This is a genomic window from Azoarcus sp. CIB, assembly GCF_001190925.1.
Classification (GTDB): Bacteria; Pseudomonadota; Gammaproteobacteria; order Burkholderiales; family Rhodocyclaceae; genus Aromatoleum.
In genome coordinates, this window is sequence record NZ_CP011072.1 from 3,076,795 (window position 1) to 3,133,244 (window position 56,450).

Sequence of the window (56,450 nt, forward strand, 5' to 3'; positions counted from 1 at the left end):
CGCACGGATCGGCTGCAAAATTTCATGCCGCAGCAAGGCAGGCGTGGGCACGACGCTCTCGCTCCTGCTGCCGTGTGTCCAGGTTTCATGATGCTTGCGAGCCAACGCGATGCGTGACACTCGCTCCGGAGAACTTCCATGGAGATTGGCAAGAGCCTGTTCTTGGCAGGCAAGGCCGGACCCGCCGCGCAGACCGTAGCGCGGGTGCTGATCGTCGACGACGAACCGCGCATACGTGAGGCCTACGGCGCCCTGCTCGCTGCGGAAGGGCGCGAGATCCTTACCTGCGCCAACGGCGCCGACGCGATCGCACGCCTCGGCAACACCGAGATCGACGTCATGGTGCTGGACCTGCACCTGCCCGACATGCATGGCACCGAGATCATGGCGTGGATGGGCGAGGCCGGCATCGACACCGCCGTGGTGGTCTTCAGCGGCGACGACGCGATCGACTCCGCGATCCTGGCGCTGCGGCGCGGCGCGTGCGAGTTCATCCGCAAGCACGCCGACCCGGAAGAGCTGATCCGGACCGTCGACAAGGCCATCAGCCGACGCCGCCTCGAACGCGAGAACGCGCGCATGACCGCGCGCCTCGAAGAGTCCGAGCGCCTGCACCGCTTCCTCGTCGAATACTCGCCCGACATCATCTACACGCTCGACCCGGAAGGCCGCTTTGTCTTCCTCAACCGCCGCATCGAATCCCTGCTCGGCTACAACCGCGGCGAACTCATCGGCAAGCATTACTCGCTGATCGTGCACCCGATGGACCTGGAGCAGGCGCGCAGCGCCTTCGCCGAACGCCGGGTCGGCCTGCGCGCAACGACCAACCAGGAAATCCGGCTGCGCTGCCGCAACCTCGACGTGCGCAGTTTCGAAAACCGCACCATCGTCGCGATGCTGAGCTCGCAGGGCATCTACCAGCAGGAAATCGACGAGGGCGATGCGAAGCGCTTCGTCGGCACCGCCGGTGTCCTGCGCGACATCACCGAGCGCAAGCACGCCGAAGAGACGATCAGCTACCAGACCTACCACGACCTCCTCACCGGCCTGCCCAACCGCGTGCTGTTCCGCGACCGCCTCAACCTCGCGATCAGCCAGGCACGCCGCCGCGGCGAAGTGGTCGGGCTGATGTACATCGACCTCGACCGCTTCAAGCTCGTGAACGACACCCACGGCCAGCTCGAGGGCGACGAACTGCTCAAGGGCTTCGCCCGTCGCGTGCGCGAATGCCTGCGCGCCGGGGACACGATGTCGCGCCAGAGCGGCGACGAGTTCACGATCCTGCTGCCGGACATCGCCGACGCGGAGGCCGTTCGCACGATCGCGGAAAAGATCACTACGGCGCTGAAGACGCCATTCATCGTGGGCGGTCGCGACTTCCGCTGCACGGCGAGCATCGGCATCGCGGTGTTCCCCGACGACGCCGAAACGCCGGACCACCTGCTGCGTGACGCGGACATCGCGATGTGCCAGGTCAAGGTCCAGGGCAAGAACGGATTCCTGCGCTACACGGAGGAGATGAGCCGCAACCACAGCGAACGCGTGGATCTCGACAACGAGCTGCGCATCGCGATCGAAACCGGCCAGCTCACACTGCACTACCAGCCGCAGGTCGACATCCGCCGCGGCCGCGTCACCGGCGTCGAGGCCTTGGTGCGCTGGGAACATCCCGAGCGCGGCATGCTCGGGCCCAACACTTTCATCCCGCTCGCCGAGGAAGGCGGCCTGATCTTCGCGATCAGCGACTGGGTCCTCAACGAGGCCTGCCGCCAGCAGGCGATCTGGATCAAGCGCGGCGTCACCGACCTGAAGGTCGCCGTGAACATCTCGCCGCTCGAATTTACCCGCGCCGACATCGTCGAGCGCATCCTGCAGCCGATCCGCACTCACCAGCTGCCGCCCGAAAGCATCGAGATCGAGATCACCGAAAACATGCTGATGGATGACGCCGAAACCGTCATTGCGAAGGTGCAGGAGTTGCGCACGCATGGCCTGCGCATCTCGATAGACGACTTCGGCACGCGCTTCTCGTCGCTGAATTACCTGCGCCGCTTCCCCGTCAATACCATCAAGATCGACCAATCCTTCGTCCGCGACCTCGAGACCACCGGCAGCCAGTCGCCGGTGATCAGCGCGATCGTCGGCATCGCCCGCGGCTTCGGGCTCAGCGTGCTGGCCGAAGGCGTGGAGACGGAAAACCAGATCGACGCACTGCGGCTGCACGGCTGCGATGTGATGCAGGGCTTCCGCTTCAGCCGGCCGGTGCCGGCCGACGACGTGATGCGCTACATCGCGGCGCACCATGCGCTGGAAACCAGCTGAAGGGCAGCGCCCAAGGCCGTGCCGTCCACCTCAGCGCGCGGACGCCGCGGCAACCTGCACGACGCCGGCCTCCACACGCACCGCAAACGTCACAACGGGCTCGCAGGCGGGCGGCGTCAGTGCGGCGCCGGTGACCAGGGAGAAGCGCGCGCCGTGGCGCGGACAGATCACCTCGTCGCCCTCGACGACGCCCCACGACAAGGCCTCTTCCTCGTGGCTGCAGCGGTCCTCGATCGCGTAATAGCGTCCGCCCACATTGAACACCGCCACCTCGCGGCCGTCCTCCAGCACCACGACGCGCACCGTCCCGTCGGTGAAATCGTCGACCTTCGCGACATCGACCCAGTCCGCCATCACAGCAGCCCCAGTTCGAGTCGCGCCGCTTCGCTCATCTGCGCGGCCGACCACGGCGGATCCCACACCAACTCGACGCTCGCCTCGCTGACGCCAGAGACCTCCTCGACCGCACACTGCACGGTACCCGGAAACGTCTCCGCGACCGGGCAGCCGGGTGCCGTGAGGGTCATGCGCACGGCGACCTTGCCGGACTCCTCATCGACATCGAGTCCGTAGATCAGCCCCAGGTCGTAGATGTTCACCGGAATTTCCGGGTCGTACACGGTGCGCAGCGCCGCGATGACGTCTGCCCGCAGTCCGCTCGCCGGCGGCGCCGGCCCTTCCTCGGCCTTCAGCTTCTCGGCGCGGTGCAGCCAATCGAAGATGCTCATGTCACCTCTCTTCCCCTTCCTTTCCCGCTTATCCATCTGCCGCCCGTCCCGTGCTGTCGGGCACCGCTCCCCCCTGTTCGTCCTGCTCGGTGCTCACCGGTGCGGACTGGTCGCGCAGCGCCGCGAGCAGCGTGTGCCACGCGAGCGTCGCGCACTTCACGCGCGCGGGGAATTCCGCGACGCCGGCCAGCACCTCAAGCTTGCCGAGCGGCGGGTCCTCCACCGTACCGTGGCCAGTGACCAGCGCATGGAAACCGTCGAACAAGGCCTGCGCCTCGGCCTCGGTCCTGCCCTTCAAGGCCTCGCTCATCAGCGACGCCGACGCGGTCGAGATCGCGCAGCCGGTGCCCTCGAAGCGCACGTCCTCGATCACCCCGTCGCGCGTCTTCACGAACAGCGTGATGCGGTCGCCGCACAGCGGGTTGAAACCCTCGGCGGTGTGATTCGCATCCGCGAGCGCGCCAAAATTGCGCGGCCGCCGGCCGTGGTCGAGGATGAGTTCCTGGTACAGGTCGCGCAGCTCAGGCATCGCCGAACACCTCCCGCACCTTCTCCAGCGCGGCGAACAGCGCCGCGACGTCGGCGTGCGTGTTGTACAGCGCGAACGACGCGCGCACGGTCGCGGCAACGCCGAAACGCTCCATCAGCGGCATCGCGCAGTGGTGCCCGGTGCGCACGGCCACCCCCTCGTGGTCGAGGATGGAGCCGACGTCGTGCGCATGCACGTCCGCGAGCACGAAGGACAGGATCGCGGCCTTCTCACGCGCCGTGCCGATGAGGCGCAGGCCGGGGAAGGCCCGCGCGCGCTCGGTCGCATCGCGCAGCAGCGCGCCTTCGTGCGCCGCGATCGCGTCGAAGCCGACATCGCGCACATAGCGCATCGCCTCGCCGAGCGCGATCGCACCGGCGATGTTCGGGGTGCCGGCCTCGAACTTGTACGGCAGGTCGTTATAGGTCGTGCGCGCAAAACTCACCTGCCGGATCATGTCGCCGCCGCCCTGCCACGGCGGCATCGCCTCCAGCAGCGCGCGCCGCCCGTACAGCACGCCGGTGCCGGTGGGCCCGTACAGCTTGTGCCCCGAAAAAGCGTAGAAGTCGCAATCGAGCGCCTGCACGTCGATCGCCAGATGCGGCACCGCCTGCGCGCCGTCGAGCAACACCGGCACGCCGCGCGCATGCGCCAGCGCGGTCAGCTCGCGCACCGGGTTGATCGTGCCCAGCGCGTTCGACACGTGCGTCAGCCCGATGATGCGCGTGCGCGGCGACAGCAGCGCCGCGAAGGCCGCCACGTCGAGCTCGCCGTCGTCGGCGACCGGCACCACCTTCAGCACGGCCCCGCTGCGCTCGCACGCGAGCTGCCACGGCACGATGTTGGAGTGGTGCTCCATGCCGGTGATCAGGATCTCGTCGCCGGCGCGGAAACGGGCGCCGAAGCTGTTGGCGACAAGATTGATCGCCTCGGTGGTGCCGCGCACGAACACGATCTCCTCGCGCTGCGCGGCGTTGATGAACGCCTGCGCCGTGTCGCGCGCGGCTTCGTAGGCATCGGTCGCCTCCTGGCTCAGGCGATGCACGCCGCGGTGCACGTTCGCATTGAGGTGCTCGTAGTAATGCGCCTCGGCATCGATCACGCACTGTGGCTTCTGGCTCGTCGCGCCATTGTCCAGATACACCAGCGGCCGGTCATTCACCGTGCGCGCGAGGATCGGGAAGTCCGCCCGCCGACGCAGGATGTCGCTCGCAGCGCCCGTACCCGCCGCCCTGCCCAGCGCCGCACGTTCCTTGGGGTCGTCGCGCATCATCGACCTCCTCCCATCGCCTCAAGCCGCCTCGGGCAGCGCGCCCGGCAGCAGCGATTCGAGCCGCGCCCGCAACGGGCCGTGTTCGATGCCCGCGAGCGCATCCACCGCGAAGGCGCGGATCAGCAGCGCCCGCGCATCGCCTTCCGCGATTCCGCGCGCACGCAGGTAGTGCAGCTGGTCCGCGTCGAGCTGCCCGACGGTGGCGCCGTGCGCGCACTTCACGTCGTCGGCCCAGATCTCGAGCTGCGGCTTGGTGTCGACTTCGGCGTCCTCGGAGAGCAGCAGGTTGCGGTTCGACTGCAGCGCGTCGGTGCGCTGCGCATCCGGCCGCACGATCACGCGGCCGTTGAACACCGCCCGCGCCGCCTCGTCGAGCACGCCCTTGTACAGCTCGCGGCTGGTGCCGCGCGGCGCGGCGTGGTCGATGCAGGTGTGGTGGTCGATGTGCTGGCGCCCGCTCCCGACGTACAGGCCCGCGAGTTTCGCGTCGCAGCCTTCGGCGCCGAACCGGGTCGCGATCGCGGCGCGCGAAAGCTGCCCGCCGAAAGCAAGCGCGTGCGACACGAAGGCGCTGTCCCGCCCCTGCTCGGCGGCGACGTTCGCGACATGAAATGCCTTTCTGCCCTCCTGCTGCAGTTTCGTATGCGCAATGCGCGCGCCGCGGCCGAGGACGATACGCGTCACCGTGTCGCTCAGATAACCCGCACCGTCCGGCCCGACATGATGCTCGATCACCGTCGCACTCGCGCCCGCGCCGGCGCGGATCAGGTTGCGCGGAAAGCTCGCGCTGTCGCTGCGCGTCGTGACGAAAAGCAGATGCACCGGCGCTTCGATCGCAACGCCCGCGGCAAGGTCGATCCACGCACCGTCGCTCCACAGCGCGGCATTCAAGGCCGCAAACCCGTCCGCCGCGTCACCGGCAGCAGCAAACAGGGGCTCCACGTCATCCGCCCACGCCTCGACCGCCTGCGCCAGACTGCCGACCCTCGCACCCTCAGGCAACGTTGCCGGCAACGACAGCCCCGGCACGAAATGTCCATCGACGAACACCATCCGGTGCGTGCCCTCGATCGCGTGACGAAGCACCACCGCGCGCACCTCGTCCGACACTTCGATCGCTGCATCCACGCGGAATACCCGCCGCGCGATGGCCGCGACGCTGGTGTATTTCCAGTCCTCGTCGCGCGTCGTCGGCAGGCCCAGCGCGGCAAACCGTTCGAACGCCTCGTCGCGGCTACGCTTCAGCCACGGCAACGCCGCCCCCGGAAGCTGCGCCGCCAGCGACGGATACGCCGATAGGAATCCCGGCACGCAGGGTTCTTCCGGACCGATTCTCATCCCGGCCCCTCCGCCGACGCGGCGTGCCGCTTCTGCGCTTCCGCCTCCACCCAGCCATAACCGCGCCGCTCCAGTTCCTGCGCCAGATCCGGCCCGCCGGACAGCGCGATCCGTCCCAGCGCGAGCACATGCACGCGATCGGGCCGGACGTAATCGAGCAGGCGCTGGTAGTGCGTCACGAGGATCATCGCGCGCTCCGGGCTGCGCATCGCATTGACCCCGTTCGCCACGACCTTCAGCGCATCGATGTCGAGGCCGGAATCGGTCTCGTCGAGGATCGCCAGCCGCGGCTCCAGCACGGCCATCTGCAGGATCTCGTTGCGCTTCTTCTCGCCGCCCGAGAAGCCCTCGTTCACCGCCCGGTAGAGCAGCGCCTCATCCATATCCATGAACTTGAGCTTCCCCTTCACCAGCGCGAGGAAGTCCACCGCGTCGAGTTCCGTCTCGCCACGATGCCGGCGCATCGCGTTCAGTGCTGCCTTCAGCAGGTAGATGTTCGCAACCCCCGGAATTTCGACCGGATACTGGAACGCGAGGAAGATGCCTTCGCGCGCCCGATCCTCCGGCGCCAGCGCCAGCAGATCGCGCCCCATGTAGCGGATCTCGCCCTGCGTCACGACGTAGCCTTCGCGCCCCGCCAGCACGTGCGCGAGCGTGCTCTTGCCCGAGCCGTTCGGCCCCATGATGGCGTGCACCTCGCCCGCCCGCACCTCGAGATCCAGTCCGCGCAGGATCGGCTTGTCGTCGACCGTAACGTGCAGATTGCGGATTTGCAGCATGGCGCCCCCTTATCCGACGCTCCCCTCCAGGCTCACGCCCAGCAGCTTCTGCGCCTCCACCGCGAACTCCATCGGCAGCTGCCTGAACACTTCCTTGCAGAAGCCGGACACGATCAGCGACACCGCATCCTCGGCGGAAATCCCGCGGCTCTGGCAGTAGAACAACTGGTCCTCGCCGATGCGCGAGGTGGACGCCTCGTGTTCGACCCGCGCCGTCGGATTCTTCACCTCGATGTAGGGGAAGGTATGCGCCGCGCAGCGGTCGCCCAGCAGCAGCGAGTCGCACTGCGTGTAGTTGCGCGCGCCGACGGCACCCTTGGCGACCTTGACCAGCCCACGGTAAGCATTGCTGCCGTGCCCCGCCGAGATGCCCTTCGACAGGATCGTGCTCTTCGTGTTGCGCCCCAAGTGGATCATCTTCGTGCCGGTGTCGGCCTGCTGCCAGTGGTTCGTCAGCGCCACCGAATGGAACTCGCCCACCGAGTTGTCGCCGCGCAGGATCACGCTCGGATACTTCCACGTGATCGCCGAGCCGGTCTCCACCTGGGTCCACGAGATCTTCGAATTCGCCTCGCGGCAATCGCCGCGCTTGGTCACGAAGTTGTAGATACCGCCCTTGCCGTCCTTGTCGCCCGGATACCAGTTCTGCACCGTCGAATACTTGATCTGCGCCCCTTCGAGCGCGATCAGCTCGACGACCGCGGCATGCAGCTGGTTCTCGTCGCGCATCGGCGCGGTGCAGCCTTCGAGGTAGCTCACGTAGGCGCCACGGTCGGCGATGATCAGCGTGCGTTCGAACTGCCCGGTGTTGCGCGCGTTGATGCGGAAATAGGTCGACAACTCCATCGGGCAGCGCACGCCCGGCGGGATGTAGCAGAACGATCCGTCCGAGAACACCGCCGAATTCAGCGTCGCAAAGAAGTTGTCGGTATAGGGCACGACCGAGCCGAGATATTCCTGCACCAGCGCCGGATGGTTGTGCACGGCCTCGGAAAAGGAGCAGAACACGATGCCCAGTTCGCCCAGCTTCTCCTTGAAGGTCGTCGCCACCGACACGCTGTCGAACACCGCATCCACCGCAACCCCGGCGAGGAGCTCGCGCTCCTGTAGCGGCACGCCGAGCTTCTCGTAGGTGCGCAGCAGTTCGGGATCGACGTCGGCGAGGCTTTGTGGCCCGTCCGCTTTGCCGCGCGGCGCCGAGTAATAGACGATGTCCTGATAGTCGATCGGCGGATGATGCACCGTCGCCCAGTGCGGCTCGGTCATCGTCAGCCAGTGGCGGAACGCCTTCAGCCGCCACTCGAGCATGAAGGCCGGCTCCTGCTTCTTCGCCGAGATCACGCGGATCACGTCCTCGGACAGGCCGCGCGGCACGTCATCGACGTCCAGCGGCGTGTAGAAGCCGTGACGGTATTCCTGGCTGATCAGGTCGTCGAGTTGCACGGAGCGCTTGCCCATCCTGCGATCCTCCACGTTCGGAGCGCATTCCCGTTCCGCTCTTTTACGACCCGGCCACCGCCGTTTCGTTCCTCGCCGCGGCGACGCAGCCGGCATGACACGCGCACCGATGAGAACAAATGTCTCGCAAAGAGCCGCTGCATCCAGTCTAATCTCACGAGAAGCACCGGGAATCCGGAACGAATATCTGGATGCAGGAGAACAACAGCGATGCCCGTCATCCCTCCGCTCGAGCCGCAGCAGTTGTGCACCCGCTGCGACCCCGAGCTGCTCGACTTCAAGACCACCGAAACCCTGCCCGCACCCGACGAGATCTTCGGCCAGGGACGCGCCGTCGAGGCCGTACGTGTGGCACTGGAGATCGACGCCCCCGGCTACAACCTCTTCGTCCTCGGCGAACCGGGCGGCGGTCGCCACGCCGCCGTGCGGCGCCTGCTGGAAACCCACGCGGCCACCCGGCCTTCGCCCGGCGACTGGATCTACATCAACAACTTCGCCGAACCGAACTATCCGCACGCGCTGCAGCTGCCGCCCGGCCGCGGCGCCCAGTTCCGCGACGACATGCAGCAATTCGTCTCCGAGCTCGGCCAGGCCATCGCCGCCGGCTTCGACAGCGACGAATACCGCGCACGCGTCGAATCGATCCAGGACGAATTCAAGCAACGCGAGGAAAGCGCCCTGCGCGCGCTGGGCGACGAGGCGAGCGACAAGAGCATCGCCTTCCTGCGCACCCCCCAGGGTTTCGCCTTCGTGCCCATGAAGGGCGAAGAGAGCCTCGACCCCGAGGCCTTCAGCGCGCTGCCCGAGGACGAGCGCGAGCGCATCGGCAAGCTCATCGAAGGCCTGCGCGAGAAGCTGCACAAGCTGCTGCAACAGTTCCCGCGCCAGCGCCGCGAGATGCAGGGGCGCATGCGCGAAGCCAGCCGCGAGACGCTGGAGCTCGCGGTCGGCCACCTCATCGAGGATCTGAAGGAGCGCCACGCCGACATGCCCGCGATCCAGACCTTCCTCGACAAGGTCCTGCGCGACGTCGTCGAAGTGGGCCAGGAGCTGCGCGAACAGGCGAGCAAGAGCGATTCGTCCGGTCCGAGCGAGGGTGGCATCTCGGCGCAGCGCTACCAGGTCAACCTGCTGGTCGACCAGGATGGGCGCAAGAGTGCGCCTATCGTGTTCGAGGACCACCCGACCTTCCCCAACCTCGTCGGCCGCGTCGACCAGATCGCCCACATGGGCACCCTGGTCACCAATTTCACGCTGATCCGCGCCGGCGCCCTGCATCGCGCCAACGGCGGCTACCTGATCCTCGACGCCGAAAAAGTGCTGACCCAGGCATATGCGTGGGAAGGCCTCAAGCGCTCGCTGAAGTCCGGACAAGTGCGCATCGAGTCGCTCGCCCAGGTCTTCGGCTGGGTCGGCTCCCTGCCGCTGGAGCCCGATCCGATTCCGCTCTCCGTGAAGGTGGTCCTCGTCGGCCTGCGCCGCCACTACTACCTGCTGAAGGCCCTCGATACCGAATTCGATGAACTCTTCAAGATCGGCGCCGACTTCGAGGACGTCGTCGAGCGCAATCCCGACAACACGCGCCACTACCTGCGCAAGGCCGCGGCACTCGCCCGCCAGCAGGGCCTGCTGCCGCTCGACCGCGACGCTGCCGGCCGCCTCGTCGAATACGCCTCGCGCCTCGCCGAAGACGCCGGCAAGCTCTCGACGCACACGCGCGAGCTCGCCGACCTGCTGCGCGAAGCCGATCACGTCGCACGCGCCGCTGGGCACCCCGCCATGCAACGCCGCGACATCGAGTCCGCCCTGGCCGCCCGCATTGAGCGCGCCGACCGTCTGCGCGACGCCGTGCACGATGCCGTCCTGCGCGACACCCTGCTGATCTCGACCACCGGCGCCGAAGTGGGCCAGATCAACGGTCTTGCGGTCATCGACCTCGGCGACTTCATGTTCGGCCGACCCACGCGCATCACCGCCACCGCCCGCCTCGGCGACGGCGACGTCGTCGACATCGAACGCAAGGCCGAACTCGGCCGCTCCATCCACACCAAGGGCGTGATGATCCTGTCGGCCTGTCTCGCGTCGCGCTACGCGCAGAACCGGCCCCTGCCGCTGTCGGCGAGCCTCGTATTCGAACAGTCCTACGGTCCTGTCGAAGGCGACAGCGCCTCGCTCGCCGAACTGTGCGCGCTGCTGTCCGCATTGTCGGGCGTGCCGATTCGCCAGTCGCTCGCGATCACCGGCTCGATCAACCAGCACGGCAAGGTCCAAGCGATCGGCGGCGTGAACGAAAAGATCGAGGGCTTCTTCGACATCTGCAAGGCGCGCGGCCTCACCGGCGACCAAGGCGTCCTGATCCCCTCCTCCAACGTCAAGCACCTGATGCTGCGCGACGACGTCGTGCAGGCGGCCGCTGAAGGACGCTTCCACATCCATCCCGTGACCACCGTCGACGAGGCGGTCACGCTCCTCACCGGCGTCGCGGCGGGCGAACCCGATGCAAAGGGCGCCTACCCCAAAGGCAGCGTGAACCACCGCATCGAAGCCCGCATCAACGAACTCATCGCCCTGCGCAAGGAATTCGCCGTCGGCAAGCGCAACGCGAAGGACAACGGCAAGAGCACGCGGACGCAGGAGCCGAACGGGGGTCTAAAGTGAAGACGTAGAACACCGGAGGTGCCCGATGCAAAGCTCCGCCGCCGCACCGATCACCCTGCAGCCCGGCGATGCACTGGTCATCGTCGACGTGCAGAACGACTTCCTCCCGGGGGGCAGCCTCGCCGTGCCGCAGGGCGATCAAGTCGTCGCGCCCCTGAACGCCCTGATCGCACGCTGCACGACGTTCCGCCTGCCCGTCGTCGCCACGCGCGACTGGCACCCGCCAGAGCACTGCTCCTTTAGTGACCGCGGCGGTCCGTGGCCCCCGCACTGCATCGCGGGCACGCCCGGCGCGGCCTTCGCGCCGACCCTCGCCCTGCCCGCATCCACCACCATCGTCTCCAAGGCCGTCACTGCCGACCTCGACGCCTACTCGGGTTTCGGCGGAACCGATCTGCACGACCGGCTGAGGGCTGCGGGCGTGCGCCGCCTGCTGGTCGGCGGCCTCGCGACCGACTATTGCGTCCTGAACACCGTGCGCGACGGCCTCGCCCACGGCTACGACGTGGTCCTGCTCACCGACGCGATCCGCGCCGTGGACGTCACGCCCGGCGACGGCCAGCGCGCCATCGACGACATGACACGCCTCGGCGCACGTGCGATCGCGTCCGCCGACATCGGGGATCCCGCATGACCCCGTCCGCCCCCGCACTGCTCACCGACCTCTACCAGCTCACGATGCTGCAGGCCTATTTCGACGGCGGCATGACGAAGACGGCATCGTTCGAGTTTTTCGTGCGGCGGCTACCCGAGAGCCGCAACTTCCTGCTCGCCGCCGGCCTCGAACAGGTCCTCGACTACCTCGAGACCCTGCGCTTCAGCGACGAGGAGCTCGCATGGCTCGCGGATTGCGGGCGTTTCCACCGCCGCTTCGTCGACTGGCTCGCGACGCTGCGCTTCACCGGCGACGTCGACGCGATGCCCGAAGGCACGGTGTTCTTCGCCGACGAACCCATCCTGCGCGTCACCGCCCCGCTGCCGCAGGCCCAGTTCGTCGAGACCCGCATCATCAACCTGCTGCAGTTCCAGACCATGGTCGCCTCCAAGGCCGCGCGCTGCACCCTCGCCGCGCCAGGCCGCCTGCTGGTCGATTTCGGCCTGCGCCGCGCACACGGCGCCGAGGCGGGGCTGCTCTCGGCGCGCGCAAGCCATCTCGCCGGCTTCGACGGCACCGCGACGGTCGCGGCCGGCATGCAATGGGGCATCCCGCTCTACGGCACGATGGCCCACTCCTTCATCCAGGCCCACGACGACGAAGTCGCCGCCTTCGAGCACTTCGCCCGCTCGCAACCCGCGGCCAACACGATGCTCATCGACACCTACGACACCGAATCCGCCGCGCGCAAGCTCGCGGACCTCGCCGCCCGCCTCGCGCCCGACGGCATCACGATCCAGGCCGTGCGCATCGACAGCGGCGACCTCGCCGAACACGCCCGCCGCGTGCGCACGATCCTCGACGGCGAAGGCCTGCCCCGGGTGCGCATCTTCGTCAGCGGAAATCTCGACGAATACGCCATGCGCGATCTGGTCGCCTCGGGTGCGCCGATCGACGGCTTCGGCGTCGGCACGCGCATGAACACCTCCGCGGACCAGCCCTGGCTGGATTGCGCCTACAAGCTACAGGAATACGACGGTCAGCCGCGCCGCAAACGCTCGGAAGGCAAGGGGACGTGGCCCGGCCGCAAGCAGGTATACCGGCACCGCGACGCCGACGGCCACCTCGCAGGCGACCTGCTCACGACCACGGACGATCCCGCGGACGGAGAATCCCTGCTCGTCCCGGTGATGCGCGCCGGCAAACGCCTCGCCGCATCACCACCGCTCGCCGCGGTGCGCGCCCATGCCGCCGCGAACCTTGCGACGCTGCCGCCCCGCCTGCGACAGGTCGCCCCCGCCGAAGCACCGCCGGTCACCGTTTCCAATGCGCTGCGCGAGCTCGCGGAAACCGTCGACCGGCGGCAAACGGCGTTCCGCCGGTAACGACGGCCGGCCGCCCCTGACGCTCAGGAAGTGCGACAGACCTCCTCGAGGACGCGGCGCACCCGCATCATCGCCTCCTGCAGCACCACCTCGATGCTGCTGAACTGGATCCCGGTCTCGCTCGCGCCGCGACCGGCAGCGAAGTTCGCCACCACGTTGATCGCCGCGTAAGGCAGGTTCAGCTCGCGCGCCAGCGCCGCCTCGGGCATGCCCGTCATGCCGACCAGATCGGCACCGTCGCGCTCCAGGCGATTGATCTCGGCCGCCGTCTCGAGACGCGGCCCCTGCGTCGCGGCATACACGCCGCCGTCGTACATCGCTTCGCCCACCGCAGCCGCGGCCGCGAGGATGCGCTGACGCAGCGGCTCGTCGTAGGGGTGGGTGAAATCGATGTGATGCACCGCCGACTCGCCGCCCTCGAAAAAGGTGCTCTTGCGGCCCCACGTGTAGTCGATGATCTGGTTCGGCACCACCATCGCCCCCGGCCCGAATTCCGCAGGGATGCCGCCCACCGACGCGACCGACACGATCGCCGACACCTTCGCATGCTTCAGCGCCCAGATGTTGGCGCGGTAATTCACCTGGTGCGGCGGAATCGTGTGGCCGTAGCCGTGGCGCGCCAGGAACACCACCGGCTTCTCCGCCAGCTTGCCGAAGGTGAGCGCGCCCGACGGTTCGCCGTAAGGCGTGCGCGCAACCTCGCGCCGGGTGATTTCGAGCGTCGAAAGCTGGGTGAGTCCGGTCCCGCCGATAATCGCGAGCATGAAGCCTGTCTCCTTGAAAAACGGCGCCGATTCTAGCACGCAGCCGCACAGCCCCCCTCGACAGCATGGCGACGGTTGCCCGCCCGCTACCCCCACGACATCTGCCCCGCCGGCAACGCAGCCTCCAATCGCACGACGATCCATGCTGCGACGCCGCACCGCGTGCTAAAATTAAAAACTTTTCAAAGACTTCCGGCCCCACATGTCCCGCTCCATCCGCAACATCGCCATCATCGCCCACGTCGACCACGGCAAGACCACGCTCGTCGACCAGCTCCTGCGCCAATCCGGCACCTTCCGCGAGAACCAGCAGGTCTCCGAACGCGTGATGGACTCCAACGACCTGGAGAAGGAGCGCGGCATCACGATTCTCGCCAAGAACTGTGCGGTCCAGTACGGCGACACCCACATCAACATCATCGACACCCCGGGACACGCCGACTTCGGCGGCGAAGTCGAGCGCGTGCTGTCGATGGTCGACGGCGTGCTGCTGCTGGTCGACGCGGTCGAAGGCCCGATGCCGCAGACCCGCTTCGTCACGCGCAAGGCGCTCGCACTAGGCCTCAAGCCCATCGTCGTCATCAACAAGATCGACCGCCCGGGCAGCCGTCCGGACTGGGTCATCAACCACACCTTCGATCTGTTCGACAAGCTCGGCGCGACGGAAGAACAGCTCGACTTCCCGGTCGTCTACGCCTCCGCGCTGAACGGCTACGCGATGCTCGACGCCAGCCAGCCGGGCACCGACATGAAGCCGCTGTACGAGGCGGTCCTCAAACACGTACCGCAGCCCGAAGTCGATGCAGAGGGTCCGCTGCAACTGCAGGTCTGCTCGCTCGACTACTCGACCTACATCGGCCAGCTCGGCATCGGCCGCATCAAGCGCGGCAGCATCCGTCCGAACCAGGAAGTCATCGTGATGTACGGCGATGAAAACCGCGGCAAGGCCAAGATCGGCCAGATCCTGACCTTCAAGGGCCTCGAACGCAGCCAGGCCGACTACGCCGAAGCGGGCGACATCGTCCTCGTGTCGGGCATCGACCAGGTCAATATCGGCGTCACGATCTGCCATCCCGACCGCCTCGAAGGCATGAAGCCGATCGCCGTCGACGAACCGACGCTGACGATGAACTTCATGGTCAACTCGTCGCCGCTGGCCGGCCGCGAAGGCAAGTTCGTCACCAGCCGCCAGATCCGCGAGCGCCTCGAAAAGGAACTGCTCAAGAACGTCGCGCTGCGCGTCGAATACACCAACGACTCCGACGTGTTCCTGGTCTCCGGCCGCGGCGAACTGCACCTCACCATCCTGCTGGAAAACATGCGCCGCGAAGGCTTCGAGCTCGCAGTCGGTCGTCCGCGCGTGGTGTTCCGCGACATTGACGGCGTGAAGTGCGAACCGTACGAAATGCTCACCGTCGACGTCGAGGAAGAGCACCAGGGCGGCGTGATGGAAGAACTCGGTCGCCGCCGCGGCGAACTGCAGGACATGCAGTCCGACGGCAAGGGCCGCACCCGCCTCGAATACCGCATCCCGGCCCGCGGCCTGATCGGCTTCCAGGGCGAATTCCTGACGCTGACGCGCGGCACGGGCCTCGCGAGCCACGTCTTCGACGACTACGGCCCGATGGCCGGCGCGATGGGCGAGCGCCGCAACGGCGTGCTGATCTCGCAGGACGATGGCCAGGCCGTCGCCTACGCGCTGTGGAAGCTGCAGGACCGCGGCCGCATGTTCGTCACGCACAACGACCCGGTGTACGAAGGCATGATCATCGGCATCCATTCGCGCGACAACGACCTGGTGGTGAACCCGATCAAGGGCAAGCAGCTCACCAACGTGCGCGCCTCGGGCACCGACGAAGCCGTGCGCCTGATCCCCGCAATCCAGCTGACGCTCGAATCCGCGATCGAATTCATCGCCGACGACGAACTGGTCGAAATCACGCCGAAGTCGATCCGGCTGCGCAAGCGCTACCTGACCGAAAACGAGCGCAAGCGCGCGAACAAGGCTGAAAACGCCTGAAGCTGACAGCGACCGCCGGGTTCAATCCGGCGGGTCGACCAAAAAAAGGCGCTGCATCTGCAGCGCCTTTTTTCTTTTCCGACCGCCCATCAGGGCGGTCAGGATTACTTACGATCCGCCAGATACGCCGCGAAGTCCGTGCCGACTTCCGGATGACGCAAGCCGAGTTCGACTGTCGCCTTCAGATAGCCGAGCTTCGAGCCACAGTCGTAACGCACGCCCTGGAACTGGTAGGACAGCACCGCCTCTTCCTTGAGCAAGGATGCGATCGCGTCGGTCAGCTGCAGTTCGCCGCCAGCACCCGGCTTGATCGAACGCAGGTGGTCGAAGATATGCGGGGTCAGGATGTAACGCCCGACCACTGCCTGCGTCGTCGGCGCATCCTCGGGCTTCGGCTTCTCGACGATGCCGGTCACGCGCTGCACGTCGCCCTGTTGGCTCTCGGTGCTGACAATACCGTACTGGCGGGTGTCTTCGCGCGGCACGTTCATCGTACCCAGTACCGAACAGCGGTTGTAGTTATACACGCCGACCATCTGCTGCATGATCGGCTCTGCGCCGTAGTTGTCCAGCAGGTCATCGGCGAGGATCACCGCGAAAGGCTCGTCGCCGACAACCGGCGCGGCGCACAGCACCGCGTGCCCCAGACCAAGCGCTTCGGACTGCCGGATGTAGATGCAGTTCACGCCCTTGGGCACCGTCCGCTGCACCAGCGCCAGCAACTCCTTCTTGCCTCGCGCTTCGAGTTCCGTTTCCAGCTCGTAGGCCTTGTCGAAATGGTCCTCGATCGAGCGCTTGGTGCGCCCGGTGATGAAGATCATGTCGGTGATGCCGGCGGCGACTGCCTCTTCGACCGCGTACTGGATCAGCGGCTTGTCGACGATCGGCAGCATTTCCTTCGGGCTGGCCTTGGTGGCCGGCAGGAAGCGCGTGCCCATGCCGGCAACCGGGAATACCGCCTTGGTGACCTTTTTCATTGGATGACTCTCCCTTGTTTCATCTTTTGCTTCAGCCCGGCGTCTGGTCCGTGCCATATCTTCAACCTTGTTCGAGCAGGCGTCGCAGTCCGTCCTCGTCGAGGATCGCCACGCCGAGTTCTTCCGCCTTCGCGAGCTTGGAACCGGCTTCCGCGCCCGCAACCACGTAATCCGTCTTCTTCGATACCGACCCGCTGACCTTGCCGCCATGCGTCTCGATCAGGGCCTTCGCCTCGTCCCGGCTCATCGCCGGTAGCGTGCCGGTCAACACGAAGACCTTGCCGCTCGCACTGCCCGTGGCCGGAGCCGCGGGCTCACCCTCTTCCCACGTCACCCCCGCCGCGCGCAACTGCTCGATCACCTCGCGGTTGTGCGCTTCGGCAAGGAAGCCGGCAATGCTCTGTGCGACCACCGGTCCGACGTCGCGCACCTCCAACAACTGCTCCGGCGTCGCAGCCATCAGCGCGTCCAGCGAGCCGAAATGCCGCGCCAGATCCTTTGCCGTGGCCTCGCCGACATTGCGGATGCCGAGCGCGAAGATGAAGCGCGCCAGCGCCGTGTGCCGGCTCTTCTCGATTGCCGCGAGCAGGTTGGCCGCCGACTTCTCGGCCATGCGCGGCAGATTCGCCAGTGCCAGCACGCCCAGCTTGTACAGATCCGCCGGCGTCTTCACGATGCCCGCCTCGACGAGCTGGTCGACCAGCTTGTCGCCCAGCCCCTCGATGTCCATCGCGCGCCGCCCGGCGAAATGCAGCAGGGCCTGCTTGCGCTGCGCGGGACAGAACAGCCCGCCCGTGCAGCGCGCCACCACCTCGTCCTCGGCCTTCTCGACGTGCGACGCGCACACGGGGCAGCGCGTCGGCATTACGAAGGCTTGCTCACTGCCCGTGCGCCGCTCGACGACCGGACCGACGACCTCAGGTATAACGTCGCCGGCCCGCCGTACGATGACCTGATCGCCGATCAGCACGCCCTTGCGCAGGATTTCCTCTTCGTTGTGCAGGGTCGCGTTGGTCACCGTGACCCCGCCGACGAACACCGGCTTCAGGCGTGCGACCGGCGTCAGCGCGCCGGTGCGCCCGACCTGTACCTCGATGCCGAGTAGCTCGGTGATCTCTTCCTGCGCAGGGTACTTGTGCGCGACGGCCCAGCGCGGAGCACGCGAGACAAACCCAAGACTTAACTGGTCCTCACGGCGATTCACCTTGTAAACAACGCCATCAATATCATAGGGAAGATGTGCACGTTTATCGCCGATGCGTCGGTAATAATCCAGCAGTCCCTCTGGCCCTCGAACCACTTCATTCGCGGGGGCTACAACAAAGCCCCAACGATTTAACAGTGCAAGCGTCGCTGCATGGTCGGGTGGATGTAGCTGTCCCTCAATTTCAGCCAATGCATAGGCGAAAAATCGTAGCGGCCGCTTCGAGGTAATCCGTGAGTCTAGTTGTCGCAAACTACCAGCAGATGCATTACGCGGATTAGCAAATATTTTTTCCCCGGCGTTCAACTGACGTTGGTTCAAGCGCTCGAAATCAGCTCGTTGCATTAGCACTTCGCCTCGAATTTCGGCTCTCGCCGGAGGGCGGTCGACGTGTAGATGAAATGGTATCGATCGAACGGTACGGAGGTTAGCGGTAACATCCTCGCCAGTACTTCCATCGCCTCGGGTTGCACCTCGTACAAATTCGCCTTTTTCATAAATTAACGTAATTGCAAGTCCGTCAAGTTTTGGCTCAACGGCATATTCAATCACTGAGCGATCGAGTGCCTCCCTACAACGTCGGTCAAATGCAATTATTTCTTCCTCCGTAAACGCATTTGCTAGCGACAGCATAGGAATCTTATGCGGCACTTGGTTAAATGCGGGCTGTGGAGGACTACCTACTCGCTGCGTAGGTGAATTCGGTGTAACGAGCTCCGGAAACTCTTGCTCCAGCGCCTCCAGCTCGCGGAACAGACGGTCGTACTCCGCGTCCGGAATCGTCGGCGCGTCGAGGACGTAATACGCATAATTGTGCGCTTCGAGCTCGCGCCGCAGCTGCGCGGCGCGCTCGAACACCTGGGCCGAAGCGATCATCAGGCCGAGAACAGGCGCTGCGCCACGGGGCCGCCCGCCGGCACGTCCCCGCTCGCCATTTGCCCCTGGAAGTGCTGGATCTGGCTGCGGATCATCGCCGCCGCCTCTGCGCCGAAGGGCGCGCGGTTGTCGTCGACGACCGTTCCGTGCAGCGCGTCGGCCATCTGCATGGCCTGGCGCATCATGCGCTCGAAGGCAAACACGCCGTTCGGCACGCGCGGCACGTCGATCAGCAGCGTCAGGCCGCTGGTGGCGAGATCGCGCATCTCTTCGGCGGCGAACAGCGCCGGTTCCATGTTGCTCAGCGTGTAGAGGGTAGTGCCCTCCTCGTCGCGCGCATGGAAGGAGCCATCCGGGCCCAGCGTCATGCCGTGCGACTCGGCCAGCGCGCGGATCTTGGTGCCGACGAAGGGCTGGCCGTTGCTGACGACGTTGATGCCGATCTGCACGTCCACGTTCGCGCAGAACTTGTCCAGCTCGGCCGCGTTGCGCAGCGATTCGCCACGCGCCGGCAAATCCGCCGGCACCGCGAGGAACTGGTCGGCCACACGTTGCATGCCGCCGGAGAAGTGCAAGAAATCGTTCTCGCTGATCGGGCCCTGACGGTCCACCGTCTGCATCGCCGCACAGAACCAGTGGAAGGCACCCGCGCTATGCGCGTCGAGGGGGCGCCACAGGTTCGCCGCATCGTCGAAGGCGAACCAGCGCACGGGCTTGGAAATCCCCGTCAACTGCTCGCTCTGCGCGGCCCACAGGCGTGGCGCCTCCAGCGGCTCGATCGCCTCGATGCGGATCACGCAGTCGATGCGCCGATCGACGGCATCCGGCACCCCCGGCGTCACCTTGCGCACGCCTGAATCATGCACCGCCGCAGGCGCACGCCGGTTTTCGCTGTCGGCCTCACCCATCGAGGGCTCCAGGCGCTCGCCGGCAACGGCGTCCGCTGCGCCGTCCGCCGGTTCCAGCAGCACGTCGCGATGGTCCGACCTGAAGGCCTGCTCCGCCTCGCGGCGGTGTTTGCGTTCCTGCCACTTGTTGTAGGCCACGATTCCGACGACCGAAGCCACCCCCAGCGCCGCCAAGCCGATCTGCAATTCGTTATCCATCTTCCTTCCCGTTGTCGGTCCCGCCGCATCGCGCAGCGAACCTCGCAATTCTCTGGGCTTCGCAATCCACCTTGCCGCAGCGCCCCCGTTCCAGGGCGCGGCGGCGCTCATGTTCAGGCCGCTGCCGGCTCCGCCAAGCGCAACGCCTCTTCCATATCGACTTCCACCACGCGCGAGACGCCCTGTTCCTGCATCGTCACCCCCACGAGCTGCTGCGCGATCTCCATCGTGATCTTGCTGTGGCTGATGAAGATGAACTGCGTCTGCGATGACATGCGCTTCACCATCTGGCAATAACGCTCGGTATTCGTATCGTCCAGCGGCGCGTCCACCTCGTCAAGCATGCAGAACGGCGCAGGATTCAGCTGGAACATCGAGAACACCAGCGCGATCGCCGTCAGCGCCTTCTCGCCGCCCGACAGCAGGTGGATCGAGGTGTTCTTCTTCCCGGGCGGCTGGGCGACGATCTGGATCCCCGCGTCGAGGATCTCGTCGCCGGTGAGCACCAGCCGCGCCTGCCCGCCACCGAAGAGCTGCGGGAAGAGCGTGCCGAAATGCTGCGTCACGGTATTGTAGGTGTCCTGCAGCTGCTCGCGCGTCTCGCGGTCGATGCGGCGGATGGCATCCTCCAGCGTGTCGATCGCCTGCATCAGGTCGTCGAACTGCGCGTCGAGATAGCCCTTGCGCTCCTGCGCGCTGCGCAATTCATCCAATGCCGCCAGGTTGACCTGGCCCAGTTCCGCGATTTCGCGCGCCAGCCGCCCGACTTCCCGCACCAACGAACCCTCGCGCAGGTCGGGCGCGAGCAGCGGCTGCAGCGCCGCCTCGTCGGCCTGCGCCTCGACCAGCCGCTCGTCGAACTGCGCCGCCGCGAGTTCCGCCGCCTGCACGGCGAGCCGCAATTCGGCAACCCGTCCGCGTGCGGGCGCTGCCTCCTGCTCGGTGCGCAGGCGCAGCTCCTCGGTCTGCCTGAGCCGCATCGCTGCTGTTTCCAGCGCGTCGCGTCGCGCCGCCAGCGCCGTCTCGCGGCTCGCGCGCAGTTCCAGCGCCTCCTGCAGCGCGTCGCGGCTGCGGCCGCTGTCGGTCGCGTCGAGCTCGTGCCGGCGCGCCTCGGTTTCCGTTGCGATCCGCCCCAGCTGTTCGCCAGCCAGCTGCAGGTTGCGCGCGATGTCGTCGAGCTTGCCCGCGCACTCGCGCTCCGAAAAGCGCGCCTCCTGCAATTCGCGCGCGAGGGCTTGCTCGAGCGAGCGCGTCTCGCGCAGCACGTTGTCGCGCTCCGCCAGCACCTCCTGCGCGCCGTCGAGGCGCTCGCGCTGCAGCTCGGCCAGCTCCGCCGCGCGCGCCTGCTCCATCTCCGCACGGGCGAGGTGTTCGCGTTCGGTGGATTCGAGATGGACGATGTCCTCGAGGTCGCGCGCGAGCTGCGCCCGGCGCTCCTCTGCGCGCTGCCGCGCCTGCGTGAGCTTCAGGAGCTCGACCTGCTCGGCATGCACCTGCTGCTGTGCCGCCTGCAGCTCGCGCCGCAGCACATTGCCGCGATCCTGCAGCTCGGCCGCCACCCCCTCGGCCGCAGTCAGCGCTTCATGGGCGATATGGGCCTCCATTTCGAGCCCGTGCTGCTGTTCCGCCAGACCGTCGATCTCGCGCTGACGCTCCATGACGCCGTGCGTGCGGCTGTCCGGCGCGTAATGCACCAGGGCGTGCCGTGTAAGGATCTGCCCGCGCGGTCCGACGAGGCATTGGTGCGCAGCGAGTTCCCCGCGCCGCTCGACCCACGGCTCCAGGCCGTCGGTGGCCAGGCAGCCGCACAGCCAGTCGGCGACGATCGGCCGGAGCCCTTCATCCACAAACGAGATCTTGTCCATCAGCGCGAACGTACCGGGCAGCGCCGCAGGCTCGGCGGCCGCCTCCACCCCGTCGCCGAAGGCGAGCGCGAAGGATCCCGGCGGCGCGTCGTCGAACATCGCGCGCGCCGCTTCACTCACGTCGCCGGTCAGCGCCGCCAGCCGCTCGCGCAGCACGGCCTCGACCGCCCTCTCCCAGCCCGGCTCGACCCGCAGGTCGCGCCACAGCGGCGGCAGCTCGGACAGCTTGTGGCGCTTCAACCAGTCACCGAGCTGTCCCTGCGATTGCACCTTGGCCTGCAACTGCACGAGCGCATCGCGCCGCGCCCGCAGTTCGGTGAGGCGCCGCTGCACCTGCCGTTCGTGCTCGAGCGCGGCCTTCAGCGCGGCCTGCGCCTCGGGCAGGCGCATCTGGACGGCGGCGAGTTCTTCCTGATGACCTTCCTGCGCCTCGCGCAGGGCTTCGAGCCGCGCCTCCTGCTGGGCGACGACGGCCTCGTCCGGACCTTCGATGCCGCCCGATTCACCCGCCAGACGCCCGCGACGCTGGTTCAATGCATCCATCGCGCGCACGGCGCTCGCGCGGTTCGCCTCTTCGACGCGCAGCTGCTGCTCGGTCTGCGCGAGTTCGCGGCGCGCCGCGGCAACCGTGGTATCGGCAGCCTGCCGGGCAGCCTCCGCCTCGGGCAGGCGCTCTGCGATCTCGGCATGGCGCGCCTCGGCCTGCTCGGCGCGCATCGCCGCATTGTCGAGCAGACCGGTCCAGCGCTCGCGCTCCGCCTCCAGCGCCGTCTGGCGCTCCTGCCAGTGCGCCTCGTCGGTCGCGAGCTGTGCGAGCCGTGCCTCCAGCCGCTTGCGCGCGTCGTCGAGATGGCGCAGTTCGGCCTCCAGCCGCGTCACCTCCGCCGACACGGCGAAGAGGTCCGACTGCGCGGCATGCGTCGCCTCGGACGCCTCGAAGTGCCCCGCGCGCGCTTCCTCGACGGCGTTTTCCAGTTCCTGCAGGCGGGCGCTGTCAGCCTCCATCTTCGACGACAGCTGATTCAGTTCGCCCTCGACCCGCGCCTGCTCGGCCCGCGCTTCGTTGCGTTTGAGCAGCCACAATAGCTGCTGGCGCTGCGTGTGCGCGGCGTTCAGGTCGCGGTAGCGCGCGGCGATCTCCGCCTGCACTTCCAGGTGGCCGATACGCTCGCCCAGCTCCATGCGGATGTCATCGAGGCGAGCGAGGTTGTCGCGCGCATCGGACAGCCGACCTTCGGTCTCACGGCGGCGCTCGCGATACTTGGTAACGCCCGCGGCCTCCTCGAGGAAGCCGCGCACCTCCTCGGGACGCGCCTCGATGATGCGCGAGATCATGCCCTGCTCGATGATCGCGTAAGCGCGCGGCCCGAGACCGGTGCCGAGGAAGAGGTCGATCACGTCCTTGCGCCGGACCTGGACGTTGTTGAGGAAGTAGGTCGACTCGCCGCTGCGGTCGAGCACGCGCTTGACCGAGATTTCCGCATAGCGCGACCACTGCCCTGCGGCGCGACCCTCGGCGTTGTCGAACACCAGCTCGACGCTCGCGCGCGACACCGGCTTGCGCGTCGTCGAGCCGTTGAAGATCACGTCCTGCATCGACTCGCCGCGCAGCGCGCTCGCGCGCGTCTCGCCCAGCACCCAGCGCACGGCATCGATGATGTTCGACTTGCCGCAGCCGTTCGGCCCCACCACGCCGACGAGATTGCCGGGGGTGAGGACGGTGGTCGGATCGACGAAGGTCTTGAAACCGGCGAGTTTGAGCTTGGAGAGACGCACTTCGGGACGGAGCCGGGTCGAATCGGAGCTGGAGTTGTGTCGGGCGCGGGCCGGCCGGGGCCGGCGAAAGCGCGTCATGATAACATCGCGCGCTCAATGCCCTTGCCTTCAGGCACAGGCGCATGCCCATCGAAACAAGCCGAAACAGTCCGCCGTGAATCCGAACCTCGACCGCCTCCAGCCCTATCCCTTCGAAAAACTGCGCGCGCTGCTCGACGGCGTCGTTCCCCCGGCCGACCTGAAACTGATCCGCCTGTCGATCGGCGAACCCCAGCACCCGACTCCGCCCTTCATCATGCAGGCCCTCACGGACAATCTGCAGGGGCTCGCGAACTACCCCGCGACGATCGGCGGCGACCCGCTACGCGTGGCGATCGCCGGCTGGCTGGAACGCCGCTTCGGCCTGCCCAGGGTCGATCCGGCGACCCAGGTGCTGCCGGTCAACGGCTCGCGCGAAGCGCTGTTCGCCTTCGCCCAGGCGGTAATCGACGGCAGCCGCCCCGGCGCCAAGGTGCTGAGCCCGAACCCGTTCTACCAGATCTACGAAGGCGCGGCCCTGCTCGCCGGCGCCGAGCCGGTGTTCCTCAACAACCTGCCGGAAAACGGTTTCGGCTCGGATTTCGACAGCATTCCCGATGCGGTGTGGCGCGACGTCCAGCTGGTGTTCGTGTGCTCGCCGGGAAATCCGACCGGCCGCATGCTCTCGCAGGCGGAATGGGCGCGCCTGTTCGAGCTGTCGGACCGCTACGGCTTCGTGATCGCCGCCGACGAGTGCTACTCGGAGATCTACTTCGACGACGACGCGCCCCCGGTCGGTGCGATGCAGGCCGCCCACGCCCTCGGGCGCAGCGACTTCCGCAACCTCGTGATGTTCTCCAGCCTGTCCAAGCGCTCGAACGTGCCGGGCATGCGCTCGGGCTTCGTCGCCGGCGACGCGAAGGTGCTGAAGGGCTTTCTGCGCTACCGCACCTACCACGGCTGCGCAATGAGTCTGCCGATCCAGGCCGCCTCGGTGGCCGCGTGGAACGACGAGGCGCACGTCGTCGAGAACCGCCGCCTGTACCGCGAGAAGTTCGACCGCGCGATGCCGATCATCGCGAAGCACCTGAAAGTGCAGCGTCCCGACGCCGGTTTCTACCTCTGGGCGCAGACCCCCATCGGCGACACCGAGTTCGCCCGCCGCCTGCAGGCTGCATATAATGTGACGGTTCTGCCGGGCAGCTTCCTCGCCCGGGAATCGAACGGCGTCAATCCGGGCGCCGGGTTCGTGCGAATCGCACTCGTAGCCGAAACTGCAGAATGCGTCGAGGCCGCCGAGCGCATCGCCGCATTCTGCCAAACTCTTTGAAATACAAACGGAAACCCCCCATGCAAGACCTGCAAAAGATCATCGACGAAGCCTTCGAGAACCGCGCCAGCCTGTCGCCCTCTTCGGCCCCCGTAATCGTGCGCGACGCCGTTGCCACCGTCATCGACGGACTGGACAGCGGCAAGCTGCGCGTCGCCGAGAAGATCGACGGCACCTGGACCGTCAACCAGTGGATCAAGAAGGCCGTGCTGATCTCCTTCCGCCTGCGCGACAACGAGGTGCAGTCGGCCGGCGCGCTGAATTTCTTCGACAAGGTGCCGACCAAGTTCGGCGACTACACCCCCGAGCAGTTCCGCGAAGGCGGCTTCCGCGTCGTGCCGCCCGCCGTCGCGCGCAAGGGCAGCTTCATCGGCAAGAACGTCGTGCTGATGCCGTCCTACGTGAACATCGGCGCCTACGTCGATGAAGGCTCGATGGTCGACACCTGGGCCACCGTCGGCTCCTGCGCCCAGATCGGCAAGAACGTGCACCTGTCGGGCGGCGTCGGCATCGGCGGCGTGCTCGAACCGGTGCAGGCCGGCCCCGTCATCATCGAAGACAACGTCTTCGTCGGTGCGCGCTCGGAAGTGGTCGAAGGCGTGATCATCGAGGAGAACGCCGTGCTGTCGATGGGTGTGTACATCGGCCAGAGCACCAAGATCTACGACCGCGAGACCGGCGAGGTCTTCTATGGCCGCGTGCCGTCCGGCGCCGTCGTCGTGCCGGGCAGCCTGCCCTCGGCCGACGGCAAGTACAGCCTGTACTGCGCCGTGATCGTCAAGCGCGTCGACGCGCAGACCCGCGCCAAGACCGCCATCAACGAACTGTTGCGCGGCGCCTGATCGCCCTTTCCCGGGCGGCCGTGCGCGGCCGCCCCGACACCGAAGTCCGCCCAACCACGCTCAGGAGAATCTCCGGATGATTTTCGACAAGCTGTTCCAACTGATGGCGGAAAAGCTCGCTTCGGACATCTTTATCTCAGCCGGCGCCCCGATCCACATCAAGATCCAGGGCATCACCATGCCGATCAACCAGCAGGTCATGGATCCCGCCATGATCAAGCGGATGATCTACGAGATGATGAACCCGGAGCAGATCGAGACCTTCGAGCGCGAGAAGGAGCTCAACCTGTCCTTCGGCCGGCGCGACTTCGGCAATTTCCGCGTCAACGTCTTCTGGCAGCGCCACAGTATCGCAATCGTGGTGCGCTACATCCAGGGCGAGATCCCCTCGCTCGAATCCCTGGGCCTGCCGCCCGTGCTGTCCGAAGTCGTGACCGAAAAACGCGGCCTGATCCTCGTCGTCGGCGCGACCGGCTCCGGCAAATCGACGACGCTCGCGTCGATGATCGACCACCGCAACCGCAACCGCTCCGGCCACATCCTCACGGTCGAGGACCCGATCGAATACCTGTTCAAGCACCGCAAGTCGGTCGTCAACCAGCGCGAGGTCGGCATCGACACCCTGAGCTGGCACGAGGCGCTGCGCAACGCGATGCGCCAGGCGCCCGACTGCATCCTGATCGGCGAAATCCGCGACCGCGAGACGATGCAGGCCGCCCTGTCCTACTCGCAGACGGGCCACCTGTGCCTCGCGACGCTGCATGCGAACAACGCCTACCACGCGCTGAACCGCATCGTTAACTTCTTCCCGCTGGAAAACCGTTCCCTGCTCTTCCTCGACCTTGCGGTCGCGCTCAAGTGCATCATCTCCCAGCGCCTCGTGCGCAAACCCGACGGCATGCGCATTCCGGCGGTCGAGATCCTCATGAACACACGCCACGTCTCCGAACTGGTAGAGCGCGGCGAACTGAACGAGGTCAAGGAAGCAATGCAGCAGAGCCTCGCGCCCGGGTCGCAGACCTTCGAGCAGGACCTGCACCGCCTCTACCGCGAAGGCATCATCAGCTTCGAAGAGGCGCTCGCGAACGCCGATTCCCCGACCAACCTCGCGTGGCTGATCAACAACGCGCAGATCAACGCTGCGCCCAGCGCTGAAGGTTCCGACGCCCCACCTTCGGTCGACTTCGAACCCCAAAACAAGAATGCCGACGGCACCTCGTTCAGCGAATTCGCGCTGCACCTCGACGACGGCCCGGCGCACTGAGTGCGCCACGCGTCCCCAACCCTGACCCCGGGGCGGCACCCGCCGCCCGATGGCAATGACTGACACCTCCCCGAACGCAACGTTCGCGCTCACCTGCGAACTCATTTCCCGTCCGTCGGTAACGCCCGAAGACGGCGGCTGCCTGGACCTCATCACCGCGCGCCTCGTCCCGCTCGGCTTCCGCTTCGAGCGCATCGACACTGGCGGCGTGTGCAACCTGTGGGCGCGCCGCGGCGACACCAGCCCCGTGCTATGCCTCGCCGGCCACACCGACGTCGTCCCGACCGGCCCCCTCGAATCCTGGACCTCGCATCCCTTCGAGCCGACCGTGCGCGACGGCCACCTGTACGGCCGCGGCGCCGCCGACATGAAGACCTCGCTAGCCGCCTTCGTGACGGCGATCGAACGTTTTGTCGCCGACCACCCCGACCATCGGGGCTCGATCGCGCTGCTGCTGACCTCGGATGAGGAAGGCATCGCCACCCACGGCACCGTCAAGGTCGTCGAGGCATTGACGGCCCGCGGCGAGACCCTCGACTACTGCATCGTCGGCGAGCCGACGTCGGTGAAGACGCTCGGCGACATGATCAAGAACGGCCGGCGCGGTTCGCTCTCCGGCACGCTGCGCGTCAAGGGCGTGCAGGGCCACGTCGCCTACCCGCAACTCGCGCGCAACCCGATCCACGAGTTCGCGCCGGCGCTCGCCGAACTCGCCGCGACGCGCTGGGACGAGGGCAACGAATTCTTCCCGCCGACGACCTGGCAAGTGTCCAACATCCACGCCGGCACGGGCGCGAACAACGTGATTCCTGGCGAGTGCGAAGTGCTGTTCAACTTCCGCTTCGCGTCGGTCAGCACCGCCGACGAACTCAAGCGACGCACCCACGCCGTGCTCGACCGCCACGGGCTCGACTACACGCTGGACTGGCATCTTTCGGGCAAACCCTTCCTGACCGGCCGCGGCAAGCTCGTCGAGGCGATCGGCGGCGCGATCCGCGAAACGGTGGGCGTCGAGACCGAGCTGTCGACCAGCGGCGGCACTTCGGACGGGCGCTTCATCGCCGACATCTGCAAGGAAGTCGTCGAGTTCGGGCCCGTCAACGCCACCATCCACAAGCTCGACGAACGCGTCGCCATCGACGCGATCGAACCGCTTTCCCTGATCTACGAACGTACCCTGCGCGCCCTCCTCGCGCGCTGACGAGACCGAGCATGACCGACCACTGCGAACACTGCGACACTGGCGAAGAGCACACGCACGAACACGAGAGCGGCCCGCTCGCCGAACTCGTCACCCTGCGCGACTGGCTGCGCTACGCCGTCACCCGTTTCAGCCGAGCCGGCCTGTTTTTCGGCCACGGATGCGCCGACGCCTACGACGAGGCCGTGTGGCTGCTGTTGCACACCCTGTCGCTGCCGCTCGACCGCCTCGAACCCTTCCTCGACGCCTGCATCACCAGCGATGAACGTGAAGCCCTGTTCGCGGTCATCGAGCGCCGCGCCGAGGAGCGCGTCCCGGCCGCCTACCTCACCGGCGAGGCCTGGCTGGGCGATTTCCGCTTCCACGTCGACGAACGCGTGATCGTGCCCCGCTCATTCTTCGCCGAAATGCTCGAAAACGGCTTCGCGCCCTGGATCGACGATGCGGAACGCGTCGGCAGCGCACTGGACCTGTGCACCGGATCCGGCTGCCTGGCAGTCCTGATGGCGCACGCCTTCCCTAACGCCCGCGTGGTCGGCGCCGACCTGTCCGACGATGCGCTCGAGGTGGCGCACCTCAACGTCGCCGAATACGGCCTCGAGGAGCAGGTCGAGCTCGTGAAGAGCGACGTGTTCGCCGGACTCGCGGGACGCCGTTTCGACCTCATCATCAGCAATCCGCCCTACGTCACCGCCGATTCGATGGAAACGCTGCCGGCCGAATACCTCCATGAGCCGCGGATGGCGCTCGCGGCAGGCGAAGACGGTCTCGACGTGGTGCGCCGCATCCTCGCCGAAGGCCGCGCGCACCTCAATCCCGGTGGCGTGCTCGCGGTCGAAGTGGGGCATAATCGTCATATCGTGGAAGCGGCCTTCCCCGACTTGCCCTTCGTGTGGCTGTCTTCCAGCGGCGGGGACGACATGGTCTTCCTGCTGCGCGCAGAGGAGCTGCCCGAAGCCCAAACCTGACGTCCGCGGGCGGCGGGACCGCCGGCGCCGCCGCCACGACTCGTCAGGAATGAGGAGGTGGTGGCATGGCTGGCGGCAGTTACGTCCTGCTGGTTGAAGGCGACCCGGACCATGAGGCCCGGGCACTTGCTTCACTGCGCGCGAACGGATTCGGCAACCGCTTCGTCGTCGCGCGAGACGGCATCGAGGCCCTCGCCTTCCTGTCCACCGAAAACGATCACCCGACGCCGAAACCGACGACCCAGCCGGCCGTTGTCGTGCTCGATCCCGACCTTCCCCGGATCGAGGGCCTCGAGGTGCTGCGCCGCATCCGGGCCGAACTCAGGACCTCGCTGATGCCGGTCGTAATGTTCGCCAGGTCCGGAACGCCGGAAGATATCCGCGAAGCCTACCGGCTCGGCGCCAACAGCTACGTGCGGAAACCCCTCGACGCGCAGGAGTTCGAGCGCGCAACCGCGCTGATCGCCCGATACTGGCTCGGCCTGAACGAATCGCCGGACAACACGCTCCGCTACTGAGGCTAAAGCGCGGCCCGGCGATTCTCTGCAGTCGCGTCAGGCCACTTCGTCGATCCAGGCTTGCTGGATGGCCTCCAGCACGCGTTCGCCGCAGTGCTGCGGATCGTCGTCGAACTCGGGAAGGGCCATCGCCCAGTTCATCAGGTCGACAAAATTGACGCGCGTCGGATCGGTCTCGGGGAACTTGTCCGCGAGCTGGATGGCGATCTCCTGAACCTCGGTCCACTTCATCAGTGCTTGCCCTCCCGGGCCATGTTGATGGTGTAGCGGGGGATCTCGACGACCAGTGGCGTTTCAGTGACGACCGCCTGACAGGAAAGGCGCGACTGCGGCTCCAGGCCCCAAGCCTTGTCGAGGAGGTCCTCCTCCTCTTCCTCGGCCTCGTCGAGCGCGTCGAACCCCTCGCGCACGATCACGTGACAGGTCGTGCAGGCACAGGACTGCTCGCACGCATGCTCGATCTCGATACCGTTGCGCAGCAGCGCGTCGCATATCGACGTGCCCGGCTCCGCCTCGATCACCGTCCCGTCCGGACAGAGTTCCACGTGCGGCAATACGATGATCTGCGTCATACCTGAATCTCATCCACCTTGTGACCCGCCAGCGCCGAACGGATGCTCTTGTCCATGCGGCGGGCGGCAAATTCGTTGGTCGCACGCGAGAGCGCATCCGTGCTGCGCTTGATCGCACGCGAGTCATGACCCACCGCGGTTTCGCGGGTTGCGGCGATGGCCGCGTCGATCGCCGCACGCTCGTCTGCACTCAACAGATCGCCGTCCTGTTCCAGCGCGACGAGGGTCGCCTCGATCACGCGGTCGGCCTCGACCTGCTGCTCGCGCAACGCGCGCGCGTCGATGTCCTCGGACGCACGCTCGACGCCGTCGCGCAGCATGCCGGCGATCTCGTCATCCGTCAGGCCATAGGACGGCTTCACCAGCACGCTGGCCTCGACGCCCGACGACATTTCCCGCGCCGAGACCGACAACAGGCCGTCGGCATCGACCTGGAAGGTCACGCGGATACGCGCTGCACCGGCCGCCATCGGCGGGATGCCGCGCAGCTCGAAGCGCGCCAGCGACCGACAGTCGGCGATGAGCTCGCGCTCACCCTGCACGACGTGGAAGGCCATGGCGGTCTGCCCGTCCTTGTAGGTTGTGAACTCCTGCGCCCGCGCGATCGGCAGCGTCGAATTGCGCGGCACGATCTTCTCGGTGAGCCCCCCCATCATCTCGAGGCCGAGCGACAGCGGGATCACATCGAGCAGCAGCCAGTCGTCCTCTTCCTTGCGGTTGCCCGCCAGCACGTTCGCCTGGATCGCCGCGCCGAGCGCAACGACCTTGTCGGGATCGAGGTTCGTGAGCGGCTCCTGGCCGAAGAACTCGGCCACTGCGCGCTGCACGTGCGGCATGCGCGTTGCGCCGCCAACCATCACGACGCCTTTGATGTCCTCGGGCGCGAGGCCCGCATCGCGCAGCACCTTGCGCATCGGCGCGACGGTCTTCTGCACGAGGTGCTTCGTCATGTCGGCGAACTGGTCCCGCGTAACGACGAGATCGACCTTTTCGCCGGACCCCAGCGTCGCTTTGATCGAGGCCTCTTCGCACGCGGTCAGCAATTCCTTCGCGTCGCGCGCCTTCAGCAGCAGACGGCGGGCATCCTCGCTCGAAGGCGGATCGATCTCGCTCTGGTCCAGCGCCCAGCAGAACAGCCGGTGATCGAAGTCATCGCCACCGAGCGCCGCATCGCCATTGGTCGCCAGCACCTCGAAGATGCCGCGCGAAAGCTTGAGGATGGACAGGTCGAAGGTGCCGCCGCCGAGGTCATAGACCGCATAGACCCCCTCCGCCGCGTTGTCGAGACCGTACGCGACCGCCGCCGCGGTGGGCTCGTTGAGCAGTCGCAGCACGTTGATACCGGCGAGTTTCGCCGCATCCTTCGTCGCCTGGCGCTGCGCGTCGTCGAAATAGGCCGGCACCGTGATCACCGCGCCCGTGAGTTCGCCGCCCAGGCTCGCCTGCGCGCGCGCGGCGAGAACCTTGAGGATTTCCGCCGACACCTCGACGGGCGACTTCACGCCCTGCACCGTGCGCAGGCGCAGCATCCCGCCCGCATCGACGAAGTCGTAGGGCATTGATTCGATGTAGGCGACATCCTTCACGCCGCGCCCCATGAAGCGCTTCACCGAAATGATGGTGTTCCTGGGGTCGGTCGCGTGCGCCGCCATCGCGCTGCGACCGACCTCGATCCTGCCGTCGGCGTGGTAGCGGACGATGGACGGAAGCATCGCACGCCCCTCCTCATCGACGAGGCACACGGCGATACCGTTGCGCACCGTGGCAACGAGCGAGTTGGTCGTGCCGAGGTCTATGCCTACAGCCAGGCGGTGCTTGTGCGGTTCGGTCGACAGACCGGGTTCGGCGATATGCAGAAGTGCCATCAGCTCTCCAGCGCCTCGAGGGCGTCGTCGATCTCGTGTTGTAGTTTTTCCATGAACATCAGGCGACGCACGGTTTCCGCGGCACCCGCATAGTCATGCTCGTCGTCACACTGCCGCGCGAGTTCGTCGAACACCTCGCGCGAATGCTGGCGCAGGCGGGTGTGGAGCTGCGCGAGTTCCTCCGAGTCACCCGCCGCCCGTGCCTCCTCGACCGCCTCGCGCCACTCCATCTGCTCCATCAGGAAGGCCGGCGCCATCGCAGTGTTCGTATGCAGCCCGGCGTCGACACCCATCAGTTCGAGGAGATAGGTTGCGCGCGGCAGCGGCTTGCGCAGCGTGCGGAAGCCTTCATTCACCTGCGTCGCCCACTGCATCGACAGCCGCTTCTCGCTGTCGGGCAGATGTGCGAAACGGTCGGGATGCACGCGCCCCTGCAGATCGTGGTACGCGAGCTCCAGCGCCGCCTCGTCGATACGAAACCGGCGGTGCAGCCCGAACAGCCCGAAGAAGTCCTGCTGGAGGTCGATGCTCATCGGATCCGGGCCGCCGCTTTCAGACGTTGAAGCTCTCGCCGCAGCCGCACGAGTCCTTGACGTTCGGATTGTTGAACTTGAAGCCTTCGTTCAGGCCCTCGCGGACGAAATCGAGCTCGGTGCCGTCAAGATAGGCCAAGCTCTTCTGGTCGATGACAACCTTCACGCCGTTGCTCTCGAACACCACGTCGTCCTCGTGCGTCTCGTCGACGAATTCGAGGCGGTAGGCCATGCCCGAACAACCCGAAGTCCGCACCCCGAGACGGATCCCGAAGCCCTTGCCGCGCTTGGCGATGAAGTTCGAAACGTGCTTGGCTGCGCTCGTGCTAACAGTGACGCTCATGATTCCGCCTCCAGGTTTCAGCCTTCGTGTTTCTTCTTATAGTCTGCCACGGCCGCCTTGATCGCGTCCTCGGCGAGGATCGAACAGTGAATCTTGACCGGCGGCAGCGCGAGTTCCTCGGCGATCTGCGTATTCTTGATCTCGAGCGCCTGTTCGACCGTCTTGCCCTTGACCCATTCGGTCACCAGCGAGCTCGACGCGATCGCCGAACCACAACCGTAGGTCTTGAACTTGGCATCCTCGATGACGCCATCCTTGCCCACCTTGATCTGCAGCTTCATCACGTCGCCACAGGCGGGGGCGCCGACCATGCCGGTGCCCACGCCTTCGTCCTCCTTCGAGAAGGCGCCGACGTTGCGGGGATTCTCGTAGTGGTCGAGCACTTTTTCGCTGTATGCCATTATCGTTCTCCTGTCTCAGGTGCTCAGTGGGCTGCCCACTGCACGGTATTCAGATCGACGCCTTCCTGCACCATTTCCCACAGCGGCGACAGTTCGCGCAGCTTGCCGATCTTCTTGTGCATGAGGTCGATCGTGTAGTCGATTTCCTCTTCGGTCGTAAAGCGGCCGATCGAGAAACGGATCGAGCTATGGGCGAGTTCGTCGTTGCGTCCGAGCGCGCGCAAGACATAGGACGGCTCCAGGCTGGCCGAGGTACAGGCCGAACCGCTCGATACGGCGATGTCCTTCACCGCCATGATCATCGACTCGCCTTCTACATAGGCGAAGGAAATGTTCAGGTTGTGCGGGACGCGGTGCTCGAGGTCGCCGTTCACATAGGTCGCCTCGATGTCCTGCAGCCCCTTCAGCAGGCGGTCGCGCAGCATGCGGATGCGCTCGTTCTCGACCTTCATCTCCTCGCGCGCGATACGGAAGGCTTCGCCCATGCCGGCGATCTGGTGCGTCGCCAGCGTGCCGGAACGCAGGCCACGCTCGTGACCACCGCCATGCATCTGCGCCTCGAGGCGAGCACGTGGCTTGCGGCGCACGTACAGCGCGCCGATACCCTTCGGACCGTAGGTCTTGTGCGCGGAGAAGGACATCAGGTCGACCTTGAGCGTCTGCAGGTCGATCTCGACCTTGCCCGTCGCCTGCGCCGCATCGACGTGGAACACGATGCCCTTCTCGCGGCAGATCTCGCCGATCTCGGCGATCGGCTGGATCACGCCGATCTCGTTATTCACGAACATCACCGACACGAGGACCGTGTCCGGGCGCAGCGCGTCCTTGAACGCGGCCATATCGATCAGGCCGTTCTCCTGCACGTCGAGATAGGTCGCCTCGAAGCCTTGGCGTTCTAACTCGCGGAAGGTGTCGAGCACGGCCTTGTGCTCGGTCTTCACGGTGATGATGTGCTTGCCCTTGCCCTTGTAGAACTGCGCGGCACCCTTGATCGCGAGGTTATTCGACTCGGTCGCGCCTGAAGTCCACACGATTTCCTTCGGATCGGCATTCACCAGCGCCGCGACCTGCTCGCGTGCATCCTCGACCACCTTTTCGGCTTCCCAGCCGTAGGCGTGCGAACGGCTCGCCGGGTTGCCGAAATGCTCGGTGAGCCAGGGGATCATTGCCTGCGCGACGCGCGGATCGACCGGCGTGGTAGCGGAATAGTCCAGGTAAATCGGAAACTTCAGCATCGGTACTCCTCCGTCGATCATTGAACCGCCACGGCGGTCAGATTGTTCAGTTCGCTCATCTGCTGCCCCAGGCAAGCCAGAAAATCGACTACATGCTTTTCCTGCGTGTCGCGCCCCAGGCTGACACGCACCGCGCCGCGCGCGGTCTCACGCTCGACGCCCATCGCCAGCAGGGTGTGTGACGGCTCCGGATTCGCGCTCGAACACGCCGATCCGCTCGCACATGCGAAACCTGCCCGATCGAGCCGCGCCACTAGGGTCTCGCCATCCATGCCTTCGGCGGCGAAGAACACGGTATTCGGCAGGCGCGGCGCACCGGCCGAGAAAATCCGCATGCCGTGCGCCGCCAGTCCTGCTTCCAGCGCATCCCGCAGGCCGCATAGACGGACATTTTCTCCGGACACACGTGCCGCTGCCAACTCGCACGCGACGCCGAAGCCGACAATCGCTGCGACGTTCTCTGTGCCCGAGCGCAGGCCGCGCTCCTGCCCGCCACCGGCGAGCAGCGGCGCCAATTCCAGCCGCTTGTCGACAATCAGGGCGCCCGCCCCCAGCGGTCCGCCGACCTTGTGCGCCGACAGCGTCATTGCATTGACACCCAGCGCGCGGAAATCCACGCCGATCTTGCCCAGCGCCTGGACCGCGTCGGAATGGAACCAGGCACCGGCTTCCTTCGCCTCGCGGGCGAGCGTCGCTACGTCCTGCAGCACGCCCGTCTCGTTGTTCGCGAGCATCACCGACACGAGGACGGGTTTCGCCGCCAGCACGGCCAGCCAGTCGGTGCGCTTGACCAACCCGGCACGATCGACGGCGATTTCACGCAGCGTCCAGTCGGCGCGGCGCAACTGCTTCGCCGGTTCGCGCACGCACGGATGCTCGATCGCGCTGATCGCGATCAGCCCCGGCTTCATCAGGCCGGCCGCGCCCTTCACGAACAGATTGTTCGCCTCGGTACCGCCACTCGTGAAGATCACTTCCGTCGCGTGGGCACCGACCGCCGCTGCGACCTGCGCACGCGCCTCGTCGACCGCGGCACGCGCCTGGCGCCCGTATTCGTGCCGGCTCGATGCGTTGCCGAAGCGGCTGCCGAGCCACGGCAGCATCGCGTCGCGCACGGCCGGCTCGAGCGGGGCAGTGGCGTTCCAGTCGAGATAGACGGGGGCGAACACGCTCGAACCGTCCCGTCAGGCCGCCGCTGCCTCGCGCATCGCGACCATCGCGCGCCGGCGCACGTCCTTGAGGACGCTCATGTCCGGATCCGGCTTGACCTCGCGATGGACCAGCGCGTTCAGCGTCACCGAATCGAGATACTCGTACATGCGCTTGTTGAGGTTCGCCCACAGGTCGTGCGTCGAACAGCGATGCTCGTCCTGGCAGTTCTGCTTGCCTCCGCACTGCGTCGCGTCAAGCGGCTCGTCCACCGCGACGATGATGTCGGCAACGGTAATGCGCGACATGTCGCGCGCCAGCCGATAACCTCCGCCCGGACCACGCACGCTGGTGACCAGCTTGTGGCGGCGCAACTTGCCGAACAACTGTTCGAGATACGACAGGGAGATTTTCTGCCGGTCGGCAATGCCGGCCAGCGTAACCGGCCCCTCGGCCTGGCGCGATGCCAGATCAATCATCGCGGTGACGGCAAAACGTCCTTTGGTGGTCAGTCTCATGTCGGAGCTCCTTCTGTCGCGGAGATTCTCGCCCGGGGGAATACCCGAACGTTTCGCTCAACTATACGGAGCCCGACAAAATCAGTCAACTAATCGGATTTCACTCAATCAACCATCTTCGATAGGCGCTCGGCGTCGAATTCGTCGCTCCTCTCGATCGCCACGTCGAGGTTGAATCCGGCCTTCTCAAGACGCTCCACCAGCATCTGGATGCGACGGTCCGTCTCGACCGCGTGATCGAGCAGTCCATGCAGCGCCTTGCTTAGCGGGTCGTCCATCTGCTTCGTCACGCCATAGGCGGAGAAGCCCATCTGCTCGGCCTTCTGCTCGCGAGCACGGTCGCGCGCGTTGTCCCGGTCCGGCTCGATGACGCGCGCAGGGTTGCCCACAGCGGTCGCGCCCGCGGGAACCGGCTTCACGACGACAGCATTGGATCCGACGCGCGCGCCATCACCGACCGTGAACCCGCCTAGCACCTTGGCGCCGGCACCAATCACGACGCCTTTTCCCAGCGTCGGATGACGCTTCGTCCCGCGATACAGGGAGGTGCCGCCCAGCGTCACCGCCTGATAGATCGTGCAGTCATCCCCGATCTCCGCCGTCTCGCCGATCACCACGCCCATGCCGTGGTCGATGAAGACGCGCCTGCCTATCGTCGCCCCCGGATGGATTTCGATACCGGTAAAAAAGCGGCTGACGTGGCTGACGAATCGCCCCACCCAGTAGAAGCCGCGCTTCCACGCACCATGCGCGAAGCGGTGCAGGAACAGCGCATGCACGCCGGGATAGCAGGTCAGCACCTCCCAGGTCGAGCGGGCGGCGGGGTCGCGTTCACGAACGCTGGCCAGATCTTCGCGCAGACGGCTGAACATGAGTTACTTGCTCCGGTGTCCCGTTTTTCTATTTCCGAGTATTTTACTCAGCTTTGCTTTCGAACGCACTAATGATGCCGCGGAGGATGTTCACTTCCTCCTTTTCGAGCCGTATGCGGCCGAACAGGCGGCGCAAGCGCTGCAACAGGCGCTTGGGATTTGCCGGGTCGTAGAAACCGCTGACCGTCATCGCCTTTTCCAGATGACGATGAAACCCCTCGATCTCCTCGAACGCAGCCAGGTCCGGGAGTGGCTCCGCGGGCGGAACCGGATGCAGCGCCGCCATGCGCAGCTCATAACACAGCAGCTGCACCGCGGCTCCGAGATTGAGCGATGAAAATGCAGGGTTTGCAGGAATCGTCACCGGCAGCGAGCACAGCGCAACCTCCTCGTTCGTGAGCCCGCTCGTTTCGTTGCCGAACACCAGTGCGACCTCGCCCTTGTCGGCAAACGACACCAGTTCCGGGGCCGCCTCGCGCGCATTGCGCACCGGCACCGAGCGCTCGCGCCGCCGTGCCGTGACGGCGGCCGACAGGATCGTGCCCTCGAGCGCCTCCTCGAGCGAGCCGACAACCCGCGCGGCCGCGAGGAGATCTCCAGCCCCGGAGGCGCGCGCCTCCGCCACCGGATCGGGAAAGGAGGCGGGTGCGACCAGCCAAAGCCGGCCAAGCCCCATCGTCTTCATCGCGCGCGCAGCGGCGCCGATGTTGCCCGGATGGCTTGTACGGGAAAGTACGATGCGGATGCGGTCGAGCGCGATGGCGCTGTTCATATTAAAATGCTTCGTTTTATTGGAATTCTTTCGAGCGGGACGCTCTCCGGGCCCCCGACTCCAGCGAGACCGACGCGCATGCACCCCACCCTGAACATCGCAGTGAAAGCCGCCCGCCGCGCGGGCTCCATCATCAATCGCGCCTCGCTGCAGCTGGACCAAGTGTCGGTCCAAGCCAAGTCCCCGAACGATTTCGTCACCGAGGTCGACCAGGCGGCCGAGGCCGCCATCATCGAGGTTCTGCGCGAAGCATACCCGGAGCACGGCATTCTAGCAGAGGAGTCGGGCGCGTCCGCGCAGTCCTCCGACAGCGAATACCAGTGGATCATCGACCCGATCGACGGCACGACGAACTTCATCCACGGCTTCCCCCAGTACGCGATCTCGATCGCGCTGACGAAGAACGGCGTGCTCGATCAGGGCGTTGTCTACGACGTGACGCGCAACGAGCTGTTCACCGCCACCAAGGGCCGCGGCGCCTTCCTCAATGACCGCCGCATCCGTGTTTCCAAGCGCGTCCGCCTGAACGAATCGCTGATCGGCACGGGCTTTCCGTTCCGCGAGTTCGACCACGTCGACGCCTACCTCGCGATGTTCAAGGACCTGACGCAGAAGACCGCCGGCATCCGCCGCCCCGGCGCCGCCTCGCTCGACCTCGCTTACGTGGCCTGCGGACGCCTCGACGGCTTCTGGGAGATGGGCCTGCAACCCTGGGACATGGCAGCCGGCGCGCTGCTGATTCAGGAAGCGGGCGGTCTGGTGAGCGACTTCGCCGGCGAAAGCACCTACATGGAAACCGGCAACGTCGTCGCCGGCAGTCCCAAGATCTTCGGGCAGATCCTGCCCATCATCCAGGCCCACCGCAGCGCTGCACTGCGGGCCTGAGCCTCCGCGGGCGGACCGGCCCTGCCCGTCCGCCCCGCCGCGACCATCGCCGCGAAAGTCACGACCCCCAATGAACCCCACTATCGAATCCTTTGCACAGCTCGAGCTGAGCCCCCCGATCCTCGAAGCCCTCGCCGGCATCGGATACGAAACCCCGTCGCCGATCCAGGCAGCCTGCATCCCGCACCTGCGCGCCGGGCATGACCTGCTGGGCGAAGCCCAGACTGGCACCGGCAAGACGGCGGCCTTCGCGCTGCCGCTGCTCGACCGCCTCGACCTCTCCGCCCGCAACCCGCAGGTCCTCGTACTGACCCCGACACGCGAACTCGCGATCCAGGTTGCCGAGGCCTTCCAGCGCTATGCGAAGAACCTGCCCGGCTTTCACGTGCTGCCGATATACGGCGGCCAGAGTATGGTCGTGCAGCTGCGCCAACTGAGCCGCGGCGCGCATGTCGTCGTCGGCACCCCGGGACGCGTGATGGACCACATCGAGCGCGCGAGCCTCAACCTCGGCGACCTCAAGACGCTGGTGCTCGACGAGGCCGACGAGATGCTGCGCATGGGCTTCATCGACGACGTCGAATGGATCCTCGAGCACGTCCCGGCGGAACGGCAGACCGCGCTGTTCTCCGCGACGATGCCGGACGCGATCCGGCGCGTCGCGCACCGCTACCTGCGCGAGCCGCGCGAGGTGAAGATCAAGACCGCCACGACCACCGTGACGACGATCCGCCAGCGCTTCTGCCAGATCGCCGTCGCGCACAAGCTCGACGCCCTCACGCGCATCCTCGAGGTCGAGGAGGAGTTCGACGCCGCGATCGTCTTCGTACGTACCAAGACCGCCACCGTCGAGCTCGCCGAGAAGCTCGAGGCGCGCGGCTATGCCGCCGCCGCACTGAACGGCGACATGACCCAGCAGCTGCGCGAACGGGTCATCGAACAGCTCAAGGGCGGCAGCCTCGACATCGTCGTCGCGACCGACGTCGCCGCGCGCGGCCTGGACGTGCCGCGCATCAGCCACGTCATCAACTACGACATCCCCTACGACACCGAGGCCTACGTTCACCGCATCGGCCGCACCGGTCGCGCAGGCCGCACCGGCAGCGCCATCCTCTTCGTCGCGCCGCGCGAGATGCGCATGCTGAAGGTGATCGAACGGGCGACGCGCCAGCCGATCGAACCGCTGCAACTGCCGTCACGCGAAGCCGTCGCCGACAAGCGCGTGACCGCCTTCCGCCAGCAGGTGGCGACGGTGCTCGAATCCGAAGACCTCGACTTCTTCCGCGAGGTCGTCGCCGGCATGGAGGACAGCCACGACGCCGACCTCCACGACATTGCCGCCGCCCTCGCCTTCCTCGCACAGCGCGAACGCCCCTTGCAGCTGCCGCGGAGCGCCGGCCCGGACATCGCCGCAGCCCAATCCGCCCCGCGCGCGGAACGCCCCCCGCGCGAAAACCGCGACGCCCTCCTGGAGCGCCGCCGCGACTTCGCCGATGGACGCCTGCAGCGCTACCGCATCGAGGTCGGCCGCAACCAGCAGGCGACCCCCAAGGACATCGTGGGCGCGATCGCGAACGAAGCCGGCATCGAAAGCCGCTTCATCGGCCAGATCAACCTGTACGAGGATTACAGCACCGTCGAACTGCCGGGCGACCTGCCGAACGACGTCCTCGACATCCTGCGTCGTGTGCGCGTGCGGCAGCGCCAGCTGAACATCCGTCCGCTGGACCACGACGAGGCGCAGCGCGACGCCGCGCGCCCCCGGCCCGGCCCCGGCCCGCGCTTCGGCGCGAAGCCCGCTCCGCGCGGCGAGGACGCGCCCCGCAAACCCTTTGCGAAACCGTGGGACAAGCCCGCCGGCAAACCTGGCGGCGATCGCCCGCAGGGCGGTAAGCCGTTCCACTCCGACCATCGCGACACGCAGGGCACTGGCTTCAAACCGGCCAAGAAGAAGCCGCAGCGCGATCGCTAAAAACGAGCTCTCAGGAGGCAGTTGACACCGCCAGATTACGACCTATAATGGCGGTCTTTCGCGGGAATAGCTCAGTTGGTAGAGCGCAACCTTGCCAAGGTTGAGGTCGCGAGTTCGAGACTCGTTTCCCGCTCCAGATTCTCGAAAAGGCTCCGTAAAGCCTTTTCACCCGATCGAGGCGTATCGGGAGTCAGAGCAGACAACTGGCGCGATAGCAAAGCGGTTATGCACCGGATTGCAAATCCGTGTAGGTCGGTTCGACTCCGGCTCGCGCCTCCAGAAGTACACGCGGGAATAGCTCAGTTGGTAGAGCGCAACCTTGCCAAGGTTGAGGTCGCGAGTTCGAGACTCGTTTCCCGCTCCAGTAATTGACAAAGGGAAGGTGCCGATGCACCTTCCCTTTTTGTCTTTCTGCCGCCCATCTTCATGTCCCCCTCCCGGCGACGAGCGCCCTCCGATCGGCCACGCATCGAGTTGCCGCAGAATGCCGTGCTTCCCGACTATCGCGACGGCGGCCTGTTCGGGCTGGCGCGCAGCGTGGGGACTTATCTCGATGGCCGCCCCTGGCACGCACCCGGACCGTCCGCACCCCTTGGCACGGAGAGCGCCCCGCGCAAGCTCGTCTTCATCCTCATCGACGGCCTTGGCGACATGTTCCTGCAGCGCACCAGTGCCAGCGGAGCACTCCTCGCTCACCGGACGGGCCGCCTCACCTCCGTATTTCCGAGCACCACCGCAAGTGCCGTCACGACGACGATGACGGGTCTCGCACCCGCATGCCATGGCCTGACGGGGTGGTTCATCCACGACCGGCGCTTCGGCGGCGTCATCGCACCGCTGCCAGCCATCCGGCGCGGCGGCGCCCCCCTGCGGGGCCCGCTGGCCGTGCCCCGGCTCTTCGCCTATCGCACACTCTTCCAGCGCCGCAAGCGTCCTGCGATCTTCGTCTCGCCCCGTGAACTGGCATTCACACCCTACTCGCGCCGTCACAGCCGCGGAGCAAGCACCCTGGGCTACAAGGGTCTGCAGGGAATGATCGACACAATCGCCGGGGCGATCAGGGAGAGCGGAAGCGACCCCGTCCTCGTGCATGCCTACTACCCGACCTTCGACGGCCTCAGCCACGCCTACGGCTGCAACTCGAAGGAGGTCATCACTCACTTCGAGCGCATCGACGCGGCCTTCGGGCAGCTCCTCGAACGACTGCACGGGAGCGGTACCGACATCGTCCTCACGGCCGATCACGGCTTCATCGACTCGCCGCCGGAGCGCGTGATCGATCTGGCCACCCTGCCCGGACTGCAAACCATGCTGGCAGCCCCGCTGTTCGGCGAACGGCGTGCCGCTTTTTGCTCCGTGCGCCGCGGAGCGGAACGCGATTTCGAGCTGCTGGCACGCGAGTGCCTGACGGGAAAGGCGATCGTTGCGCGTTCGGACGACTTGATCGGCCTCGGCGTCTTCGGCCCAGGCAGACCTCACCGGCGACTGCGGGAGCGCATCGGGACTCATGCGCTGATGATGGAACCGGGCTGGACGATTCGCGACCATGTTCCAGGCGAACAGGAACACGCGATGATCGGCGTTCACGGCGGGCTGTCGCCCGACGAAATGTGGATCCCTCTGGTCCAGGCGCGCTGCTGACGATCAGCCTACGCGCCGACAAAACCCTTAGTGCAGATCCTCGTCCGCCGGCAAGGGCAGAACAGCGATGCCCTCGTCCATCAGCTCGCTGACGTCGTCGCGCGTCGCACGACCGCGAATATTACGCGCCTCGCTATCGCCATGATGGATACGCCGGGCTTCGTCGGCGAAGCGATCGCCCACGTCCTCCGACTCCCGGCCGAGACGGCGCAACATCGCCATCGCCGCAGCAACCACATCAGCATCCGGCGCCACCGCAGCAGCTGGCGCCGCTTCGGCACCGGCCGGCAAGCTGGACTTTCTCTCCGGCACCGGGGCCGACGCCCCCGTGTTCACATACGGCGCACTGGGGCGCCGCGAAATCGTGGTCGATCCGCATACCGGACAGGACACCAATCCCCGATCGCGCTGCTCGTCATAAGCCGCCGACGAGGCAAACCAGCCCTCGAACAGGTGCTCATCGTCGCAGCTGAGATTGAGAACGATCACGTGAACTTCCGGACTTGGGCAAACGCATGCCCGTTGGCGCGTGGTGCCGGGAACGGGACTCGAACCCGTACGCCCTAGGGCTGCAGATTTTAAGTCTGCTGTGTCTACCGATTTCACCATCCCGGCCCGCGAGGGCTGGGCATTCTACCGTGCGACGACGCCCCTGCCCAGCATCAACCGGGACGCCGCGACTTACTTCCTTCGTTGGCCAGATGGGGCATCGCGCGATGCAGGTAATAGCCCATCGACCACAAGGTCAGCGCCGCCGCGGCATAGATCAGGATCTCGCCGAACAGCCTGACGTTCAGATGCAACAAGGGTGCGTCATACAGCAGGAGAGGAATCGCGGTCATCTGCGCGGCGGTCTTCAGCTTGCCGACGAACGCAACCGCGACACCCGCGGACTCGCCGATGCGCGCCATCCATTCGCGCAGCGCGGAAATGGTGATCTCACGCCCGATGATGACCACGGCGATGATCGAATCGACGCGCGCAAGCTGCACGAGCAGGATCAGCGCGGCTGCAACCATCAGCTTGTCGGCAACGGGATCGAGGAAGGCGCCAAAGGCCGAGGTCTGGTTCAGCGCCCGCGCGAGGTAGCCGTCGAACCAGTCCGTCACCGCAGCGACGATGAAGATCAGGGTCGCGGCGAGATTCTTCTCCTGCGGATCAAGCCACTGTTCCGGAAGGTAAAAGACGCCGACGAAGAGCGGTATCAGCGCGATGCGCGCCCAGGTCAGCGAGTTCGGGATGTTGATCTGCATTGAGAAGATGACGGAAATGCGACAAATACATGGCTAGTGCAGCGCATTGTATATCGCTTCGGCGAGCTTTCGGCTCACGCCATCGACGCGACACAGGTCCTCGACCGTGGCCGCACGCACGCCGTCGAGCCCGCCGAAGGTCGCGAGCAGGTTGCGCCGCCGGGTCGCACCGACCCCGGGGATGTCCTCGAGGCGCGAGCCAATGCGCGCCTTCGCCCGGCGCGCGCGGTGGCCCGTGATCGCGAAGCGGTGCGCCTCGTCGCGGATTTCCTGAATCAGATGCAGCGCGGGATGATCCGACGCGAGATTCAGCGGAGCGCGCCCGTCCGGGAAGATCAGCGTCTCCAGGCCCGGCTTGCGCTCCTCGCCCTTGGCGACGCCAACCATCGCGATCGACTCGAGCCCGACCTCGGTCAACACTTCGAGTGCAGAACTCACCTGCCCCTTGCCGCCGTCGATCAGAATCAGGTCGGGGCACAGCCCCTCGCCCGCAGCGATCTTGCCGTAGCGGCGCTCCAGCACTTGACGCATCGCCGCGAAGTCGTCGCCGCCGGTGATGCCGGCGATGTTGTAGCGGCGATATTCGGAATTCTTCATCGCGCCATCGACGCACACGACGCAGGACGCGACCGTCGCCTCGCCCATCGTGTGGCTGATGTCGAAACACTCGACGCGGCGCGGCGCCTCCGGCAGGTCCAGCACCTCGCGCAGCGCCTCCAGACGTGCCTCGCTGCGCCCCGTGTCGCGCGCACGGGCGAGAATTGCGAGACGCGCATTATTCTCCGCCATTTCCATCCACGCCTTTTCGGCGGCGCTGCGCGGCATCACCAGGGCGCATGGTTTGTCGCTGATCTCCGCCATCAAGGCCTTGATCGGCTCCAGCGGCACGTCGAGCAACAGGCGCGCCGGCATGCCGTGATCACGGTAATGCTGCTCGACGAAGGCTAGCGCGCCGTCGAGCGCACCGCAGCCCGCCGCGGCGCTCGGGAACTGGGGACGGTCACCGAGGTGCCGGCCGCCCCGCACCATCGCGATATTCACGCAGGTCAGCCCACCCTCCTCGACCGCGGCGATGATGTCGACGTCCTCGTCCCTGCGGCTGTCGACATACTGCCGCTGCAGCACGGCCTGCAGCACGCGCACCTGGTCGCGGATCGCCGCCGCTTCCTCGAACGCTAGCCGCTCGGCGGCGGAGTGCATGCGTGCTGTCAGGTCGGCGATGACCTCGGACGCACGCCCGTCCAGAAAGCGCGCCGCAAGCTTCACGTCGGCCGCGTAGTCGTCACGGTCGATCAGGCCGACACAGGGGGCCGTGCAGCGCTTGATCTGATGCAGCAGGCACGGGCGCGAACGGTTCAGGAACACCGAGTTCTCGCAGGTGCGCAGCTGGAAGGTCTTCTGCAACAGATGGATGCTCTCGCGCACGGCGTAAGCGTTCGGAAAGGGCCCGAAGTAGCGCGCACCCTTCGCGAAGGCTCCCCGATGGTAGGCCAGACGCGGAAACCCGTCGCCCGAGAGTTCGATGTAGGGATACGACTTGTCGTCGCGAAACAGGATGTTGTAGCGCGGAGCGAGGCTCTTGATGAGGTTGTTCTCGAGGATCAGCGCCTCGGCCTCCGAACGCGTCGCCGTCACGTCGACGCGCCGGATCTGCGCGACCATCAGGGCGATGCGCGGACTGGGCTGCGTGCGGAGGAAGTAGCTCGACACCCGCCGCTTGAGATTCTTGGCCTTGCCGACATACAGCACCCGTTCCTCTGCGCCTATCATGCGATAGACACCGGGCTCCTCGGGCACCGTCTTCAGGAAGGCCTTGGCGTCGAAAGGCGCGGCGGGATCGGTCATTGCCGGCGGACTCCGAGCCGGATGAAGGCTCAGGCGAACTCTTCCGGAATCCCCGCGACGGTCCCGCGCGCCTGCTGATAGAGCGGGCTCAGCTCGAGCGCAAAGGAATCGCAGAACTGCGGACGTGCGCGCAAGGCCGCAATGCGTGTGCGACTCTCGGGCTGCACGTCGGGAACCCAGCGGTCCAGCAGATCGGCAGCCAGATCCGAGCGATTGCACACCAGCACCATGTCGCAGCCGGCCGCATAGGCAGCCTTGGCACGCGCGAGGATATCGCCGGCCACCGCGGCCCCTTCCATCGTCAGGTCGTCGCTGAACACGACACCCGTGAAGCCCACGCGTCTGCGCAGCACGTCTTGCAGCCAGAAGGGCGAAAAGCCCGCCGGATTCGGATCTACCTTCGGGTAGATGACGTGGGCGGGCATCACACCGGACAGCTGCCGACCGATGCGATGGCGGTAGGGAACGATGTCCTCGTTCCAGATCGCTTCGAAGTCGCGTTCGTCGATCGGGATTTCGAGGTGCGAATCCGCTTCGACGAAACCATGTCCCGGGAAGTGCTTACCAACGCAGCCCATCCCGGCCTCGGCCATACCTGCAGCAAGAGCCTGAGCCAGCGACGCCGCCACCTGCGGGTCGCGATGGAAGGACCGATCCCCGATCACCCGGCTGCAGCCGTAATCGAGGTCCAGCACGGGCGCAAAACTGAGGTCCACGCCGTGGGCCAGCAGTTCGGACGCGAGCACATAGCCGACGGCGCGCGCCGCATCCAGCGCTGCGACGTGGTCGCCCGCCCACAGCTGCCCGAGCCTGCGCATCGACGGCAAACGCGTGAAGCCGTCAGTGCGGAAACGTTGCACACGCCCGCCTTCGTGGTCGACCGCAATCACCAACGCCGGATCGCGCAACGCGTGGATCTCGGCCGTCAGCGCCGAGAGCTGTTCCGAACCGGTGAAGTTGCGTGCGAACAGGATCACGCCACCGACCAGCGGATCGCACAGGCGTTCGCGCTCCTCGTCGGTGAGCACGGTGCCCGCGACGTCGAGCATCACCGGCCCGAGCGGAAGGCGCAACTTGTCTTGAGTTGTCGAATTCATGGCTTCTCGATCAGCGCAAACGCGACCACGTAATCGGTTTCGTCGCTCAGGCTCAGGTGCGCAGTCAGTCCGCGCTCCCGCATGTAGGCGGCAAGCCCGTCGTCGAACAGGTAAATCGGCTTGCCGAGTTCGTCGTGCCCGACCCGAACCGCATGCAGTGTCGCCGGGACGGCAACGCCGGTCCCAAGGGCCTTGCCGAAGGCCTCCTTGGCAGCAAAACGCTTGGCGAGGAATCGGGCCGGATCACGACTCGCCCGAAAGCCTTCGCGCTCCTCGCCGGCCGGAAGGATGCGCGCGGCGAAGCGCTCGCCGTTGCGCTCCAGGGCAGCGCCCAGGCGGGCGATCTGAACGATATCCGTACCGATCCCGTGAATCATCCGGCGACGCTCAGCAGTCCTGCCCTGCGGCCTCGCGCATCAGGCGCTTCATCTCGCGCACCGCCTCGCGCATGCCCGCGAACACCGCCCGGCTGACGATGGCGTGGCCGATGTGCAGTTCGCGCACGCCTGCGAGCCGGGCGATCGGCTGCACGTTGTAGTAGTTGAGGGCGTGGCCGGCGTTGAAGCGCATGCCCAAGCCGCGGATCGCGTCACCCGCCTCGCGCACCTTTGCGATTTCCGCGAGCACGGATGCACTCTCGGCGTCCCTTCCGGCATTGTGGAAAGCGTGTGCGTAAGGCCCCGTGTGGATCTCGCACACGCGCGCGCCGATGCGCGCTGCGGCGTCGACCTGCGCAATCTCCGCATCGATGAATACGCTCGTGACGATCCCGGCGTCGGCCAGCCGCCCAACCACGGTCTTCAGCCGCGCCTCCTGGGCGACGACATCGAGGCCGCCTTCCGTCGTCACCTCATGCCGGCCCTCGGGCACCAGCATCGCCATCTCCGGCTTCAGGCGGCACGCGATCGCGACCATCTCGTCCGTCGCCGCCATCTCGAGGTTCAACTTGACCTGCGTAAGTTCGCGCAGTCTGCGCACGTCCTCGTCCTGGATGTGGCGCCTGTCCTCGCGCAGATGCACGGTGATGCCGTCCGCGCCGCCGAGATGCGCCTCCACGGCCGCCCATACCGGGTCCGGCTCCCAGGTGCGGCGCGCTTGGCGCAGCGTCGCCACATGGTCGATATTCACGCCGAGTTCGATCACAGCTCCAGCAACTCCTTTAGCACCCGGCGCGACTGCAGCGTCTGCCCGCCGAGGTAATGATTGATCAGCATACGAAGCAAAACCTTGCTCTGGGCAAGCGTTTCGGCGCGGGAAAAATCGTCGCGCTCCATGTCGAGCAGAGTCTGCCCGCTCGTTGCCGGCAAATCGCCCGCGCCCTCCGGCACCGGCACCGGACCGCGCTCGATTATATAGACGTACGCGGCGCCGGGATCGAGCGGCGCACCCGAGTCGCTGTCCGACGCGAGGCCGATGCCGTAACCGAGCTCTTGCAGCAGCGCGAGTTCGAAACGACGAAGAACCGGCTCCTGCGGCTCGCCGCGGCCGAGGGTCGCAATCGCACGGGCGTATGCGTCGAACAGCACGGCATGCGGATCCTCGCGGGCCGTCAGGCGCACGAGCAGCTCGTTCAGGTAGTAACCGCACATCAGCGCACGACCGGCCAGCAAGGGCTGTCCGCCGCAGCGCTCGGCGCGCACGAGCGTCTTCATCTCGCCGCCACCCGACCAATCCAGCAGCAGCGGCTGAAACGCCATGATGACGCCGCGCAGCGCCGACATGGGGCGCCGCGCGCCCTTGGCAACCAATGCGACGCGGCCGTGATCGCGCGAGAAGACTTCGACGATGAGGCTCGTCTCGCGCCAAGGGTGCGTATGCAGGACGAAACCGGGCTGCTGGTCGACGCGCTGCTTCTGGCTCACGACGGCACGCGCCCGCAGGCCTTATTCGTAGCCCAGGCTCTTGAGGGCGCGCTCATCATCCGCCCAGCCGCTCTTCACCTTGACCCACACCTCGAGAAAGACCTTGCCGTCGAACAACTGCTCCAACTCCACGCGCGCTTCCGAGGCAATGCGCTTCAACTGTTCGCCGCCCTTGCCGATGACCATAGCCTTGTGACTGGCACGGTCGACGACGACCGCAGCATGGATGCGACGCAGCTTGCCTTCCGTTTCGAACTTCTCGATCTCCACCGCGATGCCGTAGGGCAGTTCGTCCCCCAGCAGGCGGAAGAGCTTTTCACGCAGGAATTCGGCCGCGAGGAAACGTTCGCTGCGGTCCGTGACCTCGTCCTCGCCGTACATCGGCGCGCCCTCGGGGAGCAGCGGCGTCACCGCCCGGAGCAACTGTTCGACGTTCGTCCCCCGCTCGGCGCTGAGCGGCACGATCTCCGTGAACGGATAGACGTCCTTCACGCGCGCGATGAAGGGCAGCAACTGCGTCTTGTCGGCAAGCCGATCGACCTTGTTGATGACGAGGACTACCTTCCCTTCCTGCGGCAGCACCTCGACCACCTTGCGGTCGTCTTCGCCGAAACGGCCGGCCTCGATCACGAAGAGCACGAGATCGACGTCGGCGAGCACCTGCGACACCGTCCGGTTCATCGAACGGTTGAGCGCATTGCGATGCTTGGTCTGGAAACCCGGCGTATCGACGAAGACGAACTGCGCCTCATCGTTGGTCAGGATGCCCGTGACGCGATGCCGCGTCGTCTGCGCCTTACGCGAGACGATGCTGATCTTCTGCCCGATCAGGCGGTTGAGCAGCGTCGATTTGCCGACGTTGGGCCGTCCGACGATGGCGACGAAACCCGTGCGGAATCCTTCGGGCACTGCGGCAGGTCCGTTTTCCGGGCCGATATTCTCGTTCATGACTTCCTCAACTGCGTCAGCGCGTTCTCGGCCGACTGCTGCTCCGCGGCGCGACGACTCGTGCCCCGCCCGGTGGTACGGATCTTCAGTGCGTTGACCTCGCAGGCGACCTCGAATTCCTGCGCATGCGCCTCGCCATGCACCTTCACCGTCGTGTAGTTCGGCAGCGCCATCCTGCGCCCCTGCAGGTACTCCTGCAACGCAGTTTTCGGGTCTTTGGCTGCCACGCGGGGATCGATATCTGCGATCAGCGGCGCGTACAGACGGTCGATCACCGCTTTCGCCGCGTCGAAACCCCGGTCGAGAAACACCCCCGCGAATATGGCTTCGAGCGCGTCGGCGAGGATGGAGGGCCGCCGGAACCCGCCGCTCTTCAGTTCCCCCTCGCCCAACCGCAGGTACTCGCCGAGATCGAGTTCGCGGGCGACGCGGTGCAGGCCGTCCTGACACACGAGCGAAGCCCGCAGGCGCGACATCTCGCCTTCGTGCAACTCGCCGAAACGCTCGAACAGTGCGATCGCGACGACGCAATTCAGGATGCTGTCGCCGATGAACTCCAGGCGCTCGTTGTTGGGCTGCCCGAAACTGCGGTGCGTAAGCGCCTGTTCCAGCAGCGCGCGGTCCGTGAACTGATGTCCGACGGCGCGCTGGAGACGATCCAGATTGGCTGCCACTATTTCCCGGTCGTCGTCGCTTTGAAGTCAATCAGCAGGCTGACGTTGGACACGACCGGAACCTTGCGCGAATACTCAACGTCGATGACGACCTTGCCGCCCTCTTTCCTGATGTCGAGGTCCGCGCCGGTGACAGTCGACACGTCATCGATTTGCCCGCTGCGCTCGAAACTCCTGCGCATGTCGGCAATCGACGCCCCGCCGTCACCCTCGCCCGCCACCTTATTGATGATGCGCTGGATCGCGAAGTACTCGTTTACCGCCGGAACCGCACGAAAGCCGATCAGCAGCACGAAGCCAAGAAGCCCGCCTACAACCAGTACGCTGATGGGGCTCATGCCCCGTTGCCATTTCTTCACCCGCATGCCGTCTCCGTTTTAGTGGAACCCGCCAATCCGTTTCATGTCGTTGAAGTTGAACCAGATGAAGAACGCCCTGCCGACGATGTTCTCATCCGGAACGAATCCCCAGACGCGGCTGTCGCTGCTCGCGTCGCGGTTGTCGCCCATCACGAAGTAATGCCCTTCGGGTACGGTGCAACGCACGCCGGCCGTAGTATAGGTGCAGTTCTCGCGATGCGGATAATCGAGCACCTGCGGCACGAAGGGCGGCACGTCGCGCTCGATCAGTACCGAATGCTCCGTCGCGCCCAGCTTTTCCTGGAAACGCGGCGAATAGTAGAGGCGATCCGGATGGAGGTAATCGTCCAGCGGCGCGATCGACACCACTTCGCCGTTGATGCGCAGACGCTTGTCGATGTATTCGACCCTGTCACCCGGAAGGCCCACGACACGCTTGATGTAATCCATCGACGGATCGGCCGGATAGCGGAACACCATCACGTCGCCGCGCTTGGGCGAATTCACGTCGACGATCTTCTTGTTGATCACCGGCAGGCGAATGCCATAGGTCCACTTGTTCACGAGGATGAAATCGCCGACGAGCAGCGTCGGAATCATCGATCCGGACGGAATCTTGAACGGCTCGACGATGAACGAGCGCAGGCCGAACACGATCAGGATCACCGGAAAGAAGCTGGCGCCGTATTCGACCCACCAAGGCGCGGGAGCACCGGGCGCGCGACGCTTCTTCGCGTAGAAGTGGTCGATGCCCCAAAGGATCGCGGTTGCCACCAGCAGCAGGAACAACACCAGCGCAAAATTCACACAGTCTCCGTTTCGTCGCGATTCAACGCAGCGCGGCGCAAGGCCCCGCCGCTTACTTGCCTTCGTCCACCCGCAGCACGGAGAGGAAGGCCTCCTGCGGAATTTCGACGTTGCCGACCTGCTTCATGCGCTTCTTGCCTTCCTTCTGCTTCTCGAGCAGCTTCTTCTTCCGCGAGATGTCGCCGCCATAGCACTTCGCCAGCACGTTCTTGCGCAGCGCCTTGATGGTTTCGCGCGCGATGATGTGCGAGCCGATCGCGGCCTGGACGGCGACGTCGAACATCTGGCGCGGAATCAGCGAACGCAGCTTCGCCGCCACTTCACGCCCGCGGTACTGTGCCGAAGCGCGGTGTACGATCACCGACAGCGCATCGACCTTCTCGCCGCCGACCATCATGTCGAGCTTCACGAGATCGGCCGCACGGTACTCCTTGAACTCATAGTCGAGTGACGCGTAGCCGCGCGAAACCGACTTCAGCTTGTCGAAGAAGTCCATGACGACTTCGTTCATCGGCAGGTCGTAGATCAACTGCACCTGACGGCCGTGGTAGCGCATATCGACCTGCACGCCGCGCTTCAGGTTGCACAGCGTGATCACCGGACCGACGTACTCCTGCGGCATGAAGATCGTCGCCGTGATGATGGGCTCGCGAATCTCTGCAACCTTCGACACGTCGGGCAGTTTGGAAGGATTCTCGACATGAATCACTTCGCCGCTGTTCATCACGACCTCATACACGACAGTCGGCGCCGTCGTGATGAGGTTCATATCGAATTCGCGTTCGAGGCGCTCCTGCACGATATCCATGTGCAGCAGGCCGAGGAAGCCGCAGCGGAAGCCGAACCCCAGCGCCTGCGAGACTTCCGGCTCAAACTGCAGCGACGCGTCGTTGAGGCGCAGTTTCTCCAGCGAATCGCGCAACTGATCGTACTCGCTCGATTCGACCGGATACAGGCCCGCGAACACCTGCGGCTTGATCTCCTTGAAACCGGGCAACGCCTCGGACGCAGGTCGGTTCGCGAGCGTCACGGTGTCACCGACCTTGGCCGCCTGCAACTCCTTGATGCCGGCGATGATGAAGCCCACCTCGCCAGCGGACAATTCAGTACGTGCAACCGAGCGCGGCGTGAACACGCCGACCTGGTCGCACGGATACTGGGCACCGTTCGCCATCAGGAGGATCCGGTCCTTCGGCCGCAGCACGCCGTCCACGACGCGCACCAGCATCACGACGCCGACGTAGTTGTCGAACCACGAATCGATGATCAGTGCCTTCAGCGGCGCGGTGGGGTCGCCCTTGGGTGGCGGCACGCGGCGCACGACGGTCTCGAGCACGTCCTCGATGCCCAAGCCGGTCTTCGCCGAACACAGCACTGCTTCGGACGCGTCGACGCCGATCACGTCCTCGATCTCCTGGCGCGCGTTGTCCGGATCCGCCGCGGGCAGGTCGATTTTGTTCAGGACCGGCACGACCTCGACGTTCTGCTCGATCGCCGTGTAGCAGTTCGCGACGGTCTGCGCCTCCACGCCCTGCGACGCATCGACCACGAGCAGCGCACCCTCGCAGGCCGACAGCGAACGGCTCACCTCGTAGGAAAAGTCGACGTGCCCCGGCGTGTCGATCAGGTTCAGGTTGTAGACCTGACCATCCTTCGCCTTGTACTCCAGTGCGGCCGTCTGCGCCTTGATCGTGATCCCGCGCTCGCGCTCGAGGTCCATCGAATCGAGCACCTGCTCCTCCATTTCGCGATCGGAGAGCCCGCCGCAGTAGTGGATGAGCCGATCGGCCAGCGTGGACTTGCCGTGATCGATGTGAGCGATGATGGAGAAATTTCGGATGTGTTGCATGCGCCAACAAAATAAAGGTGCCATGTGGCACCCAGGATGAGTCGGTTGAATCGGCTAAGCCGCGGATTCTAGCGGAAAACGCCCGCAATAGGCACGGATCGCCGCCTCGTCGAGGTGGTAATGACACAGCTCGGTGTTGCCGGCCAGAACGACGGGAACCAGTTCATCCCATTGCGCTTCCAGCGCAGGATCCGCATCAACGTCCAAGACGCGCACGGCCCACCCGAGTTCGGCAGCCAGGGGCAACAACCGGTCGATGAGATCGTGACACAGATGACACCATTCGCGACTCATGACGGTGAATTCGCGCACCACGCTCAATCCCCCGCCCTCAGGGTCACGTAGCTCGCCCCGGAACCGCGGTGCACGAGCAGCGTCACCAACTGGCCGTCCTTGACGTCAGCTGCCAGGCGCGCAAAGCCATCCACTGTCTTCAGCGCGATCTGGCGCCCACCGGACACGATCGCAAGCACGATGTCACCGACCTGCAGGTCAGCACGTGCCGCTGCGCCCTGCACGCGCTCGATAACCAGCCCGTGGTCCACGTTGCGCTCGCGCTTCTGCGCAGGACTCGGCAATCCGAGCACCAGACCCAGCTTGTTCGGTGCCGGTTGCGCGCGCTCGCCCCGGCGCGAGCGCGAAGCGCCTTCGTCGGTCCATTCGCCGACTACGATGTTCATCTCGCGCAGCATACCCGCCCGGTACAGCGACAGACCGACCTGGGATCCGGGACGGCTTGTGGACACGATGCGTGGCAGGTCGCTGGACTCCTCGACCGTCTTGCCGGCAAAGCGCACGATCACGTCACCCTGTTCGATGCCCGCCTTCGCGGCCGGACCACCCGGCTCAACTGCGCTCACGAGCGCCCCTTCCGCACGCGGCAGCGCAAAGGTCTCCGCGAGCGCACGCGTCACTTCCTGGATCGCGACACCGATGCGCCCGCGCTGCACGCGACCGCTGGCCTTGAGCTGGCCCTGGATCTCCATCGCGAGGTTGATCGGGATCGCGAACGACAGCCCCATGAAACCGCCGGTCTGGCTGTAGATCTGCGAGTTGATGCCAACGACCTCGCCTCTTAGGTTGAACAGCGGTCCGCCCGAATTGCCGGGATTGATCGCGACGTCCGTCTGGATGAAGGGAACAAAATTCTCGTCCGGCAGGCTGCGCCCCTTCGCGCTGACGATACCGGCAGTCACCGAATGATCGAAACCGAAGGGCGACCCGATCGCGACGACCCACTCGCCGACCTGGAGTTTGTCCGGATCGCCGATCGCCAGACGCGGAAGGTCGGTCGCATCGATCTTGATCAGCGCCACATCCGAGCGCGCGTCCGCCCCGACCACGCGCGCGCGGAACTCGCGCTTGTCGATCAGGCGGACGATAATTTCCTCCGCCCCATCGATGACATGCGCATTAGTCAGGATATACCCGTCCGCGCTCACGATGAAACCGGATCCCAGAGACTTGTTGTCGGGATCGATGCGGGGATGCTCAGGCTTGCGCGGAATGAAGCGCCGAAAGAAATCGAACATCGGATCGTCCGGCGCAAGCTGGGGGAATCCAGGCCCCACACCCTTCCCCGCCTGCGCAGCGCTGATGTTCACGACGGCCGCACCATGCCGCTGCACGAGCTGCGTGAAATCCGGCAAGGCGATCATGCTGCCCGCGGCACATGCGGTAGAGACGACAAACATGCAGGACAGCGCAAAGACAAATGCGCGCACCAGACGCCCGAAGCTCATTCCTGCACCGCCCCCACCGCACCACATCCTGCGCTCCCGCGCACCATCTCGATCTCGAACGCACGCCGCACGGTACGGCTGCGGAACACCGCGCGATTGACCCCGAACGCGACAGCGAGACCGCCAAGGCCGCCCGCCGCCGCGGTCAGGTCCTGCGCTCCCGGATCGGCGAGCGCGCTGCCAAGCGCAGCGCCGATCAGCAGCAGACCGATGGACAAGCCATAACCCAGCAGCGCGCCCCGCAACGGCGCACCATCGTGCAGCCGCAGGCGCACGAGCTCGCCCGGCCTGACATCGATGGAATTCGAAACCGCAAACACTTCACTCGGGGCCTTCAACGCATACGCGAGGCCGGTCGAGCGACACCCACCCGGCTCGTCGCAGCGTCCGCAGCCCCCCGCCCGCCCGGCAAGGCGAACCCAGGCGTGCCCGCCCTCAACCCGCTCCACCACGCCCTGCGCTTCGTTCATCGCGTCACCGGCTCGATCGCGTCACCCAGACGCTGCACCGAACGCAAGGGCACCTCGCCCAAAGCCGTCACGAGATGCGGACCCACGACACGCTTGTAGATGTTGATCGCGCCACTCGCGAACGGCCCCGGCTCAGCGCGCGCGCCGTCATTCGGCTCGATGAAGACCGAAATCGATGCAAGTCCGTCGCTATACACCATGTGCAGTGCTTCTCCCCGATCCCGGCCGAGGGGTCTGCGCATGACCGACACGAGGGAAAAACCCGCCAGCGGCGCGTTCAGCGCCCAGCCGCTCTCCTCCTTGCGCACTTCGATGCCATTGGCGTGAACGATCCGCCAGTCGCTGCTCTTCGTGATGCGCGAGCGGAAGGCATCGCTGCCGATCTCACCGCCTATCCTGACGTCACTGAAGGTGAATTGCTCGACGATCTCGCCGCGATCATCGACCGTGCGAGCCTTGAGCAAAAGACCCGACTGGAGTTCCGCCCACAGCTGGTAACCGAAGCGCAGGTCGTCTTTCGGTTCGAGGATGATCTGCTGCGCGTCGAGCCCCGCAACCCGGCCCACGCTGCCTTTGCGGATACGGTAATTTTCCGCGAGGCCGCCGAAAGCCACCGGCAATCGGGAAGGAAATGCGCGCCGGGTACCCGGGCGATCGACGATCACGGTCTTCTGGTCCGGCAGCACGCAACGCACTTCGCTGTTGCTGCGGATCACCTCGCGCGGACTGCCGTCGAGCACTTCCAGGCGTTCGTGTTCGCCGTTCGCATCGCTCATGTGCGCGATGCGCGACGTCTCGAAGTTCTTTCCCGACTGATAGATGAAAGTGCCGGAGTAATTCAGGCGCTGACCTGCAGTCGCCATTCGCCCGAGCCAGGACAACGGATCATTCGGAGACTCCGCGATGACCGGCGCTTGCATCAATGCCGCGCAGATCGCCAAAACAGCCGACATCCGCCTCATCGACCACTGTCCTGCCCGACATCGGAAACG

Annotated in this window: 55 protein-coding genes and 4 tRNA genes (2 of these 59 only partly in view); 18 read left to right on the plus strand and 41 right to left on the minus strand. The window is 66.0% G+C overall.

Features of this window, described 5'->3' with window-relative positions; translation table 11 throughout:
• Both AzCIB_RS13560 and AzCIB_RS13565 read left to right on the plus strand, forming a co-directional pair.
• Positions 1-91 carry the 3' end of an HDOD domain-containing protein gene (locus AzCIB_RS13560; protein WP_050416384.1) on the plus strand. 2,066 nt of this gene lie to the left of the window's left edge, so 91 of the gene's 2,157 nt are visible here — the last part of the coding sequence; its start codon lies beyond the left edge, outside the window; the stop codon is at positions 89-91.
• A 47-nt stretch (positions 92-138) separates the two neighbouring features.
• Positions 139-2,322, plus strand: coding sequence for a putative bifunctional diguanylate cyclase/phosphodiesterase (locus AzCIB_RS13565; RefSeq protein ID WP_050416385.1), 2,184 nt, complete (start codon positions 139-141; stop codon positions 2,320-2,322).
• A gap of 30 nt (positions 2,323-2,352) precedes the next feature.
• On the opposite strand, the gene AzCIB_RS13570 is transcribed toward AzCIB_RS13565, so the two are convergent.
• The 7 genes from AzCIB_RS13570 to sufB are packed head-to-tail and all read right to left on the minus strand — an operon-like array spanning position 2,353 to position 8,427.
• A complete protein-coding gene (locus AzCIB_RS13570; protein ID WP_050416386.1) occupies positions 2,353-2,676 on the minus strand; it encodes a non-heme iron oxygenase ferredoxin subunit in 324 nt (107 codons plus the stop codon).
• Positions 2,676-3,050 carry an SUF system Fe-S cluster assembly protein gene (locus AzCIB_RS13575; protein WP_050416387.1) on the minus strand — a complete coding sequence of 125 codons (375 nt, stop codon included), beginning with the start codon at positions 3,048-3,050 and terminating at the stop codon, positions 2,676-2,678. Before AzCIB_RS13575 ends, AzCIB_RS13570 begins: the two co-directional genes overlap by 1 nt.
• A gap of 28 nt (positions 3,051-3,078) precedes the next feature.
• The gene (gene sufU, locus AzCIB_RS13580) at positions 3,079-3,579 is read right to left on the minus strand and encodes a Fe-S cluster assembly sulfur transfer protein SufU (protein ID WP_050416388.1); all 501 of its coding nucleotides are present in this window, start codon (positions 3,577-3,579) and stop codon (positions 3,079-3,081) included.
• A complete protein-coding gene (locus AzCIB_RS13585; RefSeq protein ID WP_232299440.1) occupies positions 3,572-4,849 on the minus strand; it encodes a cysteine desulfurase in 1,278 nt (425 codons plus the stop codon). The genes sufU and AzCIB_RS13585 overlap by 8 nt, the downstream gene beginning before the upstream one ends.
• Positions 4,850-4,870: 21 nt before the next feature.
• On the minus strand, positions 4,871-6,190 hold the full coding sequence (gene sufD / locus AzCIB_RS13590) for a Fe-S cluster assembly protein SufD (RefSeq protein WP_050416389.1): 1,320 nt from the start codon (positions 6,188-6,190) through the stop codon (positions 4,871-4,873).
• Entirely contained in the window at positions 6,187-6,969 is a 783-nt protein-coding gene (sufC, locus tag AzCIB_RS13595) for a Fe-S cluster assembly ATPase SufC (RefSeq protein ID WP_050416390.1), read from the minus strand. The genes sufD and sufC overlap by 4 nt, the downstream gene beginning before the upstream one ends.
• A gap of 9 nt (positions 6,970-6,978) precedes the next feature.
• A complete protein-coding gene (gene sufB / locus AzCIB_RS13600; RefSeq protein ID WP_050416391.1) occupies positions 6,979-8,427 on the minus strand; it encodes a Fe-S cluster assembly protein SufB in 1,449 nt (482 codons plus the stop codon).
• A 210-nt stretch (positions 8,428-8,637) separates the two neighbouring features.
• Here sufB and AzCIB_RS13605 point away from each other — a divergent pair, with 210 nt between their 5' ends.
• From AzCIB_RS13605 to AzCIB_RS13615, 3 genes are read left to right on the plus strand one after another with little or no spacing between them, the layout of a single operon-like run.
• Positions 8,638-11,085 (plus strand): Lon protease family protein, encoded by a 2,448-nt coding sequence (locus AzCIB_RS13605; protein WP_050416392.1) that lies wholly within the window; start codon positions 8,638-8,640, stop codon positions 11,083-11,085.
• A gap of 25 nt (positions 11,086-11,110) precedes the next feature.
• Complete coding sequence (locus AzCIB_RS13610) at positions 11,111-11,719, plus strand: isochorismatase family protein (RefSeq protein ID WP_050416393.1); 609 nt, start codon at positions 11,111-11,113, stop codon at positions 11,717-11,719.
• The gene (locus AzCIB_RS13615) at positions 11,716-13,065 is read left to right on the plus strand and encodes a nicotinate phosphoribosyltransferase (protein WP_050416394.1); all 1,350 of its coding nucleotides are present in this window, start codon (positions 11,716-11,718) and stop codon (positions 13,063-13,065) included. Before AzCIB_RS13610 ends, AzCIB_RS13615 begins: the two co-directional genes overlap by 4 nt.
• A gap of 23 nt (positions 13,066-13,088) precedes the next feature.
• On the opposite strand, the gene AzCIB_RS13620 is transcribed toward AzCIB_RS13615, so the two are convergent.
• The gene (locus tag AzCIB_RS13620; RefSeq protein ID WP_050416395.1) at positions 13,089-13,829 is read right to left on the minus strand and encodes an S-methyl-5'-thioinosine phosphorylase; all 741 of its coding nucleotides are present in this window, start codon (positions 13,827-13,829) and stop codon (positions 13,089-13,091) included.
• A gap of 202 nt (positions 13,830-14,031) precedes the next feature.
• On the opposite strand from AzCIB_RS13620, the gene typA reads away from it, so the two are divergent.
• Positions 14,032-15,849 (plus strand): translational GTPase TypA, encoded by a 1,818-nt coding sequence (gene typA, locus AzCIB_RS13625; RefSeq protein ID WP_050416396.1) that lies wholly within the window; start codon positions 14,032-14,034, stop codon positions 15,847-15,849.
• 104 nt (positions 15,850-15,953) lie between these two features.
• On the opposite strand, the gene galU is transcribed toward typA, so the two are convergent.
• From galU to smc, 4 genes are all read right to left on the minus strand, one after another.
• The gene (gene galU / locus AzCIB_RS13630; protein WP_050416397.1) at positions 15,954-16,826 is read right to left on the minus strand and encodes a UTP--glucose-1-phosphate uridylyltransferase GalU; all 873 of its coding nucleotides are present in this window, start codon (positions 16,824-16,826) and stop codon (positions 15,954-15,956) included.
• Between the two features lie 61 nt (positions 16,827-16,887).
• Entirely contained in the window at positions 16,888-18,906 is a 2,019-nt protein-coding gene (gene ligA, locus AzCIB_RS13635) for an NAD-dependent DNA ligase LigA (RefSeq protein WP_050416398.1), read from the minus strand.
• Positions 18,906-20,012 (minus strand): cell division protein ZipA, encoded by a 1,107-nt coding sequence (locus tag AzCIB_RS13640; RefSeq protein WP_050416399.1) that lies wholly within the window; start codon positions 20,010-20,012, stop codon positions 18,906-18,908. Before AzCIB_RS13640 ends, ligA begins: the two co-directional genes overlap by 1 nt.
• Before the next feature lie 113 nt (positions 20,013-20,125).
• Positions 20,126-23,653: a chromosome segregation protein SMC gene (gene smc / locus AzCIB_RS13645; RefSeq protein WP_050418373.1), complete on the minus strand. Its 3,528-nt coding sequence runs from the start codon at positions 23,651-23,653 to the stop codon at positions 20,126-20,128.
• A gap of 154 nt (positions 23,654-23,807) precedes the next feature.
• On the opposite strand from smc, the gene dapC reads away from it, so the two are divergent.
• The 6 genes from dapC (at position 23,808) to AzCIB_RS13675 (ending at position 29,794) form a co-directional block, all read left to right on the plus strand.
• Positions 23,808-25,001 (plus strand): succinyldiaminopimelate transaminase, encoded by a 1,194-nt coding sequence (gene dapC / locus AzCIB_RS13650; RefSeq protein ID WP_050416400.1) that lies wholly within the window; start codon positions 23,808-23,810, stop codon positions 24,999-25,001.
• 20 nt (positions 25,002-25,021) lie between these two features.
• On the plus strand, positions 25,022-25,843 hold the full coding sequence (gene dapD / locus AzCIB_RS13655) for a 2,3,4,5-tetrahydropyridine-2,6-dicarboxylate N-succinyltransferase (protein ID WP_050416401.1): 822 nt from the start codon (positions 25,022-25,024) through the stop codon (positions 25,841-25,843).
• A gap of 76 nt (positions 25,844-25,919) precedes the next feature.
• Complete coding sequence (locus AzCIB_RS13660) at positions 25,920-27,107, plus strand: PilT/PilU family type 4a pilus ATPase (RefSeq protein ID WP_050416402.1); 1,188 nt, start codon at positions 25,920-25,922, stop codon at positions 27,105-27,107.
• Positions 27,108-27,162: 55 nt separating this feature from the next.
• The gene (dapE, locus tag AzCIB_RS13665; protein ID WP_050418374.1) at positions 27,163-28,308 is read left to right on the plus strand and encodes a succinyl-diaminopimelate desuccinylase; all 1,146 of its coding nucleotides are present in this window, start codon (positions 27,163-27,165) and stop codon (positions 28,306-28,308) included.
• Between the two features lie 11 nt (positions 28,309-28,319).
• A complete protein-coding gene (gene prmB / locus AzCIB_RS13670) occupies positions 28,320-29,276 on the plus strand; it encodes a 50S ribosomal protein L3 N(5)-glutamine methyltransferase (protein ID WP_050416403.1) in 957 nt (318 codons plus the stop codon).
• 65 nt (positions 29,277-29,341) lie between these two features.
• Positions 29,342-29,794, plus strand: a complete 453-nt coding sequence (locus AzCIB_RS13675; protein WP_050416404.1) for a response regulator — start codon at positions 29,342-29,344, stop codon at positions 29,792-29,794.
• 36 nt (positions 29,795-29,830) lie between these two features.
• Here AzCIB_RS13675 and iscX read toward each other — a convergent pair whose 3' ends face one another.
• From iscX to AzCIB_RS13730, 11 genes are all read right to left on the minus strand, one after another.
• A complete protein-coding gene (iscX, locus tag AzCIB_RS13680) occupies positions 29,831-30,025 on the minus strand; it encodes a Fe-S cluster assembly protein IscX (RefSeq protein ID WP_050416405.1) in 195 nt (64 codons plus the stop codon).
• Positions 30,025-30,366, minus strand: coding sequence for an ISC system 2Fe-2S type ferredoxin (gene fdx / locus AzCIB_RS13685; RefSeq protein WP_050416406.1), 342 nt, complete (start codon positions 30,364-30,366; stop codon positions 30,025-30,027). The genes iscX and fdx overlap by 1 nt, the downstream gene beginning before the upstream one ends.
• Entirely contained in the window at positions 30,363-32,231 is a 1,869-nt protein-coding gene (hscA, locus tag AzCIB_RS13690) for a Fe-S protein assembly chaperone HscA (RefSeq protein ID WP_050416407.1), read from the minus strand. The genes fdx and hscA overlap by 4 nt, the downstream gene beginning before the upstream one ends.
• Positions 32,231-32,764: a Fe-S protein assembly co-chaperone HscB gene (gene hscB / locus AzCIB_RS13695; protein WP_050416408.1), complete on the minus strand. Its 534-nt coding sequence runs from the start codon at positions 32,762-32,764 to the stop codon at positions 32,231-32,233. Before hscB ends, hscA begins: the two co-directional genes overlap by 1 nt.
• 19 nt (positions 32,765-32,783) lie before the next feature.
• Entirely contained in the window at positions 32,784-33,107 is a 324-nt protein-coding gene (gene iscA / locus AzCIB_RS13700; RefSeq protein ID WP_050416409.1) for an iron-sulfur cluster assembly protein IscA, read from the minus strand.
• Between the two features lie 17 nt (positions 33,108-33,124).
• A complete protein-coding gene (gene iscU / locus AzCIB_RS13705) occupies positions 33,125-33,508 on the minus strand; it encodes a Fe-S cluster assembly scaffold IscU (protein WP_018992301.1) in 384 nt (127 codons plus the stop codon).
• A gap of 23 nt (positions 33,509-33,531) precedes the next feature.
• On the minus strand, positions 33,532-34,743 hold the full coding sequence (locus tag AzCIB_RS13710; protein ID WP_050416410.1) for an IscS subfamily cysteine desulfurase: 1,212 nt from the start codon (positions 34,741-34,743) through the stop codon (positions 33,532-33,534).
• Positions 34,744-34,760: 17 nt separating this feature from the next.
• Positions 34,761-35,912 carry a cysteine desulfurase family protein gene (locus AzCIB_RS13715; protein WP_050416411.1) on the minus strand — a complete coding sequence of 384 codons (1,152 nt, stop codon included), beginning with the start codon at positions 35,910-35,912 and terminating at the stop codon, positions 34,761-34,763.
• Between the two features lie 15 nt (positions 35,913-35,927).
• On the minus strand, positions 35,928-36,410 hold the full coding sequence (gene iscR, locus AzCIB_RS13720) for a Fe-S cluster assembly transcriptional regulator IscR (RefSeq protein ID WP_050416412.1): 483 nt from the start codon (positions 36,408-36,410) through the stop codon (positions 35,928-35,930).
• Between the two features lie 104 nt (positions 36,411-36,514).
• Positions 36,515-37,282 carry a serine O-acetyltransferase gene (gene cysE / locus AzCIB_RS13725; protein ID WP_050416413.1) on the minus strand — a complete coding sequence of 256 codons (768 nt, stop codon included), beginning with the start codon at positions 37,280-37,282 and terminating at the stop codon, positions 36,515-36,517.
• Between the two features lie 43 nt (positions 37,283-37,325).
• Positions 37,326-38,054 carry an RNA methyltransferase gene (locus AzCIB_RS13730; RefSeq protein WP_050416414.1) on the minus strand — a complete coding sequence of 243 codons (729 nt, stop codon included), beginning with the start codon at positions 38,052-38,054 and terminating at the stop codon, positions 37,326-37,328.
• A gap of 78 nt (positions 38,055-38,132) precedes the next feature.
• Between AzCIB_RS13730 and AzCIB_RS13735 the strand changes: the two genes are divergently transcribed.
• From AzCIB_RS13735 to AzCIB_RS13760, 6 genes are all read left to right on the plus strand, one after another.
• Complete coding sequence (locus AzCIB_RS13735; RefSeq protein ID WP_050416415.1) at positions 38,133-38,939, plus strand: inositol monophosphatase family protein; 807 nt, start codon at positions 38,133-38,135, stop codon at positions 38,937-38,939.
• Positions 38,940-39,009: 70 nt separating this feature from the next.
• Positions 39,010-40,911 carry a DEAD/DEAH box helicase gene (locus AzCIB_RS13740; RefSeq protein ID WP_050416416.1) on the plus strand — a complete coding sequence of 634 codons (1,902 nt, stop codon included), beginning with the start codon at positions 39,010-39,012 and terminating at the stop codon, positions 40,909-40,911.
• 60 nt (positions 40,912-40,971) lie between these two features.
• Positions 40,972-41,047 (plus strand) — tRNA-Gly (locus AzCIB_RS13745).
• A 69-nt stretch (positions 41,048-41,116) separates the two neighbouring features.
• Positions 41,117-41,190: transfer RNA gene (locus AzCIB_RS13750), tRNA-Cys, on the plus strand.
• A gap of 9 nt (positions 41,191-41,199) precedes the next feature.
• Positions 41,200-41,275: transfer RNA gene (locus tag AzCIB_RS13755), tRNA-Gly, on the plus strand.
• Positions 41,276-41,337: 62 nt separating this feature from the next.
• On the plus strand, positions 41,338-42,552 hold the full coding sequence (locus AzCIB_RS13760; protein WP_050416417.1) for an alkaline phosphatase family protein: 1,215 nt from the start codon (positions 41,338-41,340) through the stop codon (positions 42,550-42,552).
• 27 nt (positions 42,553-42,579) lie between these two features.
• On the opposite strand, the gene AzCIB_RS13765 is transcribed toward AzCIB_RS13760, so the two are convergent.
• The 18 genes from AzCIB_RS13765 to AzCIB_RS13850 form a co-directional block, all read right to left on the minus strand.
• Positions 42,580-43,041, minus strand: a complete 462-nt coding sequence (locus tag AzCIB_RS13765; RefSeq protein ID WP_050416418.1) for a DUF1178 family protein — start codon at positions 43,039-43,041, stop codon at positions 42,580-42,582.
• Between the two features lie 41 nt (positions 43,042-43,082).
• Positions 43,083-43,167 (minus strand) — tRNA-Leu (locus AzCIB_RS13770).
• Between the two features lie 47 nt (positions 43,168-43,214).
• Positions 43,215-43,805: a CDP-diacylglycerol--glycerol-3-phosphate 3-phosphatidyltransferase gene (pgsA, locus tag AzCIB_RS13775; protein WP_050416419.1), complete on the minus strand. Its 591-nt coding sequence runs from the start codon at positions 43,803-43,805 to the stop codon at positions 43,215-43,217.
• A 33-nt stretch (positions 43,806-43,838) separates the two neighbouring features.
• Entirely contained in the window at positions 43,839-45,650 is a 1,812-nt protein-coding gene (gene uvrC, locus AzCIB_RS13780; protein WP_050416420.1) for an excinuclease ABC subunit UvrC, read from the minus strand.
• Between the two features lie 29 nt (positions 45,651-45,679).
• Positions 45,680-46,747 (minus strand): beta-N-acetylhexosaminidase, encoded by a 1,068-nt coding sequence (gene nagZ, locus AzCIB_RS13785; protein ID WP_050416421.1) that lies wholly within the window; start codon positions 46,745-46,747, stop codon positions 45,680-45,682.
• On the minus strand, positions 46,744-47,124 hold the full coding sequence (gene acpS, locus AzCIB_RS13790) for a holo-ACP synthase (protein WP_050416422.1): 381 nt from the start codon (positions 47,122-47,124) through the stop codon (positions 46,744-46,746). The genes nagZ and acpS overlap by 4 nt, the downstream gene beginning before the upstream one ends.
• 10 nt (positions 47,125-47,134) lie before the next feature.
• Positions 47,135-47,890 (minus strand): pyridoxine 5'-phosphate synthase, encoded by a 756-nt coding sequence (locus AzCIB_RS13795; protein ID WP_050416423.1) that lies wholly within the window; start codon positions 47,888-47,890, stop codon positions 47,135-47,137.
• Positions 47,887-48,609 (minus strand): DNA repair protein RecO, encoded by a 723-nt coding sequence (recO, locus tag AzCIB_RS13800; protein ID WP_050416424.1) that lies wholly within the window; start codon positions 48,607-48,609, stop codon positions 47,887-47,889. The genes AzCIB_RS13795 and recO overlap by 4 nt, the downstream gene beginning before the upstream one ends.
• 21 nt (positions 48,610-48,630) lie before the next feature.
• A complete protein-coding gene (gene era / locus AzCIB_RS13805) occupies positions 48,631-49,557 on the minus strand; it encodes a GTPase Era (protein WP_050416425.1) in 927 nt (308 codons plus the stop codon).
• Entirely contained in the window at positions 49,554-50,231 is a 678-nt protein-coding gene (gene rnc / locus AzCIB_RS13810; RefSeq protein ID WP_050416426.1) for a ribonuclease III, read from the minus strand. Before rnc ends, era begins: the two co-directional genes overlap by 4 nt.
• Positions 50,231-50,596, minus strand: a complete 366-nt coding sequence (locus AzCIB_RS13815) for a DUF4845 domain-containing protein (protein ID WP_050416427.1) — start codon at positions 50,594-50,596, stop codon at positions 50,231-50,233. Before AzCIB_RS13815 ends, rnc begins: the two co-directional genes overlap by 1 nt.
• Before the next feature lie 12 nt (positions 50,597-50,608).
• Positions 50,609-51,397, minus strand: a complete 789-nt coding sequence (gene lepB / locus AzCIB_RS13820) for a signal peptidase I (protein ID WP_050416428.1) — start codon at positions 51,395-51,397, stop codon at positions 50,609-50,611.
• A gap of 52 nt (positions 51,398-51,449) precedes the next feature.
• Positions 51,450-53,246, minus strand: a complete 1,797-nt coding sequence (gene lepA / locus AzCIB_RS13825; protein ID WP_050416429.1) for a translation elongation factor 4 — start codon at positions 53,244-53,246, stop codon at positions 51,450-51,452.
• A 54-nt stretch (positions 53,247-53,300) separates the two neighbouring features.
• Positions 53,301-53,561: a glutaredoxin family protein gene (locus AzCIB_RS13830; protein WP_232299441.1), complete on the minus strand. Its 261-nt coding sequence runs from the start codon at positions 53,559-53,561 to the stop codon at positions 53,301-53,303.
• A 2-nt stretch (positions 53,562-53,563) separates the two neighbouring features.
• Complete coding sequence (locus AzCIB_RS13835) at positions 53,564-54,988, minus strand: Do family serine endopeptidase (RefSeq protein ID WP_050416430.1); 1,425 nt, start codon at positions 54,986-54,988, stop codon at positions 53,564-53,566.
• Positions 54,985-55,458, minus strand: a complete 474-nt coding sequence (locus tag AzCIB_RS13840) for a SoxR reducing system RseC family protein (protein WP_050416431.1) — start codon at positions 55,456-55,458, stop codon at positions 54,985-54,987. Before AzCIB_RS13840 ends, AzCIB_RS13835 begins: the two co-directional genes overlap by 4 nt.
• Positions 55,455-56,420, minus strand: a complete 966-nt coding sequence (locus tag AzCIB_RS13845; protein ID WP_050416432.1) for a MucB/RseB C-terminal domain-containing protein — start codon at positions 56,418-56,420, stop codon at positions 55,455-55,457. Before AzCIB_RS13845 ends, AzCIB_RS13840 begins: the two co-directional genes overlap by 4 nt.
• Positions 56,417-56,450 carry the 3' portion of a sigma-E factor negative regulatory protein gene (locus AzCIB_RS13850; RefSeq protein ID WP_050418376.1) on the minus strand. The gene runs 521 nt beyond the window's last position, so the window shows 34 of its 555 coding nt (coding positions 522-555); the start codon falls outside the window, past its right edge; its stop codon occupies positions 56,417-56,419. The genes AzCIB_RS13845 and AzCIB_RS13850 overlap by 4 nt, the downstream gene beginning before the upstream one ends.

Bases quoted from the DNA above. Each gene is read 5' to 3' on its own strand.
- AzCIB_RS13605 (WP_050416392.1), top strand. From the start codon at position 8,638: ATGCCCGTCATCCCTCCGCTCGAGCCGCAGCAGTTGTGCACCCGCTGC.
- AzCIB_RS13585 (WP_232299440.1), bottom strand. From the start codon at position 4,849: ATGCGCGACGACCCCAAGGAACGTGCGGCGCTGGGCAGGGCGGCGGGT.
- acpS (WP_050416422.1), bottom strand. From the start codon at position 47,124: ATGATTCACGGGATCGGTACGGATATCGTTCAGATCGCCCGCCTGGGC.
- AzCIB_RS13845 (WP_050416432.1), bottom strand. From the start codon at position 56,420: ATGAGGCGGATGTCGGCTGTTTTGGCGATCTGCGCGGCATTGATGCAA.
- nagZ (WP_050416421.1), bottom strand. From the start codon at position 46,747: ATGAATTCGACAACTCAAGACAAGTTGCGCCTTCCGCTCGGGCCGGTG.
- AzCIB_RS13730 (WP_050416414.1), bottom strand. From the start codon at position 38,054: ATGAACAGCGCCATCGCGCTCGACCGCATCCGCATCGTACTTTCCCGT.
- AzCIB_RS13615 (WP_050416394.1), top strand. From the start codon at position 11,716: ATGACCCCGTCCGCCCCCGCACTGCTCACCGACCTCTACCAGCTCACG.
- AzCIB_RS13735 (WP_050416415.1), top strand. From the start codon at position 38,133: ATGCACCCCACCCTGAACATCGCAGTGAAAGCCGCCCGCCGCGCGGGC.
- iscA (WP_050416409.1), bottom strand. From the start codon at position 33,107: ATGAGCGTCACTGTTAGCACGAGCGCAGCCAAGCACGTTTCGAACTTC.
- hscB (WP_050416408.1), bottom strand. From the start codon at position 32,764: ATGAGCATCGACCTCCAGCAGGACTTCTTCGGGCTGTTCGGGCTGCAC.
- iscR (WP_050416412.1), bottom strand. From the start codon at position 36,410: ATGAGACTGACCACCAAAGGACGTTTTGCCGTCACCGCGATGATTGAT.
- prmB (WP_050416403.1), top strand. From the start codon at position 28,320: ATGACCGACCACTGCGAACACTGCGACACTGGCGAAGAGCACACGCAC.
- galU (WP_050416397.1), bottom strand. From the start codon at position 16,826: ATGAAAAAGGTCACCAAGGCGGTATTCCCGGTTGCCGGCATGGGCACG.
- AzCIB_RS13815 (WP_050416427.1), bottom strand. From the start codon at position 50,596: ATGCGGGTGAAGAAATGGCAACGGGGCATGAGCCCCATCAGCGTACTG.
- AzCIB_RS13740 (WP_050416416.1), top strand. From the start codon at position 39,010: ATGAACCCCACTATCGAATCCTTTGCACAGCTCGAGCTGAGCCCCCCG.
- dapE (WP_050418374.1), top strand. From the start codon at position 27,163: ATGACTGACACCTCCCCGAACGCAACGTTCGCGCTCACCTGCGAACTC.
- AzCIB_RS13640 (WP_050416399.1), bottom strand. From the start codon at position 20,012: ATGGATAACGAATTGCAGATCGGCTTGGCGGCGCTGGGGGTGGCTTCG.
- ligA (WP_050416398.1), bottom strand. From the start codon at position 18,906: ATGATCGCTTCGGCCCAGGTGTTCGAGCGCGCCGCGCAGCTGCGGCGC.
- iscX (WP_050416405.1), bottom strand. From the start codon at position 30,025: ATGAAGTGGACCGAGGTTCAGGAGATCGCCATCCAGCTCGCGGACAAG.
- typA (WP_050416396.1), top strand. From the start codon at position 14,032: ATGTCCCGCTCCATCCGCAACATCGCCATCATCGCCCACGTCGACCAC.
- AzCIB_RS13575 (WP_050416387.1), bottom strand. From the start codon at position 3,050: ATGAGCATCTTCGATTGGCTGCACCGCGCCGAGAAGCTGAAGGCCGAG.
- AzCIB_RS13840 (WP_050416431.1), bottom strand. From the start codon at position 55,458: ATGAACGAAGCGCAGGGCGTGGTGGAGCGGGTTGAGGGCGGGCACGCC.
- AzCIB_RS13565 (WP_050416385.1), top strand. From the start codon at position 139: ATGGAGATTGGCAAGAGCCTGTTCTTGGCAGGCAAGGCCGGACCCGCC.
- sufB (WP_050416391.1), bottom strand. From the start codon at position 8,427: ATGGGCAAGCGCTCCGTGCAACTCGACGACCTGATCAGCCAGGAATAC.
- AzCIB_RS13710 (WP_050416410.1), bottom strand. From the start codon at position 34,743: ATGCTGAAGTTTCCGATTTACCTGGACTATTCCGCTACCACGCCGGTC.
- sufC (WP_050416390.1), bottom strand. From the start codon at position 6,969: ATGCTGCAAATCCGCAATCTGCACGTTACGGTCGACGACAAGCCGATC.
- sufU (WP_050416388.1), bottom strand. From the start codon at position 3,579: ATGCCTGAGCTGCGCGACCTGTACCAGGAACTCATCCTCGACCACGGC.
- AzCIB_RS13620 (WP_050416395.1), bottom strand. From the start codon at position 13,829: ATGCTCGCGATTATCGGCGGGACCGGACTCACCCAGCTTTCGACGCTC.
- AzCIB_RS13660 (WP_050416402.1), top strand. From the start codon at position 25,920: ATGATTTTCGACAAGCTGTTCCAACTGATGGCGGAAAAGCTCGCTTCG.
- AzCIB_RS13760 (WP_050416417.1), top strand. From the start codon at position 41,338: ATGTCCCCCTCCCGGCGACGAGCGCCCTCCGATCGGCCACGCATCGAG.
- era (WP_050416425.1), bottom strand. From the start codon at position 49,557: ATGAACGAGAATATCGGCCCGGAAAACGGACCTGCCGCAGTGCCCGAA.
- AzCIB_RS13610 (WP_050416393.1), top strand. From the start codon at position 11,111: ATGCAAAGCTCCGCCGCCGCACCGATCACCCTGCAGCCCGGCGATGCA.
- AzCIB_RS13675 (WP_050416404.1), top strand. From the start codon at position 29,342: ATGGCTGGCGGCAGTTACGTCCTGCTGGTTGAAGGCGACCCGGACCAT.
- hscA (WP_050416407.1), bottom strand. From the start codon at position 32,231: ATGGCACTTCTGCATATCGCCGAACCCGGTCTGTCGACCGAACCGCAC.
- lepA (WP_050416429.1), bottom strand. From the start codon at position 53,246: ATGCAACACATCCGAAATTTCTCCATCATCGCTCACATCGATCACGGC.
- fdx (WP_050416406.1), bottom strand. From the start codon at position 30,366: ATGACGCAGATCATCGTATTGCCGCACGTGGAACTCTGTCCGGACGGG.
- AzCIB_RS13570 (WP_050416386.1), bottom strand. From the start codon at position 2,676: ATGGCGGACTGGGTCGATGTCGCGAAGGTCGACGATTTCACCGACGGG.
- sufD (WP_050416389.1), bottom strand. From the start codon at position 6,190: ATGAGAATCGGTCCGGAAGAACCCTGCGTGCCGGGATTCCTATCGGCG.
- iscU (WP_018992301.1), bottom strand. From the start codon at position 33,508: ATGGCATACAGCGAAAAAGTGCTCGACCACTACGAGAATCCCCGCAAC.
- AzCIB_RS13835 (WP_050416430.1), bottom strand. From the start codon at position 54,988: ATGAGCTTCGGGCGTCTGGTGCGCGCATTTGTCTTTGCGCTGTCCTGC.
- dapD (WP_050416401.1), top strand. From the start codon at position 25,022: ATGCAAGACCTGCAAAAGATCATCGACGAAGCCTTCGAGAACCGCGCC.
- uvrC (WP_050416420.1), bottom strand. From the start codon at position 45,650: ATGACCGATCCCGCCGCGCCTTTCGACGCCAAGGCCTTCCTGAAGACG.
- cysE (WP_050416413.1), bottom strand. From the start codon at position 37,282: ATGTTCAGCCGTCTGCGCGAAGATCTGGCCAGCGTTCGTGAACGCGAC.
- pgsA (WP_050416419.1), bottom strand. From the start codon at position 43,805: ATGCAGATCAACATCCCGAACTCGCTGACCTGGGCGCGCATCGCGCTG.